This is a genomic window from Bacillus multifaciens, from assembly GCF_030756675.1.
GTDB classification, from domain to species: Bacteria; Bacillota; Bacilli; order Bacillales; family Bacillaceae_G; genus Bacillus_A; species Bacillus_A multifaciens.
The window spans coordinates 1-57,135 of sequence record NZ_JAVBXD010000032.1; the positions used below are offsets into that span (position 1 = coordinate 1).

Consider the following 57,135-nt stretch of genomic DNA (forward strand, 5'->3'; position numbering starts at 1 on the left):
GCCAGGATCAAACTCTCCAATAAAGTTTGTCTAGCATCATAAATAAAAATTGACGTTTCACGTTGTTTGTTTCGTTCAGTTTTCAAAGAACTTATCCGCCGCTCAATTGCGACTTCCTTATGTTAACACCTTTACTTTTCTATGTCAACAATGTTTTTTGCTTCTTTTTGGCGCTTGATGAATTCGTTCATCAGCGACGAATATTAATTTATCATATATAGAACTATATCGTCAACACTTTTTAATAAAAACTTCTTTTTCTTATATACCTCGTACAATCTTCAGGTGGAGCTATTTTTGCAAATAAAATAAACAACAATTTATATCGTTCTTCCATCGTCTTTTTTACAACATGGTGAATTCGTTTATCTGCAAAGTCAAATAATAATTCGTCTAACTCTCTTTTTAATACATATTCTAGTTCCTTTTGTTCCTGATCCGTAATCAGTAATCCAATCATTCTGTCACCTCAGCTGTTTCTTATCTACATACCGTTCAGTATATCCTTTTCTTACGATATTAATCGTTTTGTTCTCTTTTCTTCTTTTTCTGCATATAAGTAACTGAAAAGGATTGGACAAAGGGGCGGAGAAACGATGTTTTTCTTCTTTATAACGAGTAAACATAAGTTTAAACAAATTAGTCTTATTATTGTGCTTTCCCTTTTTACGGCATGGCTGCTTTTTGTAAAAACATATTCTTATCAATCAGCTTTTTCAACAGCTACTGGTCCGAAAGCAATTTATAAAGGAGACACGACAAAAAAACAGGTTTCCTTAACATTCGATATTAGTTGGGGAGATGAGAAAGCGTTACCTATACTAGATACATTAAAAGAAAAAAAGATTAAAAACGCCACCTTCTTCCTTTCTGCCGCATGGGCAGAACGTCACCCTGATGTTGTAGAGCGTATTATAAAAGACGGGCACGAAATTGGGAGTATGGGTTACAATTATAAAGACTATACGTCTTTAGAGGCTAACGAAATTCGAAGGGATCTCTTAAAGGCACAGGACATATTTGCAAAACTTCAAGTAAAACAAGTTCAACTCCTACGCCCTCCTAATGGTAGCTTTAATAAAACGGTATTAAAAATCGCTGAATCTCTTGGATATACGGTTGTGCATTGGAGCAATAATTCAAATGATTGGAAAAATCCTGGAGTCAATAAAATTGTTACAACTGTTTCAGAAAACTTGCACGAAGGAGATATTATTTTACTTCACGCTTCTGATTCAGCGCTACAAACAAATAAAGCATTGCCGATGCTGCTTCAAAAATTAAAAACAGATGGATTTGAAAACGTCCCTGTCTCCCAGCTCATCTCAAATACAAAAACCAAAAGTAAAGACATAAATTAAACTCATCCTTATCGACTAAATAAAAGCTGATTCCAATATAGGAATCAGCTTTTTTGTCCTATTAAACGATGCAATATCAAAACCTGATATGCATTGCAAATGAGCAATGGAACAACCATTAAATATAACCAATTTGTATCATTAATACGCAATGCCGGAACCCATTCAATAATAGTTACAACAATCATAAAGAATAACGCTGGAACAAATGCCTTCTTGTTCGTCTCTTTGCTTTTTATGTAAGCAACAATTATTCCGAACAAAAAGAGAACCGTGGCAACAAAAATATTCGTCCCCAGTGATTCGTTCCCATTTGCAATTAATACAGAGCGCAAATATACAAAATCAAATAATACAAACGCAATTAAGAACATTTGTATTGCATTCCAAAGAGCAGGCGAACGAAACATCCCCAGTCCGAATCGGTGAATTGTTAAATATGCAAAGAACCCCATCTGACTGATTACACTAAAAATAAAACCGACTCCAAGCAACCAAAAAGAAACCATGAGGATTTCCTTTCCGTCGAAATTTTGAAAAAATTCATTGTACTTGTCCCACTCTAAAATAAAACCGATAAAGATTGTACTGCTTCCCCCAAGAAATAAAGTCGTCATAAAGAGTCGTACCCAATTTCGGCTATTCACAGACATATCCCCCATTATATATATTTCTAATTAAATTGTAACAATGTCAATTTTAAAAAGCTAGCCATCAATATGTATAAATTCTTCTAAGAGATTTATATTAAAAAGAGAAACACGTGAAAGGAGCCCCGGCTGATGAAACGGATTCTACTCATTTCGGTCTCTTTCATCCTTTTTATCGGAATCGTTGCATGCGCACAGGAAAAAGAAGCGAAATCCCAATTAGATTATGATCAAACGAAAAAAATGATTATTGATATTTTAAAAACGGATCAAGGGAAAAAAGCAATTCAAGATGTACTAACCGATGAAAAAATGAAACAAGCTCTTATTTTAGACGAATCTGTAGTTAAAAAAACAATTGAAGATACTATGATATCAGAGAAAGGACAGCAATTTTGGGAAAAAGTATTTAAAGACCCTGAGTTTGCCACTAAATTTGCAAAAAGCATCGAGAAAGAACAAACAAATTTAATGAAAACTTTATTAAAAGACCCTGAGTATCAAGCTGGTGTTATAGAAATCATGAAAAATCCAGAAGTGGGAAAAATCATGATGCAAACAATGAAAAGCAAAGAGTACCGTCAATATTTACAGCAAGTCTTAACTGAAACTGCCGAAAGCCCATTATTTCAAGCGAAAATGATCGATATTATTAGTAAAGGCGTTGAAAAGGCGCAAAAAAGTGGTGGTGAACAGAAAAAAGAAGGCGGATCAGAAGAAGGCAAGAAAGAACAAAAATAACCCTCGTACTGAGGGTTATTTTTGTTCAATCGCCGCTCTCTCAATTACTTGCTGAGCAATTTGTTTATAGATTACTCCAATTTTATGCTCTTCACCGTATACAGATGGAGCAAATTCTTCTGTATTCCAATCTGGTTGCTGAAGCGGAATTTGACCAAGTACTTCCGTCTGTAGTTCTGTTGCTAATTTTTCTCCTCCGCCTTTTCCGAATACATATTCTTTTTCACCAGTTACTTTACTTTCGAAATAAGACATATTTTCTACAACACCAATAATCTCATGCTCTGTACGAAGTGCCATTGCGCCAGCTCTAGCTGCTACAAAAGCTGCCGTTGGATGCGGTGTTGTTACAATAACTTCTTTACATGCCGGAAGCATTGAATGTACATCTAATGCTACGTCACCTGTACCTGGAGGTAAATCTAACACTAAATAATCCAAGTCACCCCACTCTACTTCTGTGAAGAAATGATTTAACATTTTGCCAAGCATAGGACCTCTCCAAATAACAGGCGCGTTATCTTCTACGAAAAATCCCATAGAAATAACTTTCACACCAAAACGCTCTACCGGAATGATTTTATCACCACGTACAATAGGACGTTTTTCAATGCCCATCATATCCGGTACACTAAATCCGTATATATCAGCATCAACAATCCCAACCTTTTTCCCTAAACGGGCAAAAGAAACCGCTAAGTTTACAGAAACCGTTGATTTTCCAACACCGCCTTTTCCACTCGCTACTGCTAAGAAAGTTGTTTTAGAATGCGGTGATAATAAAGATTCACTCTGCTCTTCTTGCGGAGCAAATTGTAATCGTTCCTCTTCAGTAAATTCCGCAAAGCGTAAACCTACTGTCGCTGCTCCTAGTTCTTTCACCAATTTTACAATTGTTCCTTGCAGCTGCATTTGCTCCGCTGTTCCTGTTTTCACAATTGCAATTTTAATGCTAACATGTTCTTTTTCTGGCTTTACTGTAACTTCTTTAATAGCATTTGTTTCTTTTAATGTTTTATTTAGAAACGGATCTACAATCCCTTCAAGTGCTCCCATTACTTGTTCTTTCGTTACCATAATCTGTCCCGCCCCCTGGATAAAATTAAGTTCTTACGAGCATGTAATTGCCGTTAAAACAAAATAAATGCGTTTTCATTGTAAGTATAGCATATTTTCGGAAAACTCCGTTACAAAGAAGAACCCTCCTTAATTTAATCAGGAGGGTTTCCTTTTTCAGTAAAATATCGCAAGACCCCGCGATATATAGCAGCAGAAACTTTTTGCTGATATTTCTCTGAGTTCAATAAATATCTTTCATTTACATTTGATAAAAATCCAGCTTCAACTAATGCACCTGGTGTTTTCGCATGCTTCAATAAGTAAACACGCGAAATTGTTTTCGCTGAACGGTTCGTATTCTCAAGACTTGTTCGTAATTCAGCTTGAATAAATTTTGCCGCTCGTTCGTTTTCTACTAAAGAACGATAATAAAATGTTTGTGCTCCTTTTGAACTACTACTTGGGAGGGCATTCAAGTGCACACTAACAAAAAAATCCACATCGGACTTATTAATAATCTCTACGCGTTTTTTTAAATCCTCTGCTTTACGTCGACTATATCCCTTCGTACTTTTATCAGCCAAATCATAATCTCCATTGCGCGTTAAAATAACAAGTGCTCCTTGCTCCTGCAAATAGTCTCGTACCTTTTTGGTAATTTCCAGTGTAATATCTTTTTCAACAATGTCCCCTCCGCCAACCGCACCTCCATCCGGGCCACCATGACCAGCATCTAATACAATAATTTTTCCAGACAAAGGCAAGTTCCATGCTCTCCATGATTTTGTAATTTGAAACTCCTGCTTTACTAAAAAAAAGAGTACCACCGCTGCTAACATAAAAGAAATAATCCGAATTTTTTTCATACCTTCCCCCCTTCAGCTAGTCCCTCTACTTACTTATATGGGACAAGAGGAAAGTTTATGATTTTCTTAATGCAGCTTCATGCGATATCTTTTCTCACCCTTCTCATATCCTTGTTTCCACCAAGCGCTAATAAAGTACTGACACGATTGATATAGCTGCTCATCTTCATTTTCTTCCAAAGTACGCAAAGGCACACTTGTCAAAAAATGAAACAGCATTTCTGTTAATTGAGTTTCTTCATGAGATGATCTGTTCTTTACATCTAAAAGCGATTCTCCATAATATCCAAACTTACTATACCTAGCTCCTAATAAATAAGACTCAATGCCCAGTTCTATACAATAATCTTCATAATGACGATGAAATGTATCCATACAAAAGCAATTACGAATATTTTCTCTAAGTGTTTGTAATGATAATTCACGCAATATTTTACGTTCATACTTCAATCGCTTTTCTCTTTGTTTTTCTTTCAGACTCACAATAACATTCATAGTACTTAAAACCTCCCTATGTACGTATTAGTCTAAACTTCTCAGTAGGAAGCATACACAAGAAGGTAGCACTAAAATATTCCAAAGAAGGAGATGCTAACAAAAACTATTGAAGAACATAAAAAAACCCCAGCCAAAAGGCTGAGGTTTGAAGTTCGCAAAAATTAACGTTTTGAGAACTGAGGTGCACGACGAGCACCTTTAAGACCGTATTTTTTACGCTCTTTCATACGTGCATCACGAGTTAATAGACCTGCACGTTTTAATGTTAAACGGTATTCTGGATCAGCTTTTAATAAAGCGCGAGAAATACCGTGACGGATAGCACCAGCTTGACCAGTGTATCCACCGCCATGTACATTTACAAGTACATCGTAGTTACCTAAAGTTTCTGTTGCAACTAGAGGTTGTTTCACTACTTCACGTAATGCAGCAAATGGGATATAGTTTTCAAAATCACGACCGTTAATGATAACGCGTCCTTCGCCTGGAACTAGGCGTACGCGTGCTACTGAACTCTTACGACGTCCAGTACCATTGTATTGTACCTGTGCCAAAGTAAGCCCTCCTTTAATTAATTATCCGCGAAGTTCGTAAACTTCTGGTTTTTGTGCTTGATGTGGATGCTCAGATCCAGCATACACATTTAATTTTTTAGACATTTGACGTCCTAAACGTCCTTTTGGAAGCATGCCTTTAATAGCAAGCTCTAACATTTGTACAGGGTAGTTTGTACGCATTTCTAGAGCTGTTCTTTGTTTAAGTCCACCTGGGTGGTTAGTGTGACGGTAGTAAATTTTATCGTTTAATTTATTACCTGTTAAGTGAATTTTCTCAGCGTTAATAATAATTACATGATCACCCGTGTCAACGTGTGGTGTAAATGTTGGTTTGTTTTTACCACGTAAAATGGATGCTACTTCACTAGAAAGACGACCTAAAGTTTGACCTTCAGCGTCAATCACATACCATTTACGCTCAACTTCGTTAGCTTTTGCCATAAAAGTCGTACGCATTTGTTTCCCTCCTACTCGTTATCTTTTCCATAGAAAAAATCTATTGTTTATCTTAAACACGATTTCCTTCCGGGGCTAATCGTGGTTTTAGAAACAATACCATATGTTATGATATACTTTTGAGTTTCTAATGTCAAGCGAATGTTACACCAGGATTAGTTGTTATAGTTTACCTCCCATAAATAAAGGCCTTGCCCCGGTACCATCTTCCCAGCAAAACGGCGGTCTTGTTTTTTTAAAATGTCTGAAATGCTTTCAGGAGCAATTTTCCCTTGACCGACGCTAAGCAGCGTACCGACAATAATTCGAACCATGTTATATAAAAAACCATTTCCAACAAAGCGAAAGACTAACTCATCACCTTGTTCTATTAAATCTATTTCATAAATTGTCCGCACTTTATCTTTTTTATCAGTTTTTGCCGAACAAAATGAAGTAAAATCATGTGTTCCAATAAAATAAGGAATTGCTTTTCGGATAGATTCTACTTCTAACGCATATGGATACTGATATACGTAATTTCTGCGGAATACATCAGCTTTTTTAGATAATAATACACGATAACGATATTCTTTTTTTACAACGCCGTACCTTGCGTGAAAGTCTAACGTTTTTTGCTCAGCCTGCTCCACAACAATATCATCTGGCAGCATTGTATTCAAAGCCGCCATCCATTGCTTGCCTGTTAATGATAGCGGTGTATCAAAATGAATCACTTGGCCTTTGGCATGAACGCTGGAATCTGTTCTTCCTGATGCTTGTACACGAACAGCTTCCCCTTTATGCACTTTTTGCAAGGCTTTCTCTATTTCTTGTTGAACAGTACGTTGATTCGGTTGAATTTGATATCCACAAAAATTAATTCCATCATACGAAACTGTGCATTTTATTCTTTCCATATTCATACTCTCCATTACGATCGAACTAAAATTAAAATACACGCTAACCCAAATAGGCTTAAGAGCGTTAATGTATCGATCCATTTCCATTCTAACTGCCGGAATTTCGTACGATATCCGTTACTTTGATAACCTCGTGCTTCCATCGCAATCGCTAAGTCTTCTGCACGTTTAAACGCACTAATAAATAATGGTACAAGTAACGAGATAATCGCTTTCAACCTGTCTTTCATTGGACCACCTGCAAAGTCTATACCTCGAGAAGCTTGTGCTTTCATAATTTTACTTGTTTCATCCATCAAAGTTGGAATAAAGCGTAAGGAAATAGACATCATAAGTGCAATTTCGTGAACAGGAACTTTTATGCGTTTTAATGGATGCAACAACGTCTCCAAGCCATCTGTAATTTCAATTGGTGTTGTCGTTAATGTTAGTAGGGTCGTCATTAAAATAATGACAAAAAACCGAATAGAAATATAAATCCCCTGCTCGAGCCCTTTCTCATATATAGAAAACCATCCAAATTGAACGAGTACTGCACCTTCTTTTGTTGTAAAAATGTGCAGAAAGAACGTGAATAAAAAAATCCATAAAATAGGTTTTAACCCAGAAAGAATATAACGAATCGGCACTTTTGCAAAAAACAAAGCAATGAGTGCATACAAAAATAGCAGGCCGTATGAAATTGCATTATTTGCTAAAAATACAATAAATACATATAAAAAGACCATTAACAGTTTTGTACGAGGATCCAGTCTATGAATAGCAGATTCTCCCGGAATATATCTCCCAATAATTAGCTGCTGCATGATGAATCCCCACCTTTTCTAAACAGTTGTATGACTTCATCTGCTAAATCCTCTAAAGACAAGGTGGCTTTCGGTATAGAGATTCCTAATTTCTCTTCAATTTCTCGCTTATACTTTAGCGACATCGGAAGAGATACACCAATTTGTTCAAGCTCATCTGCATGCGTAAAGACTTCCTCTGATGTTCCTTGCAAAAAGACCGTTCCTTTATGCATCACAACAATGTTGTCTGCATATTTTGCAGCATCCTCCATATTATGTGTCACAAGAATCACCGTAAGATTTTTTTGCTTGTGAAGATGGTAGAACATCCCCATAAGCTCATTTTGGCCCTTAGGATCAAGTCCTGCTGTCGGTTCATCTAATACTAATACTTCAGGCTCCATCGCGAGTACACCCGCTATTGCGACACGTCTCATTTGTCCACCGCTTAACTCAAACGGAGATCGTTCTAATAGCTCCTCTGATAGCCCGACTAACCGAATGGCATCTTTTGCCTTTTGTTTCGCCGCTTCTTCAGATACACCAAAATTTAAAGGACCAAAGCAAATATCTTTTTCTACTGTTTCTTCAAATAATTGATGTTCTGGAAATTGAAAAACAACTCCTACTTTTTTTCGAAGAGGTTTTAGCTTTTTCGCTTTCTTTTGAGATGAAATGCTATATTCTCCAATTTGAACAGTACCACTCGTTGGCTGCAATAAGCCATTTAAATGTTGAATCATCGTTGACTTACCCGATCCTGTATGACCGATAATGGCATAATAGCCACCACTAGGAAGCGAAATATCTATATCGTAAAGGGCCCGTTTTTCAAATGGGGTTTTATATTGATAACGATGCTCTACTTTTTGGAATGTAATCTCCAAAGTTCGCTCACCAAACTTTCCATTGTAAGATGCATTGATTGTAAAGGAATTTTATTGCTTTTCAATAATTCTGCCATTTTCACTGAAAATGGTACGTCTAAACCGATTTCTTGCAGCATTTTCGGTGATTGAAAAATGTGTTCAGGGGTTCCCTCTTCTAGTAATTCTCCACGATTTAAAATAATAATACGATCGGACTGCGCTGCTTCTTCTAAGTCGTGAGTAATCGAAAGAACTGTAATTCCCTTCGTGCGAACAAGGTCTCTTACCGTTTCTACCACTTCTTTACGGCCTTGAGGGTCAAGCATAGATGTTGCCTCATCTAATACTAAAATAGACGGTTGGAGTGCTAATACGCCAGCAATTGCCACACGCTGTTTTTGTCCACCCGATAAATAGTGAGGTTCTTCATTTTGAAACTCTTCCATTCGCACAAGCTCCAAAGCGTGTTTCATACGTTCTACCATTAGTTCTCTAGGCATGCCAGCATTCTCAAGTCCAAAGACAACATCATCCTGTACAGTTGTTCCGACAAATTGATTATCAGGGTTTTGAAAAACCATTCCAATCTGTTTTCGAATATCCCATACAGTTTCTTCTGATAAAACAAGTGTTCCATTTACAGTAATTGTTCCTGCTGATGGTAAAAACAAACCATTTAATAGCTTTGCAAGCGTTGATTTCCCTGACCCATTTTGCCCAATAATAGATACCCATTCCCCTTCATATAAAGAGAATGAAACGTCACGCAGGGCGGAAGAAGCAGCTTGAGGATATTGAAATGATATGTTCTCAGCACGAAGCTTCTCTTTTTTCACTTGTGGACACCCTCTTCCATTATTCAGCCAAATAACGTGGAACTTCCATCTATGGGAGACGAAAAGCTCACCACCCTTGCACATGCTAGCAGTTCTCTCTCACTTCTCTCTGAATCTTGAAATGTGAGTTTTATCGCTCGCAAATATATAAATACAATTTAACTTTCCAACATATCAATCGCGGCTATGCATAACAAAACATGGCCCACTCTCGCTTTCCCCCTTTGTTTTAAATCTAGCACGTGGCAGGAAAGGGCCCTGACCGCTTCTATGCATGGTCAGGTGCACTCGCCCCTCGAAAAAGAAAAGGGTTTTATGTTGCTTTTTCAATTTATATTTATATAGCAAGATAAACGCTTTCTTCTATACTTAAAAAAAAAGGGCCATGACCAGTTACTTAAAAAGTACTGTCCTGCCCTTTTGCTTGTCATTATACTAACTCGATAATTACCATTGGTGCAGCGTCACCGCGACGTGGACCAATTTTTGCAATACGAGTGTATCCGCCTTGACGCTCAGCATAGCGTGGAGCTACATCAGCGAATAATTTTTGTAATGCATCTTGACCAGTCTCAGCATTAGCAACTTCATTACGAATGTAAGCAGCTGCTTGACGACGAGCATGAAGATCTCCGCGTTTACCTAAAGTGATCATTTTTTCCACTACAGAACGAAGTTCTTTTGCACGAGTTTCTGTCGTTTGGATGCGCTCGTTGATAATTAAATCAGTAGCTAAGTCACGTAACATAGCTTTACGTTGCGCACTTGTACGGCCTAATTTTCTGTATGCCATTCGTAGTTCCCTCCTTCGTTGATGAATTTAAATCCTCAGTCGTCTTTACGTAAGCCTAAACCTAGTTCTTCTAGCTTATGCTTAACTTCTTCTAAAGATTTACGTCCTAAGTTACGAACCTTCATCATATCTTCTTCAGTTTTATTCGCAAGCTCTTGTACAGTGTTAATACCTGCACGTTTTAGGCAATTATAAGAACGAACAGAAAGATCAAGTTCTTCAATTGTCATTTCTAGAACTTTTTCTTTTTGATCTTCTTCCTTTTCGACCATAATCTCAGCATTTTGTGCTTCGTCAGTTAAACCAACAAAGATATTTAAATGCTCAGTTAAGATTTTGGCACCTAAAGAGATAGCTTCTTTTGGCCCGATGCTTCCATCCGTCCATACATCAAGCGTAAGCTTATCATAATTTGCCACTTGTCCAACACGTGTCTTTTCCACTTGGTAAGTCACACGTGATACTGGAGTATAAATAGAATCAATAGGAATAACTCCTATTGGTTGATCTTCGCTCTTATTTGCATCAGCTGGCGTATACCCACGACCACGCTTTGCAGTTAAACGCACGCGGAAATGCGCATCTTTTGCTAACGTCGCAATGTATAAATCTGGATTTAAGATTTCAACATCACTATCGTGAGTAATATCAGCAGCTGTGACAATACCTTCGCCCTGTACATCGATTTCCAACGTCTTCTCTTCTTCAGAGTAGATTTTAAGAGCTAACTTTTTCAAGTTTAAGATGATCGTCGTAACGTCCTCTACTACGCCCTCAACTGTCGAAAATTCGTGTAATACGCCATCGATTTGGATGGCAGTAACAGCGGCACCAGGGAGTGAGGATAATAGGATACGACGTAAGGAGTTACCTAAAGTAGTACCATATCCACGCTCAAGCGGTTCAATAACGAATTTACCATACTTAGCATCTTCGTTAAGCTCAACCGTTTCGATTTTCGGTTTTTCAATTTCAATCATTAACTAAACCCTCCTTCAAAACGTCGAAACTCCGGCTAAACAAAGGAAAAACCTCTGTCTAACCGAAAGTCCCCCTTAGGCAGTTCCCGATTGTGCACAACAAGCGATGTTTCTGTACGAAATTTCTCGATAATGCATCATATCCATTATAGACAAAAGGGAAAATTCTATACAGAAAAATTAAACACGACGACGTTTTGGCGGACGACATCCATTATGAGGAACTGGAGTAACATCTCTGATTGCTGTTACTTCTAGACCTGCAGCTTGAAGAGCACGAATTGCAGCTTCACGACCAGCACCAGGACCTTTTACAGTAACCTCTAAAGTTTTTAAACCGTGCTCCATTGCAACTTTAGCAGCAGTTTCAGCAGCCATTTGCGCAGCGAATGGAGTAGATTTACGAGATCCACGGAAACCAAGTGCACCAGCACTAGACCAAGAAAGTGCGTTACCGTGAGTATCTGTAAGTGTTACGATTGTGTTGTTGAAAGTAGAACGAATATGAGCTATACCAGCTTCAATATTCTTTTTCACACGTTTTTTACGAGTGTTTGTTTTACGTGCCATTGTTAGTTCAACCTCCTTTACTTATTATTTCTTTTTATTTGCTACTGTACGACGTGGACCTTTACGTGTACGAGCATTGTTTTTAGAGTTTTGACCACGAACTGGTAAACCACGACGGTGACGAAGACCACGGTAAGAACCGATCTCCATTAGACGTTTAATGTTAAGAGAAACTTCACGACGAAGGTCTCCTTCAACTTTGATACGATCGACGATATCACGGATACGTCCTAATTCGTCTTCTGTTAAATCGCGAACTCGTGTTTCTTCAGAAACACCAGCTTCAGCAAGAATTTTTTCAGCAGTTGTGCGACCAATGCCGAATACGTAAGTTAAAGAAATAACAACGCGTTTGTCACGAGGAATATCTACACCTGCGATACGTGCCATTCCGAATGCACCTCCTTCTGATTAACCTTGTTTTTGTTTATGTTTAGGGTTTTCACAAATAACCATTACTTTTCCACGTCTACGAATAACTTTACATTTTTCGCAGATCGGCTTAACTGACGGTCTTACTTTCATGTCTCGAACCTCCTTAAAGATTACGGAGTGCTATATTATTTAAAGCGGTACGTGATACGACCACGATTTAAATCGTACGGAGATAATTCTACCGTAACTTTATCTCCTGGTAAAATACGAATGAAGTTCATACGAATTTTACCAGAAACGTGAGCCAATACAACATGCCCATTCTCTAATTCTACTTTGAACATAGCATTTGGCAACGTTTCAATAACGGTACCTTCGACTTCAATTACATCATCTTTAGCCATTCAATGTTCTCCCTTCTTCAAATCAGTAACATTCTACACTGTTCTGAAATTCCGGAGAGCCAGCTACCTATAAAGTGGTAAGGATTTCGTATCCTGCTTCTGTAAGAGCAATCGTGTGCTCAAAATGTGCACACCATTTACCATCTACCGTTACCACTGTCCAGTCATCAGATAGTGTTTTTACATATCGTCTTCCTTGGTTCACCATCGGCTCAACACAAATGACCATTCCCGGTTTTAATCTAGGCCCTTGATTTGGTGGACCATAGTGCGGGATTTGTGGGTCTTCATGTAAGTCTTGCCCGATTCCGTGACCGACATACTCCCTAACGATCGAGAATCCACTATCTTCAACATACGTTTGAACCGCATGTGAAATATTAGATAATCGCTCGCCCGGTTTTGCGTGTTCTAGACCAAGATACAACGATTTTTCTGTGACATCAAGTAGCTTTTGAACAGATTCAGAAATGTTTCCTACTGGATATGTCCATGCAGAGTCTCCATGGTATCCATTGTATTTCGCACCAATATCGATACTAATAATATCGCCTTCTTGGAGCTTGCGCTTTCCTGGAATCCCGTGTACAAGCTCTTCGTTTACCGAAGCACAAATGCTTCCCGGAAATCCGTTGTATCCTTTAAAAGATGGCATAGCACCATATTTTAGAATCGTTTTTTCCGCTATTTGATCGAGCTCTTTCGTTGTAATTCCTGGGGCAATATGCTTTTTTAACTCTTGATGAGTTAAAGCAACAATCTTGCCAGCTTCTCGCATAATCTCAATTTCGCGAGGAGTTTTGCAAATAATCATTACGCTAAGCCTCCGATGAGAAGATCGACATCAGCAAATACTTTATCGATATCTTGCTCACCATTAATGCTTTTTAAGTAACCAAGCTCTTCGTAGAAATCAAGCAAAGGCTTTGTTTGCTTAATATTCACTTCTAAACGATTTGCTACAGTTTCTTCGTTGTCATCAGAACGCTGATATAATTCGCCACCACATTTATCGCACACGCCCTCTTTTGCTGACGGATTGAATTCTAAGTGGTAAGTCGCACCGCACTCTTTACAAATGCGACGGCCTGTTAAACGTTTTAACAGTAATCCTGAATCCACATTAATGTTTAAAACATAATTAATCTTTTTGCCAAGATCTTTCATGATTTCTTCAAGAGCTGAAGCTTGTGCAACTGTTCGTGGAAAACCATCTAATAAGAAGCCTTTTACACAGTCTTCTTGACTCAAACGCTCACGCACGATTCCGATTGTAACTTCATCTGGTACAAGTGCTCCTTTATCAATAAAGGACTTAGCTTGTAAACCAAGTTCAGTTTCATCTTTCATAGCAGCACGAAACATGTCTCCTGTTGAAATGTGAGGGATGTTATACTTGGCAACAATCTTTTCGGCTTGTGTACCTTTACCGGCACCTGGAAGCCCCATTAAAATTAAGTTCATCTGTATTCCCCCTCATGAATGAGCATATAGGGAAGATGAATCTTCCCGCTTACTCACTGTTTGATAAACCCCTTGTAATGGCGTTTTACTAATTGACTTTCGAGTTGCTTCATTGTTTCTAAAGCAACACCGACAACAATTAGTAAACTTGTTCCACCTATCTGTGCAGATTGTGGCAAGTTTGCAAATTTAATAAATAAAACAGGCAGGATTGCAATTGCTGATAAGAAAATTGCACCTACAAAGGTCAAACGATACAAGATCTTTGTTAGATACTGTTCTGTATTCTTACCCGGACGAATACCAGGAACATATCCACCTTGTTTATTTAAGTTTTCAGCCATCTGTTCAGGATTTACTTGAACAAATGCATAGAAATATGCAAAGGCAATAATTAATGCAACGTATATGATCATACCCACTGGGTGGGAATAGTTAAAGTTCTTAATAATCCACTGCGATATTTCATGATTCGGGAAAAACTGTGCAATAGTCGGAGGCGTAATCAAGAATGAAACAGCAAAAATTACTGGAATAACACCAGCACTATTTACCTTAAGCGGTAAATGAGTGTTTTGTGCTCCAGTATAACCACCGTTTCCAGTTACGCGCTTCGCATATTGAATCGGGATTTTTCTAACAGCCTGTTGAATGTAAATAACACCAACAATAACTGCTAACACAGCTAACAAAATTAAACCAACTTTTACGATACGAATGAACAATTCATCTCCGGCATTTTGGAATTGCTGCGCATACACTTGATTTATAGTATTTGGGATAGCTGCGGTAATACCTGCAAAGATGATAATAGAAATACCGTTTCCTACTCCCTTTGCTGTAATTAACTCACCTAACCACATTAAAAACGCAGTTCCGGCAGTTAGTACCGTAGCAATATATAAATAAGTTGACCAGCTAGGATCCAAAATTAATTGTCCACCTGCCATACCGTTAAAGCCGATTGACATACCGATTGCTTGAATAAATGCAAGAACAATTGTAAAGTAGCGGGTAAACTGAGCTAGTTTACGACGACCCATTTCACCTTGTTTTGACCATTCCGTAAATTTAGGAACAACATCCATCTGCAATAATTGCACGATGATGGATGCTGTAATGTACGGCATGATTCCCATCGCAAAGATGGAAAAGTTTTTTAAGGCTCCGCCGCCAAATGTATTCAGAATACCCAATACATTCAACTGGTCTTGCGCTCTCAGTACATCTGCATTTGTATGAGGCACTGGGATGAACGTGCCAATTCGAAACACGATTAACATCGCTAAAGTGAATAATATTTTACTTCTTATCTCAGCAACGCGCATAAAGTTGGAGATTGTGCGAAACATTAGATCACCTCAACTGTTCCGCCAGCTGCTTCAATAGCTTCTTTTGCACTTGAAGAGAACTTGTGAGCTTTAACAGTAAGCTTTTTCTCTACAGCGCCGTTTGCAAGAATTTTAACACCGTCGTTTAATTTGCTGATAACGCCAGTCTCAAGCAATAATTCAGGTGTTACTTCTGTACCGTCTTCAAAACGATTTAATGTTGTTAAGTTAACGATAGCGAATTCTTTACGGTTGATGTTTGTGAAGCCGCGTTTTGGTAAACGACGGAATAATGGAGTTTGACCGCCTTCAAAACCAAGACGAACACCGCCACCAGAACGTGCGTTTTGTCCTTTGTGACCTTTTCCAGCAGTTTTACCGTTACCAGAACCGATACCACGACCTACACGATTACGAACTTTACGAGAACCTTCCGCAGGTTGTAATTCATGAAGTTTCATTCCCAGGCACCTCCTTATATTGATAAGTTATCATTAAGCTTCTTTTACAGTTACAAGGTGAGAAACTTTGTTGATCATACCGCGAATAGCAGGAGTTTCTTCCTTAACTACAGTTGAATTCAACTTTTTAAGACCTAAAGCTTCTACAGTCGCACGTTGATCTTGCGGACGACCAATTACACTACGAGTGAGGGTAATTTCTAACTTTTTCGCCATTATATTTTCCCTCCTTCTTAACCTAGTAGCTCTTCTACAGATTTACCGCGTAATTTTGCTACATCTTCAGCACGCTTAAGATCTTTTAATCCGTTCACAGTAGCACGGATCATGTTAATTGGTGTGTTAGAACCAAGAGATTTAGAAAGAATATCTTGTACACCAGCTAATTCAAGAACCGCACGAACTGGACCACCAGCGATAACTCCAGTACCTTCTGCAGCAGGTTTTAAGAATACTTCACCTGCTCCAAAGTTACCGATAATTTCGTGTGGAATTGTTGTACCAACTAATGGTACTTCGATTAAGTTTTTCTTAGCATCTTCGATAGCCTTGCGAATTGCATCTGGTACCTCTTGCGCTTTACCAGTACCGAATCCAACATGACCGTTTTTATCACCAACTACAACCAGTGCAGCGAAGCGGAAACGACGACCACCCTTAACAACTTTCGCAACACGGTTTATCGTAACTACACGTTCTTCAAGTTCAAATTTACTTGGGTCAATGCGACGCATCTATTTTCCCTCCTTTGACCATTAAAATTGTAAGCCAGCCTCACGAGCAGCTTCAGCTAAAGCTTTAACACGACCATGGTATAAGTAACCGCCGCGATCAAATACTACTTCTTTAACACCTTTCTCTACAGCACGCTTAGCAACGATTTCGCCAACTTTAGTAGCAGCTTCGATGTTGCTAGTACCGTTAAGAGTAAGTTCTTTATCAAGAGTAGACGCACTTACTAATGTTACACCATTTACATCATCAATTACTTGAGCGTAAATGTGTTGGTTAGAACGGAACACGTTTAAACGTGGACGTTCAGCTGTACCAGTAAGTTTTGCACGTACACGCGCATGTCTTTTCTTACGAACCGCATTTTTATCAGGTTTAGTGATCATTCTTGTCACTCCTTTCTTTCACCTAACGGGTTTACTTAGCAGTTTTACCTTCTTTACGACGTACAACTTCGCCTTCGTAACGAATACCTTTGCCTTTATATGGCTCTGGAGCACGTACAGCGCGAACGTTAGCAGCGAATTCGCCAACACGTTGCTTGTCGATACCTTTAATTACGATCTTTGTAGGAGCAGGAACTTCAACTTCAAGACCAGCTTCTGGAGTCATCTCAACTGGGTGAGAATAACCTACGTTTAATACAAGTTTGTCACCTTGTTTTTGTGCACGGTAACCAACACCGATTAATTCAAGTCCGCGAGCGAAACCTGTTGTTACACCTTCAACCATGTTTCCAAGAAGAGCACGAGTTGTTCCGTGTAATGCACGGTGTTCTTTTTGTTCAGTAGGACGTTCTACTGTTAAAATATTTTCTTCAATTTTGATAACCATATCAGCATTGAATGTACGAGTTAATTCACCTTTAGGGCCTTTTACAGTTACAGTATTATTTTCTGCTACTGTAACTGTAACACCTGCAGGGATTTCAAGAATCTTTTTACCAATACGAGACATGTGGTCACACCTCCGTTCGTTTAAATATTAATTACCAAACGTATGCTACTACTTCTCCACCAGTTTGTAATTGACGAGCGTCTTTGTCCGTCATTACTCCCTTAGATGTAGAAACAAGTGCAATACCTAATCCGTTAAGTACACGTGGTACTTCATCAGCTTTTGCATATACGCGTAAGCCAGGCTTACTGATACGCTTTAATCCAGTGATTACACGCTCATTGTTTACACCGTATTTTAGGAAAATACGAAGGATACCTTGTTTGTTATCCTCGATGTATTCCACATCACGGATGAAACCTTCACGTTTTAAGATTTCAGCGATTTCTTTTTTGATTTTAGAAGCAGGAACTTCTAATTTCTCATGACGTACCATGTTCGCATTACGGATGCGAGTAAGCATATCTGCAATTGGATCTGTCATCACCATGTGTTTTACCTCCTTCCCATTTGTGGGTATTACCAACTAGCTTTTTTAACACCAGGAATTTGTCCTTTATATGCAAGTTCACGGAAACAAATACGGCAAAGTTTAAATTTGCGGTATACAGAATGCGGACGACCGCAGCGCTCGCAACGTGTATAATCTTGCACTTTAAACTTAGGAGTACGCTTTTGTTTCGCAATCATAGATTTTTTAGCCACGTTTTCGCCTCCTCTACTTAGCGTTGGCTTCCATTATTTTTGGAATGGCATACCGAATTGTGTTAAAAGTTCACGAGCTTCTTCATCAGTTTTCGCTGTAGTAACGATTACGATGTCCATACCACGAACTTTGCTTACTTTATCATAATCAATCTCAGGGAAAATTAATTGCTCTTTAACACCTAATGTGTAGTTACCACGACCATCGAAAGATTTCTTAGAAACACCACGGAAATCACGTACACGTGGTAAAGAAACTGATACTAATTTGTCGAAGAACTCATACATTTGCTCGCCGCGTAAAGTAACCTTTGCACCGATAGGCATACCCTCACGAAGACGGAATCCTGCGATAGATTTTTTAGCGCGAGTTACAACAGGTTTTTGACCTGCGATTTGTGTTAACTCTTCTACAGCACTGTCTAATGCTTTAGAGTTGGATACCGCGTCACCAACACCAGTGTTGATTACGATCTTTTCGATCTTCGGTACTTCCATTACAGATTTATAGTTAAACTTGCTCACAAGAGCAGGAGTAATTTCTTTTTGGAATTTCTCTTTAAGGCGATTCAATGAAGGGACCTCCTTTCATATAGAACTTATTTATCTAACAATTCACCAGATTTTTTTGCAACACGAATTTTTTTACCATCTTCCACTTTGTAACCTACACGAGTAGGTACACCTGTTTTAGGATCTAATGGCATAACATTAGATACGTGGATAGCTGCTTCTTTCGTGATAATTCCACCTTGTGGATTTAATTGAGATGGCTTAGAGTGCTTCTTAACGATGTTAACACCCTCAACGATAACACGGTTTTCTTTTGGGAAAGCTGCAAGAATAACACCTTGTTTTCCTTTGTCTTTACCACTGATTACCTGTACTTTATCACCTTTTTTTACATGCATCTTACTTCTGCACCTCCTTAGCAAGGCAATACCTTAAATTATAGAACTTCTGGAGCTAAAGAAACGATCTTCATGAAGTTGTTATCACGTAATTCACGAGCTACTGGTCCGAAGATACGAGTACCACGTGGGCTCTTATCGTCTTTAATGATAACCGCTGCGTTTTCATCAAAACGAATGTAAGAACCGTCTGGACGACGAGCACCGCTCTTCGTACGTACTACTACTGCTTTAACAACGTCACCTTTTTTAACAACGCCACCTGGTGTTGCTTGTTTTACCGTAGCAACGATAATATCACCGATGTTTGCGTATTTACGACCAGAGCCGCCTAATACTTTAATTGTTAAAAGTTCACGTGCGCCAGAGTTGTCAGCTACTCTCAAACGAGATTCTTGTTGGATCATGTTATGAAACCTCCCTTCGGACTTAAAATTCCGATTCGTCTATTTAGATAATAACCGCTTCTTCAACGATTTCAACTAAACGGAAACGCTTAGTAGCAGAAAGCGGGCGAGTTTCCATGATTTTTACGATATCGCCAACTTTTGCTTGGTTTTGCTCATCATGCGCTTTGTATTTCTTAGAATACTTAACGCGTTTTCCGTACAAGGAATGAGTTTTGTAAGTTTCAACTAAAACTGTAATCGTTTTGTCCATTTTGTCAGAAACAACACGACCAGTGTAAACTTTGCGTTGGTTACGTTCGCTCACTTTGCAAACCTCCCCTCAATTTATCGATTAATTCCGATCTCTCTTTCACGAACTACAGTTTTCATACGAGCGATCGCTTTACGCACTTCACGGATGCGTGTTGGATTCTCTAATTGTCCTGTAGCAAGTTGGAAGCGAAGATTAAACAACTCTTCCTTTAAAGCTTTAACTTTTGTTTCGATTTCAGCAGTGGTTAACTCACGAATATCATTAGTTTTCATTAGATTCACCACCATTTTCTTCACGTTTTACGAATTTACATTTCACTGGTAATTTGTGAGCTGCAAGACGTAATGCTTCGCGTGCTACCTCTTCAGATACACCCGCAATTTCAAACATAACCTTTCCAGGTTTTACTACTGCTACCCAGCCTTCTGGAGCCCCTTTACCGGAACCCATACGTACTTCTAGAGGTTTAGCAGTGTAAGGTTTAGAAGGGAAAATTTTAATCCAAACTTTACCGCCACGTTTCATATAACGAGTCATTGCACGACGAGCTGCTTCGATTTGACGGTTTGTAATCCAAGATGCTTCTTGAGATTGTAAACCAAACTCACCAAAATGTACTTCAGCGCCACCTTTTGCACGACCACGCATTTTACCACGATGCTCTCTACGATATTTTACGCGTTTAGGCATTAACATATTATTTTCCTCCTTCCTCAGAAGCTTTCTTTTTTGTAGGAAGGACTTCTCCACGGTAGATCCATACTTTTACGCCTAATTTACCGTATGTTGTATCAGCTTCAGCTGTTGCATAGTCAATATCAGCGCGAAGTGTATGAAGTGGAACAGTTCCTTCACTGTAAGATTCTGCACGAGCAATATCAGCTCCGCCAAGACGACCAGAAACCTGTGTTTTAATACCTTTAGCTCCTGCACGCATAGCACGTTGAATTGCTTGCTTTTGTGCACGACGGAAAGATACACGGTTTTCTAATTGACGAGCGATATTTTCGCCTACTAATTTAGCGTCAAGATCAGCTCTCTTAACTTCTAAAATGTTGATGTGTACACGTTTGCCTGTTAATTGGTTAAGAGCTTTACGAAGTGCTTCAACTTCTGTACCACCTTTACCAATTACCATACCAGGTTTTGCCGTGTGAACTGTAACATTTACACGATTTGCCGCACGCTCGATTTCTACTTTAGAAACAGCAGAATCTTTTAAGCGAACGTTGATGTATTCACGAATTTTGATGTCTTCATGTAAGAATGTAGCGTAATCTTTTTCAGCGTACCAACGAGATTCCCAATCACGAATGATACCGACACGAAGACCAACTGGACTAACCTTTTGACCCATCGATTATCCCTCCTTCTTTTCTGATACCACAATTGTAATGTGGCTTGTGCGTTTGTTAATTTGGCTTGCACGACCCATTGCACGTGGACGGAAACGTTTTAACGTTGGACCTTCGTCAACGAAAACTTTCTCAACAACTAAGTTGTTTACATCCATTTCGTAGTTATGTTCTGCATTTGCAATTGCAGATTTCAAAACTTTTTCTACAACTGGAGAAGCAGTTTTTGGTGTGTGGTTAAGGATAGCAATCGCTTCACCCACTTGCTTACCTCGGATTAAGTCTACTACTAAACGAACTTTACGAGGAGCAATACGAACTGTTCTCGCTACTGCTTTAGCTTGCATTGAAGTGCCTCCTCTCATTATCTTCTAGTTTTCTTATCGTCAGCATCATGACCTTTGTACGTACGAGTTGGTGCGAACTCACCTAACTTGTGGCCTACCATATCTTCAGTTACGTATACAGGAACGTGTTTACGACCATCATATACAGCGATTGTATGACCAATAAACTGTGGGAAGATCGTTGAACGACGAGACCAAGTTTTTACAACTTGTTTTTGCTCAGTTTCATTTAACTTTGCAATTTTGTTCATTAAATGATCATCAACAAATGGTCCTTTTTTCAAGCTACGAGCCATTTTGGTGCCTCCCTTCGTGATTGCCGTACGGTTCTAGAAATGAACCGTACTACAACCCCATTATTTTTTACGACGACGAACGATGAATTTGTCAGACGCTTTATTTTTCTTACGAGTTTTGAATCCAAGAGTTGGTTTACCCCATGGAGACATTGGAGACTTACGTCCGATTGGTGAACGACCTTCACCACCACCGTGTGGGTGATCAACTGGGTTCATTACAGAACCACGAACAGTTGGGCGCTTACCTAACCAGCGAGAGCGACCCGCTTTACCAATTTTAATAAGTTCATGATGCTCGTTACCTACTTGACCTACTGTAGCACGGCAAGTTGATAGGATTAAGCGCACTTCACCAGAAGTTAAACGTACAAGTACGTATTTACCTTCTTTACCAAGTACTTGAGCAGATGTACCAGCAGAACGAACTAATTGTCCACCGCGACCTGGTTTAAGTTCGATGTTATGAACAACTGTACCTACTGGGATGTTGATTAATGGTAGTGCGTTACCGATTTTAATGTCCGCTTCTGGGCCAGACATAATTTCCATACCTACTTCTAAGTTTTTAGGAGCAAGGATGTAACGTTTTTCACCGTCAACGTAGTTAATTAATGCGATATTCGCAGAGCGGTTTGGATCGTATTCGATCGTAGCAACGCGTCCTGGAATTCCATCTTTGTTACGTTTGAAGTCGATGATACGGTATTGACGCTTATGTCCGCCACCTTGGTGACGTACAGTGATTTTACCTTGGTTGTTACGTCCAGCCTTTTTGCTTAAAGGCGCAAGTAATGATTTTTCCGGTCTATCAGTCGTGATTTCAGCGAAATCGTTCGTAGTCATGTTACGACGACCGTTAGTAGTTGGATTATACTTTTTGATTGCCATCTGATTTTCCCTCCTTCTTTAGTAAGGATTAAACTCCTTGGAAGATCTCGATTTCTTTGCTGTCAGCAGTAAGCTTAACGATTGCTTTACGACGACGGTTAGTAAAACCAGCGTGACGACCAACACGTTTTGCTTTTGGCTTGTAGTTCATGATATTTACTTTATCAACTTCAACACCAAAGATCGCTTCTACAGCATCTTTAACTTCCGTTTTATTAGCTTTAACGTCCACATCGAACGTGTATTTTTTTTCAGCCATCATTTCCATAGAACGTTCAGTGATAACTGGGCGCTTAATGATATCACGAGGATCTTTCATTATGCAAGCACCTCCTCTACTTTTTCCACTGCCGCTTTTGTCATGATTAGCTTATCATGATGAAGCACGTCTAAAACGTTCACGCCATCAGCAGTGATTACTGTTACTCCAGGAATATTGCGAGCAGATAACTCAACTGCTTCGTTTACATCAGCAGTTACGATAAGAGCTTTCTTCTCAACAGTTAATCCTTTAAGAACTGCTACCATGTCTTTTGTTTTTGGTGCATTTAATACTAAATCCTCAAGAACTACGATGTTGTTCTCAACTACTTTAGTAGCTAATGCAGATTTGATAGCTAAGCGACGAACTTTTTTAGGTAGTTTGTAAGCATAGCTTCTTGGTGTAGGTCCGAATACCGTACCACCACCACGCCATTGAGGAGAACGGATAGAGCCTTGACGAGCACGTCCAGTTCCTTTTTGACGCCATGGTTTACGACCTCCACCACGCACTTCAGAGCGAGTTTTTACTTTGTGTGTACCTTGACGTAAAGATGCACGTTGCATCAATACAGCTTCAAAAAGTACAGCTTGGTTTGGTTCGATACCGAAAATAGTTTCAGCTAATTGGATTTCACCAACTTCAGAACCAGTTTGGTTATATAACTTTACTTTTGGCATTGGGGTTCCTCCTTTCTTACAGAAAATTATTTGCTAGCCTTAACAGCACTACGAACAACTACAAGAGATTTCTTAGCGCCAGGAACGTTGCCTTTTACTAATAGTAAATTACGTTCAACATCAACTTGAACGATTTCTAAGTTTTGAATAGTAACTTGGTCTCCACCCATACGTCCAGCAAGTTTTTTGCCTTTGAATACACGGTTCGGAGCAACAGGCCCCATTGAACCAGGACGACGGTGGTAACGAGAACCGTGAGACATAGGTCCGCGAGATTGTCCGTGGCGTTTAATAGCACCTTGGAAACCTTTACCTTTAGAAATACCTGTTACGTCTACAGCTTCACCTGCAGCGAAAACTTCTACTTTTACCTCTTGACCAACTTCTTGTCCTTCAACGTCTGCATCGCGAAGTTCGCGAATGAAGCGCTTAGGGGCAGTAGTTGCTTTAGCAGCGTGACCTTGTTCAGGTTTGTTAGCTAATTTTTCGCGTTTGTCAGCGAAGCCTAACTGAATTGCGTTGTAGCCATCAGTTTCAACAGTTTTCTTTTGAAGAATAACGTTTGGAGTCGCTTCGATAACAGTTACAGGAATTAGCTCGCCATTTTCAGCAAATACTTGAGTCATACCGATCTTTTTTCCTAAGATTCCTTTGGTCATGAGTTACACCTCCTACATTTTAACTTATATGAATTATAGTTTGATTTCGATATCTACACCAGATGGTAAGTCTAAACGCATTAAAGAGTCTACTGTTTGTGGAGTAGGGCTCACGATGTCGATTAGACGTTTGTGCGTGCGCATTTCGAATTGCTCACGAGAATCTTTGTATTTATGAACCGCACGAAGAATCGTGTAAACAGTTTTTTCAGTTGGTAATGGGATTGGACCAGAAACTGTCGCCCCAGAACGCTTAGCTGTTTCTACAATTTTTTCTGCTGACTGATCAAGAATACGGTGATCGTAAGCTTTTAAACGAATACGAATTTTTTCTTTTGCCATTATTTTCCCTCCTTCGTTCGCCTATTTTAAAAATAGACATTCTCCATGGAAATTTCCACACACTCGCCATGGCAAAGCGGCCGGGTGTGTCAGCAACCTTCCACTTCATCGCAGTCAAAGACCAACATTGTTTATTATACAATGTTTTAAGCCTAGATGCAACACTTTATTTGTGCACATCATCATTTACTGTACTTTTGCTATTATACATGGTACTTTAGTGAATTTCAAGTTTTCATCTGTTGTAATTCTTTTTACAGTTTTTGGTTGCGGAGTTTTTCGATTTATATATTATAGAAGAAACTCGTCAAAACTTAAAAATAGATTTTATCTATTGTAAATAAAAAACCCAAGGGAAGATCCCTTGGGTTTCATATATCAGTTAAGATTACTCAACGATAGTTGCAACTACACCGTAACCTACTGTACGTCCACCTTCACGAATAGAGAACTTAGTTCCCTCTTCGATCGCGATTGGAGCGATAAGTTCGATAGTCATTTCGATGTTGTCACCAGGCATTACCATTTCAGTACCTTCTGGTAATTGGATGATACCAGTTACGTCAGTTGTACGGAAATAGAATTGTGGGCGGTAGTTAGCGAAGAATGGAGTGTGACGTCCACCTTCTTCTTTAGATAATACGAAAACTTCAGCTTTGAATTTAGCGTGAGCTTTTACAGAGCCAGTTTTAGCAAGAACCTGTCCACGTTGGATCTCTTCACGAGCAACCCCACGAAGTAAAGCACCGATGTTGTCACCAGCTTGAGCTTGGTCAAGAAGCTTACGGAACATTTCTACACCAGTTACAGTTGTAGATTTGTTTTCTTCAGTGAAGCCGATGATTTCTACTACGTCACCAACTTTAACGATACCGCGCTCTACGCGACCTGTAGCAACTGTACCACGACCTGTGATAGAGAATACGTCCTCTACAGGCATTAAGAATGCTTTTTCAGTGTCACGTTCTGGAGTTGGGATGTAAGAATCAACTTCGTTCATTAATTCAATAATTTTTGCTTCCCACTCAGCATCTCCTTGAAGAGCTTTAAGAGCAGAACCTTTAACTACAGGGATATCATCGCCTGGGAAGTCGTATTCAGATAATAGATCGCGAACTTCCATTTCTACTAATTCTAATAACTCTTCGTCGTCAACCATGTCGCATTTGTTTAAGAATACAACGATGTAAGGAACACCTACTTGACGAGAAAGAAGGATGTGCTCACGAGTTTGAGGCATTGGGCCATCAGCAGCAGATACTACTAAGATACCGCCGTCCATTTGAGCAGCACCAGTGATCATGTTTTTAACATAGTCAGCATGACCTGGGCAGTCAACGTGTGCATAGTGACGAGTTTCAGTTTCGTACTCAACGTGTGCAGTTGAGATTGTGATACCGCGCTCTCTTTCTTCTGGAGCAGCATCGATTTGGTCGTAACCTTTCGCTTCAGCACCACCAGCTTTTGCAAGAACTGTAGTGATAGCAGCAGTTAATGTAGTTTTACCATGGTCAACGTGGCCGATTGTACCAATGTTAACATGTGGTTTAGAACGTTCGAATTTAGCTTTTCCCATTCTAAATTCCTCCTTGGATATATAGATTATTTTATATTTAGACTAGAAGGCAAGGGGCCTAAGCCCCGCTTTCTAAGCTTACATAAGTAGTTATACTTGAACAATCGATAAAAATCAATTATTCACCTTTATTTTTTTTAACAATTTCTTCTGAAATAGACTTCGGTACTTCTTCATAATGATCAAATGTCATTGAGAATGTTCCGCGTCCTTGCGTGTTAGAACGTAGAGCCGTTGCATAACCAAACATTTCAGAAAGTGGTACCATTGCACGAACAACTTGTGCGTTACCACGAGCTTCCATACCTTCTACACGTCCACGGCGAGAAGTTACGTCACCCATGATATCTCCCATGTACTCTTCAGGAATTACAACTTCAACTTTCATCATTGGTTCAAGAATTACTGGGTTACATTTAGAAACCGCAGCTTTAAGAGCCATAGATGCAGCGATTTTGAACGCCATCTCAGAGGAGTCAACATCATGGTAAGATCCGTCAACTAATGCAGCTTTAATGTCAACGAGTGGATAACCAGCTAGTACACCATTTTTAAGTGCATCTTCAAGACCTGCTCCAACAGCTGGGATGTATTCACGTGGAACTACACCACCGACGATCTTGTTTTGGAATTCGAATCCTTTACCTTCTTCATTAGGTTCAAACTCAATCCAAACGTGACCGAATTGTCCACGACCACCAGATTGACGAGCGAACTTACCTTCAACTTTCGCAGCAGCGCGGAAAGTCTCACGGTATGCTACCTGAGGAGCACCAACGTTTGCTTCCACTTTGAATTCACGGCGCATACGGTCAACGATAATATCAAGGTGAAGTTCACCCATACCAGCGATGATTGTTTGGCCAGTTTCTTGGTCAGTGTGAGCACGGAATGTTGGATCTTCTTCAGAAAGCTTAGATAATGCTGTACCCATTTTATCTTGGTCAGCTTTAGATTTTGGTTCGATAGCTACAGAGATAACTGGTTCTGGGAATTCCATAGACTCAAGGATAACAAGGCTCTTCTCGTCACAAAGAGTGTCACCAGTTGTAGTATCTTTTAAACCTACAGCAGCAGCGATGTCACCAGCATAAACTGTTGAAATCTCTTCACGGCTGTTTGCGTGCATTTGTAGGATACGACCTACACGCTCACGCTTACCTTTAGTTGAGTTTTTCACGTATGATCCAGAGTTTAACACACCAGAGTACACACGGAAGAACGTTAACTTACCAACATAAGGGTCAGTCATGATTTTGAATGCTAATGCTGCGAAAGGCTCTTCATCGCTAGAATGACGTTCTACTTCTTCATCTGTGTCCGGAAGAGTACCTTTAATAGCAGGTACATCTAATGGAGATGGTAGGTAGTCGATAACTGCATCTAACAGAATTTGAACACCTTTATTTTTGAATGCAGAACCACAGATTACTGGGAAGAATTCTACAGAAGTTGTAGCCTTACGGATACCAGCTTTAAGCTCTTCTACAGTGATTTCTTCACCTTCTAGGTACTTCATCATCATTTCTTCATCAAGCTCTGCTACCGCTTCAATAAGTTTTCCGCGGTATTCATCAGCTAATTCTTTATGTTCTGCAGGGATATCAGTACGTTGGATATCTGTTCCTAAGTCGTTTGTGTACATGTATGCACACTCTTCAACAAGGTCGATAATTCCTGTAAACTGATCCTCAGCACCAATTGGTAACTGAATTGGATGCGCGTTTGCTTGTAAACGGTCATGAATTGTTCCTACAGAGTATAAGAAGTCTGCACCGATCTTGTCCATTTTGTTAACGAACACGATACGTGGTACACCGTAAGTAGTAGCTTGACGCCAAACAGTTTCTGTTTGTGGTTCTACACCAGATTGCGCGTCAAGGACTGCTACCGCACCATCAAGTACGCGTAAAGAACGTTCTACTTCTACAGTGAAATCTACGTGTCCTGGAGTGTCAATGATGTTTACACGATGACCTTTCCATTGAGCTGTAGTTGCCGCAGAAGTAATTGTGATACCACGCTCTTGCTCTTGCTCCATCCAGTCCATCTGAGATGCACCTTCGTGAGTTTCACCGATTTTGTGAATGCGGCCTGTGTAGTACAGGATACGCTCAGTTGCTGTTGTTTTACCAGCATCGATGTGAGCCATGATACCAATATTACGAGTGTTTTCTAAGGAGAACTCTCTTGTCATTTGGTGTCTTTCTCCTTCCTAATATGGATTGGATTTTTTTATTTTAAGTAGCAAAAAAGCCACTTTATTTTGTTACATATGTCAGTATGTCTAGTACCCTCATTATGTAAAACGAGCGCCCATTGAAAGGGAGAGGCATTCTCCCTCTCCACACTTCCATAAGCGACAAATAAAGCGGTTTATGCTTATAGTTATTTTTCGTTGAATCCTACCAACGGTAATGAGCAAATGCTTTGTTAGCTTCTGCCATTTTATGAGTGTCTTCACGTTTCTTAACAGATGCACCACTGTTGTTAGCTGCATCTAAGATTTCGTAAGCTAAACGCTCTTCCATAGTTTTTTCACCACGAAGACGAGCGTAGTTTACTAACCAGCGAAGACCTAAAGTTGTACGGCGTTCTGGACGAACCTCAACTGGAACTTGGTAGTTAGCACCACCAACACGACGAGCGCGTACTTCAAGAACAGGCATGATGTTCTTAAGAGCTTGCTCGAATACTTCCATTGGTTCGTTACCAGTACGTTCACGAACGATATCGAACGCATTATAAAGAATTGTTTGAGATTTACCTTTTTTACCGTCAACCATCATTTTGTTGATTAGGCGTGTTACAAGTTTAGAATTGTACATTGGATCTGGTAACACGTCACGTTTCGCAACAGGTCCTTTACGAGGCATATTGAGTTCCTCCTTTCAGTTCAGTTTTATTATTTCTTAGCAGGTTTTGGTCTCTTAGTACCATATTTAGAACGTCCTTGCATACGTTTGTCAACACCAGCTGTGTCAAGCGCACCACGAACGATGTGGTAACGTACCCCTGGTAAGTCTTTTACACGACCACCGCGAATTAATACTACGCTATGCTCTTGTAAGTTATGACCGATACCTGGGATGTATGCTGTTACCTCGATACCATTTGTTAAACGCACACGAGCGTATTTACGTAACGCTGAGTTCGGTTTCTTTGGAGTCATTGTACCAACACGAGTACATACACCACGTTTTTGAGGTGCAGAGATATCAGTTGCTTTTTTCTTTAAAGAGTTGAAACCTTTGTTTAACGCAGGTGATTTAGATTTCCATACTTTATCAGTACGACCTTTTCTCACTAATTGGTTAATAGTAGGCATTAATTTATCCTCCCTTCGCACGTTTGTATGACCACATATCCAGGTGGTTCATTATTAGTTGAAAACAAAGTTTTTGCAAGGAAGAGCAAATGCTCTCTCCTCACAAAAACAGTTTTAACTTGTTATTTCTATTACTGAAGCTCCTACTTGCATCTCATAATGTTGAGATCCAGTTTTAAAAAGTATGTTGTGTTGCATCGCTACCAGCTACTGCAACCTTCTAACTATACCGTGTTGAATCGTGTTCAACGCTTAATTAGGAGCAACCTTGCTTATATTAACATTTTGTATCACATAATGTCAACTAGGATTATCTTTTTTTATGCAAAATTTACGACGGAAAATTTTAGTTTTCTACGTAAACCTCGTCATTTTCTACATTTGTTTCTTCTTGTGCTGTTTTTACAAGATCTACTCTGCGGTAACGATTCATACCTGTACCAGCTGGAACAAGTTTACCGATAATAACATTTTCTTTCAGACCAAGAAGTTCGTCACGCTTACCTTTAATTGCTGCATCAGTTAACACACGAGTTGTTTCCTGGAATGATGCTGCAGATAAGAACGAATCTGTTTCAAGTGAAGCCTTCGTAATACCAAGAAGGATTGGACGTGCTGTTGCTGGTTGTTTGCCTTTAAGCAACACTTTCGCATTTGCATCTGTAAATTGGTGGATATCAAGTAACGTTCCTGGTAATACGTCTGTTTCACCAGCATCGATTACACGAACTTTACGAAGCATTTGGCGAACCATTACTTCTACGTGTTTATCACCAATTTCTACCCCTTGCATACGGTATACTTTTTGAACTTCACGAAGCAAGTATTCTTGAACCGCTGTAATATCTGTTACTTTCAGTAATTCTTTCGGATCGATAGAACCTTCAGTAAGTTCTTTACCATGTTCGATGCGGTGTCCTGGAGCTACTTTTAAACGAGCACCATAAGGAATTGCATACGTACGAGCTTCTACATCACCTTGGACAACAACTTCTTGGCGATCTTTCACATCGTTAATCGCTGCAACAACACCGTCGATTTCACTGATAACTGCTTGCCCTTTCGGATTACGCGCTTCGAAAATCTCTTGAATACGCGGTAAACCTTGTGTGATATCGTCTCCAGCAACCCCGCCCGTATGGAATGTACGCATCGTTAACTGTGTACCTGGCTCACCGATAGATTGAGCTGCGATAATACCAACCGCTTCGCCTACCTCTACATCTGTACCAGTAGCTAAGTTACGACCATAACATTTCTTACATACGCCGTGGCGTGTGTTACATGTAAACGCAGAGCGGATGTACAATTGTTCAACGCCTGCTTTTTCAATGATATGAGCAATATCTTCTGTAATTAATTCATTTTCACGAACTAACACTTCGCCTGTTTCTGGATGTTTCAGAGTTTTTCTTGCGAAACGTCCTACAAGACGATCGTATAAGGATTCGATAATCTCGTTTCCTTCTTTAATTGCGCCAATTAATAAACCGCGATCTGTTCCACAGTCATCTTCACGAACGATAACATCTTGCGCAACGTCAACAAGACGACGTGTTAAGTAACCAGAATCGGCAGTCTTAAGTGCTGTATCGGCAAGACCTTTACGCGCACCATGCGTAGAGATAAAGTACTCAAGTACCGTTAAACCTTCACGGAAACTTGATTTGATTGGAAGTTCGATGATACGTCCAGATGGGTTAGCCATCAAACCACGCATACCAGCAAGCTGAGTAAAGTTCGATGCGTTACCACGGGCACCAGAATCACTCATCATGAAGATCGGGTTGCGTTTATCTAACGTTTTCATCAGTTTTCCTTGGATAACGTCTTTTGCATTACTCCAAATAGAGATAACACGATCATAACGTTCTTCTTCCGTGATTAAACCACGACGGAATTGTTTAATTACTGTATCTACTTTTGCTTGTGCTTCGTGTAGAATTTCTTCTTTTTCACCTAATACAAGGATATCTGCTACCCCAACTGTAATACCAGCTTTTGTAGAGTATTTAAATCCTAAGTTTTTCATACGGTCAAGCATGCGAGACGTTTCTGTAATTTTGAAACGTTTAAATACTTCCGCAATGATATTACCAAGGATTTTCTTGCTAAATGGTGCCACTTCTTCGCGACTAGCAATAATTTCTTTTACGTTAGAACCTTTTTCAACAAAATATTCCACTGGAGTTTCTTTCTCCAAGTTTGTTTTTGTTGGTTCATTAATGTAAGGGAAAGATTTCGGTAAGATTTCATTGAATATTAACTTACCAACTGTTGTTAATAACAGTTTGCTGTTTTGCTCTTCTGTAAACGTTTCGTTGTTTACAGAGCTTGCTGCAACAGCAACACGAGTATGCAAATGTACATATCCGTTTTGGTATGCAAGTATTGCTTCGTTTGTATCTTTGAAAATCATACCTTCACCAATCGCACCTTCGCGCTCTAGCGTTAAGTAGTAGTTACCTAATACCATATCCTGAGACGGTGTAACAACTGGTTTTCCATCTTTCGGGTTTAAGATGTTTTGTGCAGCTAACATAAGAAGACGAGCTTCTGCTTGTGCTTCTGATGAAAGCGGAACGTGAACCGCCATTTGGTCACCGTCAAAGTCCGCGTTATATGCAGTACATACAAGTGGATGCAGACGGATTGCGCGTCCTTCTACTAATGTAGGTTCAAACGCCTGAATACCAAGACGGTGAAGCGTTGGAGCACGGTTTAGAAGTACAGGGTGTTCTTTAATCACAGATTCTAAAACGTCCCAAACTTCAGGTTGTACTCGTTCAATTTTACGTTTCGCACTCTTAATGTTGTGTGCTAAACCTTTTCCTACTAGCTCTTTCATAACGAAAGGTTTGAACAGTTCAAGCGCCATTTCTTTTGGCAGACCGCATTGGTACATTTTTAAGTTCGGTCCTACAACGATAACGGAACGACCAGAGTAGTCAACACGTTTACCTAATAAGTTTTGACGGAAGCGTCCTTGCTTACCTTTTAACATATGTGAAAGAGATTTTAATGGACGGTTACCAGGTCCAGTAACTGGACGGCCACGACGACCATTATCGATTAAAGCATCAACCGCTTCTTGTAACATACGTTTTTCGTTTTGAACAATGATGCTTGGTGCACCTAAGTCTAATAAACGTTTTAAACGATTGTTACGGTTAATTACACGACGGTATAAGTCATTTAAGTCAGAAGTTGCAAAACGTCCACCATCTAGCTGTACCATTGGGCGAAGCTCTGGTGGGATAACTGGAAGAACATCTAAAATCATCCAAGATGGTTCATTTCCAGAGTTACGGAATGCTTCTAATACTTCTAGACGTTTAATAGCACGAGTACGGCGTTGTCCTTGTGCTGTTTTTAACTCTTCTTTTAAGAAGTCTACTTCTTTATCTAGATCGATATCTTGTAATAACTTCTTAATCGCCTCTGCGCCCATAGAAGCTTGGAAAGAGTTTCCGTATCTGTCACGATACGCACGGTATTCTTTCTCCGAAAGAAGTTGCTTCTTATCAAGCGGTGTATCCCCGCTTTCTGTTACTACATAAGAAGCGAAATAAATTACTTCTTCAAGCGCGCGAGGGGACATGTCTAAGACAAGTCCCATGCGGCTTGGGATACCTTTGAAATACCAAATATGAGATACAGGAGCAGCTAATTCAATATGACCCATACGTTCACGGCGAACTTTCGCACGCGTTACTTCAACGCCGCATCGATCACAAACTACACCTTTATAGCGGACACGTTTATATTTACCACAATGACATTCCCAGTCTTTTGTGGGACCGAAAATACGCTCACAGAACAAACCGTCTTTCTCTGGTTTCAATGTACGATAGTTAATCGTTTCGGGTTTTTTTACTTCCCCATATGACCAAGAACGAATTTTGTCTGGTGATGCAAGTCCGATCTTCATATATTCAAAGTTGTTTACATCTATCAAGGGGCCTACCTCCCTTTTAGTCTACAAGTTATCCCAATTATTCCTTCGTTGTCTCAACTTCGACATTTAATTTATCTGCAGATTGATCATCATCATCAGTATCACGCATTTCAATTTCAGTATCGTCGCTAGACATCATCTTAACATCCATACCTAAACTTTGTAATTCCTTAATCAATACTTTGAATGATTCAGGAACACCTGGTTCCGGAACGTTTTCGCCTTTTACAATCGATTCGTACGTTTTCACACGACCAATAACATCATCCGACTTAACTGTTAAGATTTCTTGAAGAGTATAAGCAGCACCGTAAGCTTCAAGTGCCCAAACCTCCATCTCACCAAAACGTTGTCCACCGAACTGTGCTTTACCTCCAAGAGGTTGCTGCGTTACAAGTGAGTATGGTCCAGTAGAACGAGCATGAAGTTTATCGTCAACCATATGTGCAAGTTTAATCATATACATGACACCAACAGATACGCGGTTGTCGAATGGTTCACCAGTACGTCCATCGTATAGAATCGTCTTCGCATCACGCGCCATACCAGCTTCTTCGATTGTTCCCCATACATCTTCCTCACGAGCACCATCAAATACTGGTGTTGCAACATGAATACCAAGATATCTTGCTGCCATACCAAGATGAAGCTCTAGCACCTGACCGATATTCATACGAGATGGTACCCCTAATGGGTTTAACATGATATCGATTGGTGTGCCATCTGGTAAGTAAGGCATATCTTCTTCCGGTAAAATACGGGAGATAACACCTTTGTTACCATGACGACCGGCCATCTTGTCACCTTCAGAAATTTTACGTTTTTGAACGATATATGCACGTACAAGTTGATTCACACCTGGTGGCAATTCATCGCCATCTTCACGGTTAAATACTTTTACGTCTAAGATAATACCGCCACCACCGTGTGGTACACGTAATGATGTATCACGTACTTCACGAGCCTTCTCACCAAAGATTGCGTGTAATAGACGTTCTTCAGCTGTTAACTCTGTTACACCTTTTGGCGTTACTTTACCAACAAGCAAGTCTCCGTCTTTTACTTCTGCACCGATGCGGATAATACCGCGCTCATCAAGATTACGAAGTGCATCTTCACCGACGTTTGGAATGTCTCGTGTAATTTCTTCTGGTCCTAGCTTTGTATCACGAGCTTCAGATTCATATTCTTCAATATGAATTGAAGTGTACACATCATCTTTTACAAGGCGCTCACTCATAATGATCGCATCCTCGTAGTTATAACCATCCCATGTCATAAAGCCAACAAGCACGTTACGACCAAGTGCAAGTTCACCTTTTTCCATAGAAGGACCGTCTGCAAGAATCTCACCTTTTACAACTTCATCGCCAACACTTACGATTGGACGTTGGTTGTAACAAGTTCCTTGGTTAGAACGGATGAATTTCAACATTTTGTAGCGATCTAAGTCACCTTTTACTTTTTGACCATCTACTTCGATATAACGACGTACCCAAACTTCGCGAGCTTCTACACGTTCAACGATACCAGGATGTTTACAAATTACTGCAGCACCTGAATCTTTCGCCGATACGTACTCCATACCAGTACCTACAATTGGAGATTCTGGGTTCATAAGTGGAACTGCTTGACGTTGCATGTTCGCACCCATTAGCGCACGGTTCGAGTCATCATTTTCTAAGAACGGAATACAAGCTGTCGCAGCAGACACAACCTGCTTTGGAGAAATATCCATGTAGTCAATACGTTCGCGTTTCACAACAACGTTCTCGTCACGGAAACGTGCTACAACGTCCTCATCAAGGAAATCTCCATCTTCAGATAAACGTGCGTTTGCTTGGGCAACAACATAGTTATCTTGTTCATCAGCTGTTAAGTAATCTACACGTGTTGTTACACGCCCAGTTTCTGGATCAACACGACGATATGGCGTTTCAATGAAACCAAATTCATTTACTTTTGCAAATGAAGATAGAGAGTTAATCAAACCGATGTTTGGTCCCTCTGGCGTTTCAATCGGACACATACGACCATAGTGAGAGTAGTGAACGTCACGCACTTCAAAGCCTGCGCGCTCACGCGTTAAACCACCAGGTCCTAATGCAGATAGTCTTCGTTTATGTGTTAACTCTGCTAATGGGTTTGTTTGATCCATAAACTGAGATAACTGAGAGCTACCAAAGAACTCTTTAATAGATGCAATAACCGGGCGAATATTAATTAACGCTTGCGGTGTAATTGCATTTGTATCTTGAATTGACATTCTCTCACGAACAACACGCTCCATACGAGAAAGACCGATACGGAATTGGTTTTGTAACAATTCCCCTACAGAACGTAGACGGCGGTTTCCTAAATGGTCAATATCGTCTGTGTCTCCTACCTTATATAGAAGATTAAAGAAATAGCTAATAGATGCAATGATATCGCCTGGTGTAATATGTTTTATTTCACGATCGATATTCGCATTACCAATAATATTGATAGAACGTTCTCCATCTGCATCTGGAGCATAAATCTTAATAGATTGTAATTCAACATCGCCTTCTACCACTCCGCCCATTGGTTTCGCTGTTTTAAAACCAATGTTCTTTTCTAAATAAGGTAAAATACGATCTAATGTACGACGATCTAAGATTGTTCCTTCTGCTACTAAAATTTCACCTGTTTCAGGATCCACTAAAGTTTCAGCTATACGTTGGTTAAACAATCTGTTTTTGATGTGTAACTTCTTATTAATTTTGTAGCGACCTACATTTGCTAGATCATAACGTTTTGGATCAAAGAAGCGAGAAACAAGCAAACTCTTTGCATTTTCTACTGTCGGTGGTTCACCCGGACGTAGACGCTCATAAATTTCAAGCAACGCTTTTTCTGTGCTATCCGTGTTATCTTTTTCTAGCGTATTACTTAAGTATTCGTTATCACCAATCAATTCGGTGATTTCTTGATCAGAGCCAAACCCTAATGCGCGTAACAAAACAGTTACAGGCAGTTTACGAGTACGATCGATACGTACATAAACAACATCCTTAGCATCTGTTTCATACTCTAACCAAGCTCCGCGGTTTGGAATTACAGTAGCAGTAAATCCGCGTTTTCCGTTTTTGTCCACTTTTCCGCTGTAGTATACGCTTGGCGAACGAACTAACTGAGAAACAATAACGCGTTCTGCACCGTTAATTACAAATGTTCCAGTCTCTGTCATGAGCGGGAAATCCCCCATGAACACATCTTGCTCTTTTACTTCACCAGTTTCTTTATTGATTAGACGCACTTTTACACGAAGTGGTGCTGCATACGTCACATCACGCTCTTTACATTCTTCTACAGAGTATTTCGGTTCACCTAAACTGTAGTCGATAAATTCAAGCGATAGATTTCCCGTAAAGTCTTCAATCGGAGAAATGTCTTGGAACATTTCTCGCAAACCCTCATCAAGAAACCACTGATAAGAAGAGGTTTGAATTTCGATAAGATTTGGTAATTCTAATACCTCACTAATACGGGCATAACTTCTTCGTTGGCGGTGTCGTCCGTATTGAACTAGTTGACCTGTCAACTGCTTCACCCCTCAAATCAAGAGTATTATAAATGCACAAAAATGTGCAAAATCACAACTAAATACGACTAACGCAAATTGCGTAGCCTTTTTTTCTCTAAAAAGATAGATACGTTGAGTGTTTCTAACTGCTCAAAAAAGAAAAATGGCTTCTATAAGAAAACCATCATTCTGTTTCATAATCTGCTGATTTTACTATCTTTTCCAAGAGAAGCAAAAATATACATTGTTCTCAACGCAGAAAATTATATATTGGCATTTTATAATGTTAACACAACCAAAAATAACCGTCAACGTTTTTTTGATTTTATGATATAATAGCCTTTTTTCTTTTCTACGACTTCCACAACATCGAACACTTCTTCTAATTTTTTCATCGCGGATGGTGCACCTTGTTTTTTCTGGATTACAATCCAAAGCTCTCCGCCCGGCACAAGACGATCCACTGCTTTTTCTAGAATCTCATGCACCACATGCTTCCCAGCCCGGATTGGCGGATTAGATAGAATAGCAGCGTATTCTCCACTCACATTTCCATATACACTACTTTGATAAATTTGGACATTTTCAATCCGGTTATTAGCAGCGTTTTCTTTCGCAAGCCCGAGCGCCCTTTCATTTACATCTACCATATGAACTACGCGCTCTTGAAACTCTTTCGCTAAGGATAAACCTATCGGACCATATCCACACCCAACATCTAACACATCACCTTGGGCACCCGGCATCTGAAAGGCTTCAATTAAAAGACTCGAACCAAAATCCACTTCATTTTTCGAAAACACTCCGTGGTCAGACAAGAAAACAAATTGAGATCCTCTAAGCGTATATTCCCAACGTTTACGATCACTTTTGCTAGAAGGATCGTTAGAAAAATAATGGTCTGCCATATGGCCACCTCTTTTCTTTACAGTTAAAAAAAAAGCTCGCATGAGAGCGAGCTTTTTTTTAAAGCTTCGAAAGTTAATTACTTAACTTCTACAGCAGCGCCAACTTCTTCAAGTTTAGCTTTGATTTCTTCAGCTTCTTCTTTAGAAACGCCTTCTTTAACTGCTTTTGGAGTGTTGTCAACTACTTCTTTAGCTTCTTTTAAGCCAAGACCAGTGATTTCACGAACAACTTTGATAACTTTGATTTTTTGATCGCCTGCACTAGCAAGTACTACATCAAATTCAGTTTTCTCAGCAGCAGCTTCACCAGCAGCGCCACCCATTACAGCTACAGGAGCAGCAGCAGTTACGCCGAATTCTTCCTCGATAGCTTTTACTAAGTCGTTAAGTTCTAATACAGTCATAGATTTAACTGCTTCAATGATTTGTTCTTTAGTCATTGTAAATATCCTCCCTTAAATAGGTTTGTATTGTTTTATCGATAACACGTAATTATCTTTTAAAAAATTAAGCGCCTTGCTCTTCTTTTTGATCAGCAACAGCTTTTGCAGCAAGCGCAAGGTTGCGGATTGGAGCTTGAAGAACGCTAAGAAGCATAGAAAGTAAGCCTTCACGTGATGGAAGAGTAGCGATAGCTTTAACCTCATCAACAGTTACAAGTTTACCTTCGATTACACCAGCTTTAATTTCTAAAGCTTCGTGATTTTTCGCGAAGTCGTTTAATACTTTTGCAGGAGCAACTACATCTTCGTTACTGAACGCGATAGCGTTTGGTCCTGTTAGGTATTCATTTAACTCAGTTAGTTCAGCAGTCTCTGCAGCACGACGAGTTAAAGAGTTTTTGTAAACTTTGAACTCAACGCCAGCTTCACGTAATGCTTTACGTAATTCTGTTACTTCAGATACTGTTAAACCACGGTAGTCAACAACGATTGTTGATTTACTTTCGCTAAGTTTACCAGCGATTTCAGTTACAACATGTTGTTTTGCCTCGATTGCTTTAGTCATGTTATTACACCTCCTGTAGATTATATAGAAGATGTACCGAAAGTGCACTAAAAAGCCTCCGTGCCCAGTTATAGACATGGAGGCATATAGTCACAGAAAATTTCCGTTCCGTATATTTACACCTCGGTAGGATATTAAGCCAAGATGGCGCCTACTGTCTACGGTACACTATTAAAATTCACAACATAGTTGATTATATTAGAACTTCATTACGAAGTCAACTTCCAATTTTTACGCGATAGTAGAAACGTCAACACGTACGCCAGGTCCCATTGTAGAAGCAACTGTTACGTTCTTCATGTAAGTACCTTTTGCAGCAGCTGGTTTAGCTTTTAGAAGTGCATCAGCAACTGTTTCTAAGTTTTCAACTAATTTCGCATCTTCAAAAGATACTTTACCGATTGGTACATGGATGTTACCAGCTTTATCAACGCGGTATTCTACTTTACCAGCTTTGATTTCGTTAACTGCTTTTGTTACGTCGAAAGTAACTGTTCCAGTTTTAGGGTTTGGCATTAAACCTTTAGGTCCTAATACACGACCAAGTTTACCAACTTCACCCATCATGTCAGGAGTTGCTACTACTACGTCAAAATCAAACCAACCTTGTTGGATTTTGTTGATGTAGTCTGCATCACCTACGAAGTCAGCTCCAGCAGCTTCAGCTTCTTTTAGTTTTTCGCCTTTAGCGAATACTAATACACGTTGTACTTTACCAGTACCGTGCGGAAGAACAACTGCACCACGAATTTGTTGGTCAGCTTTCTTAGGGTCAACACCTAAACGGAATGCAGCTTCTACACTTGCATCAAATTTAGCTGTGTTTGTTTTCTTTACTAATTCTACTGCCTCTGTTGCAGAGTAAGCAGTCGCACGATCAACAAGCTTTGCAGCTTCTACGTACTTTTTACCTCTTTTAGCCATTTTTATTTCCTCCTCGATGTGGTTTTAGCGGAATAACCTCCCACGTTTACGCCTTCTTTTCGATACAATCGAGGATGCGCGCTCATCCTTTTATTTAAAAAACGACATTCATTTACGATAATAAAGGTTGCGAATTGGAACACCAGACCCGCAACCTCTTTTACAAAAAAAACAAATCGAATTAGTCTTCGATAACAATGCCCATACTGCGTGCAGTACCTTCAACCATACGCATTGCAGCTTCTACGCTAGCAGCGTTTAGGTCAGGCATTTTAGTTTCAGCGATTTCGCGAACTTTATCACGCTTAACAGTTGCCACTTTATTACGATTTGGTTCACCAGAACCAGACTCGATACCAGCTACTTTCTTAAGAAGAACAGCAGCAGGAGGAGTTTTAGTAATGAAAGTGAATGAACGGTCTTCAAATACTGTAATTTCAACAGGAATGATTAGACCAGCTTGATCTGCTGTACGAGCGTTGAACTCTTTACAGAAGCCCATGATGTTAACACCTGCTTGTCCTAATGCTGGACCAACTGGTGGAGCTGGGTTAGCTTTACCTGCAGGAATTTGAAGTTTTACCATTTTAATTACCTTTTTAGCCACGAGACACACCTCCTTAAGTCCGTGATGTGGTCAATGGGCAATTATTTTTTGCCCTCCCACTTCATATTTTATCTTTAGCGATAAAATTTTTTCAAAAAACGTCTCCGTTTCCGAAGACGTATTGACTTTAAAGATATTATCACTTTTTACAATTCATTTCAAGTTTCATTTTATAATTTTTCAATTTGGTGGAAGTCTAGCTCAACTGAAGTTTCGCGACCAAACATATCAACAAGTACTGTAACCCTTTGTTTTTCTAGGTCAATTTCATTAATAGCACCTGTATAGTTCGCAAATGGACCTTCATTCACACGTACGGTCTCATGAAGTTCGAAATCAAAGTCAACCACTTCATTTTCCATTCCCATGTGTTTTAAGATCACAACAACTTCTTCTTCTAACAACGGAGATGGTTTTGAACCCGATCCAGAAGAACCAACAAACCCCGTTACCCCCGGTGTATTGCGAACAACATACCAAGAATCATCCGTCATGATAATCTCTACTAATACGTAGCCAGGAAATACTTTCCTCTTCGTTACTTTCTCTTTTCCGTTTTTCATTTCTACTTCTGTTTCTTCTGGAACAATAACACGGAAAATCTTATCTTGCATACCCATTGTTTCTACACGTTTCTCTAGGTTCGTTTTTACTTTATTTTCATATCCAGAATAAGTATGGACAACATACCAACGTTTTTCCATTGATTTAGGACGACCGTCCTTCCCTCCCTGACGTACATTTTTTCGTGCAAATGAAAAAACCCGTTCACCGGGCTTTTACACAGTTCGTATAAATAACATTAACATTATATCATGTATAAGTGCTTCTTATTCAAGAATTAAACGAATTAAAGAAGAAATCCCCATATCCACCACTGCAAAGAAAACTGCACAGAACACAACGGTTGCAATTACAGTAAGTGTCGAACGGAATAATTCATCTTTTTTCGGCCAACTTACTTTTTTCATTTCACGGCTTACATCACCAAAAAAGTTCGTCAAACGCATTTCCGGGACCTCCAGTGCATAATTACGATTATTTATTTTGTTTCTTTATGAATCATATGCGCATTGCATGTTTTACAAAATTTCTTTATCTCAAGACGCTCTACTGAGCTTGTATCTTTCATTGTGGAATAGTTTCGATTATTACACTTTTCACATGCGAGTACAACTTTTTTTCTCACTTGTTACACCAACCTTGTAACATTATTTCCTTAAAAATGTATCATACAATAAAAGACAATGTCAATGACACTTCCCACCTACTCTAAAAAGAAAAGGAGAGGAAAAACCTCTCTTTTATACATTCATCAATTATTTTAATATACCTTTAAGAAGCGTCTATATAAACCCACTTTTTATTTCCCAACATACTAAGCCGGTTCTTTATAACATAAAAATGATTTGCTCGCTTTTGCCCTTTATTTTAATCCTGGCATGTGCGGCAAAAGGATCTGACCACTTCTATGTATAGCCGAATACCTTCTCCAATCTAAAAAGTATTCAGTTTTTCAGTTGGCATTTATATCTTTCTCTTAATGGAGGATGAATTAACAGCTGCCGCTTCTCTCATCTCCATATAACGTTCTAGTTTTCTTTTCACCCGTTGCAGAGCATTATCGATGGATTTCACATGACGATTCAATTGCTCTGAAATCTCCTGATACGACCTTCCATCTAAGTACAAAGACAGTACTTTTCTTTCTAAATCGCTTAATAATTCAGATATTTTTGATTCTATATCAACATACTCTTCTTGACTAATAATCATCTCTTCAGGATCCGTCATCTTCGCCTCTGATATAACATCTAACAGAGTGCGATCAGATTCTTCATCATAAATCGGTTTGTCTAAAGATACGTACGAATTTAAAGGAATATGTTTCTGTCTTGTCGCGGTTTTAATAGCGGTGATAATTTGGCGTGTAATACATAATTCCGCAAAAGCTTTAAAGGAAGATAGCTTGTCCTCTTTATAATCACGAATCGCCTTAAACAATCCAATCATACCTTCTTGAATAATATCTTCACGATCAGCACCAACTAAAAAATATGATCTTGATTTTGCACGAACAAAGTTTTTGTACTTATGAATTAAATACTCTAGCGCATCTACATTCCCTTTCCTTACTAACTCAACTATCTCTTCATCCTCTAAACTACTAAATATAACACTGTTGTCGCTTACGAAGTCTGCTTCCAATCTGATCCCTCCGACCGCTAGTTATTTAGCAATATTATACAGTAAGCACAAGGAGAGCGTCAATGTTTCAACGCCCTCCTCGCCTTAATTTTTCTAACTTTTCTGTAACTTCTTCACTAAATATCGTTCGCATAGCCGGTTGTGTTTCTTTTGTTTTCTTCGTTTCATGACGTACGGTTCGTTCCATCGTCAGAACTTCTATCTCTAACTCACGCGCTGATTTACGCAGGGCACCTTGCCCAAAAATAGCCCACTGCTCTGTGTAATCAGACGTCGCAACATAAATACGCGTATTAATATTACGTAGCTCTATTGCGAGCTGCTCAATTTTCTCATCGGCTGTTTGGTTCTTTCTTGTAAAAATCACGTCAACACGCGCTTGTTTCATCTTCTTTTCGATCCCATAAACAGAATATGCATCAAACACAATCATAACTTTCGTGCCTGTATACCCTTGATAATCTGCCATTTTATCAATAAGTAAGTCGCGTGAAGCCTGCAGGTCTACATCCCTTAGCTTTCTCAAATCTGCCCAAGCCCCAATAATGTTATAGCCATCAACGATTAAAAGATCATTCATTCTTACTTACCGATTGGATGACGTTTCCGATACACTTCATACATTAACAAACTAGCAGCAACTGAAGCATTTAAGGATGTAACTTTACCAGCCATCGGCAAATGGATGAGGAAGTCGCATTTCTCGCCAATAAGGCGACTCATACCTTTCCCTTCACTACCAATAACTAAGCCGATTGGCATCTTTCCATCTAAATTACGATAGTCATCTTTTCCTTTTGCATCTGTACCTGCAATCCAAAGCCCACGCTCTTTTAATTCATCAATCGTTCTCGATAAATTTGTCACACGAGCTACCGGAACATACTCAATTGCTCCCGTCGAAGCCTTTGCAACTGCAGCTGTTAAACCAACCGCTCTCCGCTTTGGAATAATAATACCGTGAGCTCCTACCGCGTCTGCTGTACGCATAATAGAACCTAAGTTGTGTGGATCTTCAATTTCATCAAGAATTAAAAAGAAAGGATCTTCATTCCGCTTAGCTGCTAACGCAAATAAATCCTCTAAGTCAGCATATTCATATGCTGCCACTTGTGCAATTACACCTTGATGATTCCCCTCTACAAGTTGATCTAATTTTTTCTTCGGTGAATTCTGTACTAAAATTTTGTTTTCTTTCGCTAATGCAAGTACAATTTGAACTTGTCCTTTCGTAGCACCTTCTGCAATCCAAATTTTGTTAATATCACGACCTGATCTTAGCGCTTCAATTACAGGGTTACGACCAATAATATATTCACTATTCACGCTTACGCGCCTCCTTCCTTATTCTCTAATACACGAATCGCCTCAAATACAATCTCCTCTATTCGTGTTTGCTGATTTAATAAATAATGATATCCAATCAAAGCTTCAAAAGCAGTACTATGTCGATACGTTTGTACATCTGTATTTTTCGGAACAGAACCTGATTTTGCATTACGCCCTCTTCTTAATACAGCTTCCTCTTCTTCATTAAGAAATGATGTCTCTAATAGATGATAAACCACTTTTGCTTGCGCTTTTGCAGAAACAAAGCTTGTCCCCAAACGATGTAGTTGATTTGGACGAACTGCCCCTTTCTGAAGTAAGTGATAGCGGATATATTGTTCATATACCGCATCACCCATATACGCTAACGCTAAGCTATTTAATTGCTTTGCATCAATCATGTTTAGCCTCTTTTCCATCTCGTACCTTGTGGTGTATCTTCCAAAATAATGTTACGCTCTTTTAACTCATCGCGAATTTGATCAGATAGTGCAAAATCACGATTTTTACGAGCCTCAATACGTTTTTGGATTAACGCTTCAATTTCCTCGTCAAGCAATTCCTCTTTCGTTAATTCTAATCCTAAAATTCCAAATAGCATTTCAAATTGCTTTACATACGCTTCAATTACCGCTTTTGATGTATGTTGTTCTAATAAATATTGATTTGCATGATTCGCTAAGTTGTATAACTCTGTTACGGCGTTTGCTGTATTAAAGTCATCATCCATTGCCTCTTCAAATGCAGCCTGGAATTTCTCCATCTCAGTTAACCACTTCTCATTGTGATCCGTTAAATCTGTACTGCTTTCCATACGATGCTTTAAGTTACCATAAGCCGTTTTAATACGATCTAATCCGTTGCTTGTATGTTGCAATAATTCTTCACTAAAATTAATTGGGTGGCGATAATGCACAGATAACATAAAGAAACGAATTAATTGCGGATCATACTGCTTAATAATATCGTGGACAAGAACAAAGTTCCCTAACGATTTAGACATTTTTTCATTATTAATATTAATATATCCATTGTGCATCCAGTAACGTGCAAATGTTTTTCCAGTTAATGCTTCTGATTGGGCAATTTCATTTTCATGATGCGGGAATGTTAAATCCTGACCACCAGCATGAATATCAATTGTATCACCTAAATACTTACGTGCCATTGCTGAGCATTCAATATGCCAACCTGGACGACCTTTCCCCCAAGGGCTATCCCAGAAGATTTCTCCTTCTTTCGCTGCTTTCCATAACGCAAAGTCAAGTGGATCTTGTTTCTTTTCTCCAACTTCTATGCGTGCACCATGACGCAGGTCTGCAATTGGTTGATGTGATAATTTACCGTATCCTTCAAATTCCTTCGTTTTATAATACACATCTCCTTCAGACTCATATGCATATCCCTTAGCGACAAGCTCTTGAATAAATTCGATAATAATATCCATATTTTCCATTACACGAGGGTGAGCCGTTGCATGTTTGCAACCTAGTGCAGTTACGTCTTCAAAATATGCTTTAACAAAACGATCTGCAACTGTCGGAACATCTACTCCTAATTCATTGGCAACCTTAATCAATTTATCATCCACATCTGTGAAATTAGATACATATTGAACATCATAACCACGGTGCTCCAAATAACGACGTACTGTATCAAACACAATCGGCGGTCTTCCATTCCCAATATGAATGTAATTGTATACAGTTGGTCCGCATACATACATTTTCACTTTATTTTCTTCTAAAGGAATAAACGCTTCTTTCTGACGCGTTAACGTATTATAAATGTGAATAGTCATTTTTATCCGTCCTTTCTGTTTTCAATACTAGTTGTTTTTTCAATTGTTCAAGCTCTTCTTCCATCGCTTTCAACTTATCAAAAATCGGATCTGGAAGATCACAATGATTTAATTCCTGACCTACTTTTACGCCATTTTGAATCACGACACGACCAGGAATGCCTACAACTGTAGAATGCGCAGGCACTTCTTTCAGTACAACTGAACCCGCACCGATTTTGGAATTTTCTCCAACTGTAATCGATCCAAGCACTTTCGCACCTGTCGCAATTAGCACATTATCTTTAATCGTTGGGTGTCGCTTTCCTTTTTCTTTTCCTGTACCACCTAACGTAACGCCTTGATAAATTGTCACGTTATCTCCAATTTCACACGTTTCTCCAATTACAACTCCCATACCATGATCGATAAAAAACTTACGACCAATCGTTGCCCCTGGGTGAATTTCAATACCTGTAAAAAAACGACTTATTTGCGAGATACCACGTGCAAAAAAGAAAAATTTCCGTTTATAAAAGGCGTGCGCGATACGATGTGCCCAAATTGCATGCAATCCAGAGTAAGTTAAAATCACTTCGATATAACTTCTCGCTGCTGGATCCTGTTCAAAGACGACTTCAATATCCTCCCGAAGCCTCTTAAACATTTGTGTTCCCCCTTTTTATTTAAAGTGAAACTCCCCCATACCTTTAATGTATAGAAAAAGGCGTCTCTGTCTATAGACAGAGACGCCTTACTAGCGCGGTTCCACTCTGTTTAGGCCTAAAAAGACCTCAAACTCAAACATGATAACGGTTTATACCGCTTCTGCTTACTTTCACGTTTCCCGAAGTACATTCGGTGTTCAGCAGAAGACTCAAAGGGGCACTTCAAAAATCCGCTTTTAAACCACTTCCAGCCAAATGGTGGTTTTCTCTGTGAAAAGCATGATTTTCTACTTCTCCTTCTCGTCGCTTTTGTTTATTTCATTTTGGAGTATTTTTATTATATTTCTAAATTCGTAAAATGTTAACCAATTACTTTACGAACACGATTTAAAACTTTTTCTTTTCCAAGAAGTGCAATTGCATTTGGAAGCTCCGGCCCATGTGTTTGGCCAGTCGTTGCAACACGAATTGGCATGAACAAGCCTTTTCCTTTTTGACCAGTTTGCTTTTGAACAGCTTTAATCGCTGCTTTAACTGCTGCAGGTTCTACTTCTTCTAGTGCTTCTAACTCTGCTGCAAATACGCGAAGAACTTCTGGTACTTGTTCACCTTTCAGTACCTCTTGTCCTTCTTCTTCGTAATCTACATGATCTTTAAAGAACATATCGGATAGCTCAACAATTTCAGCACCGAAACTCATTTGATCATGATATAGAGCAATCACATCGCGAATCCAAGCTAATTCTTGTTCACTTGGATTTTCACTTACACGGCCAGCTTTCACTAAATGTGGTAAGCTTAATTCAACAACGCGATCTAAGTCTTGCTTTTTCATATATTGGTTGTTCATCCATTTTAATTTTTGCGAATCAAATAACGCTGGTGATTTCGATAAACGAGCTGCATCGAACATTTCAATAAACTCATCTTTAGAGAAGACTTCCTCTTCCCCTACTGGTGACCAACCTAATAATGCGATAAAGTTAAAAATTGCTTCTGGAAGATATCCTAGCGCTTCATATTGTTCAATAAATTGAATAATTGATTCGTCGCGTTTACTTAACTTTTTACGGCTTTCATTTACGATTAACGTCATATGACCAAATTGCGGTACATCCCAATCAAATGCTTCATAAATCATCATTTGTTTTGGTGTATTCGAAATATGGTCATCACCACGAAGAACGTGCGAGATTTCCATAAAATGATCGTCTGCCGCTACCGCAAAGTTATAAGTTGGAATACCATCTTTCTTCACGATAACAAAGTCACCGAAGTCATTTGAGTTAAAGGATACTTCACCTTTTACAATATCATTAAAAACATATTCACAGTTTTCAGGTACACGGAAACGAATGCTCGGAATGCGTCCTTCTTCCTCGAATTGTTTTACTTGTTCTTCTGTTAGTTCACGGTGATTACCTGCATAACGAGGTGTTTCACCACGAGCGATTTGCCCTTCACGTTCTGCTTCTAATTCTTCTTCTGTCATGTAGCATTTATAAGCTAAACCACGCTCAAGTAAATCTTCATATAAATTTTTATAAATATCTAAACGCTCCATTTGACGGTACGGACCGTATTCACCACCAACATCGACGCTTTCATCCCAGTCCATACCAAGCCATTTTAAGTACGTTAATTGGCTTTCTTCGCCGCCAGCAATATTACGCTTTACGTCTGTATCTTCAATACGGATAATAAATTTTCCGTTTTGACTACGAGCGAATAAATAGTTAAATAATGCCGTACGTGCATTTCCGATATGTAAGTGTCCTGTTGGACTTGGCGCATAGCGCACTCTCACTTGCTTTTCCATAATTGGTACACCTTCCATTCTTAATGTCAACAGATTCCTTAATTGTACACCAAAAAATTACGATTATCCATCTTACGAATTAAAAACAACTATTTTTTCTGTAATAATACAATAGCCTGTGAAGCGATTCCTTCTTCTCGTCCTGTAAAACCTAATTTTTCTGTCGTCGTCGCTTTTACATTCACATTCTCGATGTCTGTTTGCAGCAGCTCACTGATTCTCACACGCATGCTTTCAATGTGTGGTGCCATTTTGGGTTTTTGAGCAATAATTGTACAATCTAGATTTCCAAGTACATATCCTTGCTCTGTAACAAACTCCCACACCTTTTGCAAAAGCACAGCTGAATCCGCATCCTTAAATGCAGGATCTGTATCTGGAAAGTGCTTACCGATATCTCCCGCAGCGATTGCTCCTAAACAGGCATCTGCAATTGTATGTAAAAGAACATCAGCATCAGAGTGTCCAAGTAACCCTTTCTCATACGGAATTGTAATCCCACCAATAATTAATGGTCTTCCTTCTGCAAATGCATGCACATCAAAACCTTGTCCAATTCGAAACATTTCCAATTCCTCCTCAAACTACGCTAATAAATTTTATCCCGCTCTAACGGGCAGTAAGACTCCCACCTCAAGATTCTAAGAAAACAAAGAAGATAGGTGGGAGATAACCGCTCGTAAGAGCCCGATTGGTTCAACTAACCATCAGTGGGGATACCCCCCACTGATGGAAGTTTCACTTTATCCCGCTATTTATGAACAGCTTCACATTATATTACTCGCACGGACATATAAAAGTCCGCGCGCCAATTTTTCCACTCTATACACAGAAAAGCTCGGTAGCTACCGAGCTTTTCCATTATAACATCGCTACTGTATTTGCAAAACTCGCAAGAAGCTTTCAGCAATCACTAAATCTTCAGGTGTTGTAACCTTAATATTGTAATAGCTGCCTTCTACAACTCCTACCTCTTTAGAAAGACGCTCTACCAAGCTGGCATCGTCAGTCCCAAGAAAACCCGCCTGTTTTGCACTCTCATGCGCCCCTAACAAAATAGGAACATGAAACCCTTGCGGTGTTTGAACCGCTCGCAATTGGGAACGTTCTACTGTTTCAACAACAGCATCATGCATCACTTTTTTAATTGTATCTTTCACAGGTACAGCACAAATAGAAGCACCTTTTTCTTTCGCCATTTGCAATACATCTTCAATCATCTTTTTCGTTACAAACGGACGCGCCCCGTCGTGGACAAGTACATACTCTCCTTCTCTTACATACATAAGAGCATTATATACGCTATCCTGGCGTTCATTCCCGCCCTGAACAAATTGGATATCTTTTTGAATATGATAAGTTTGAAAAAGTTCTTCGAAATAAGAACGCTCTCTCTCATTAATCGCTAAGATAATCTGTCTACATTGTTCATCTTTTTCAAAAGCCCGTAATGTATGAATAATAATAGGAGCATCATCAAGCTGCAAAAACAACTTATTTTTCCCCGCGCCCATACGCTTACCTTGTCCTGCTGCTGGAATAATTAATGTATACATCGTCTTAGCCCTCTACTTATAACGCTTTCTCTAACAATTTACGCTTTGCAAAGATCATACGGCCTGCAGATGTTTGCAATACACTTGTAACAAGTACATCAAGTTGAGAACCAACATGCTCTCTACCATCTTCGACAACGATCATTGTACCATCATCTAAATAAGCAACACCTTGATTTTGCTCTTTCCCATCTTTCACGACATAAACCCTTAACTCTTCACCTGGAAGTACAACTGGCTTAATCGCATTTGCTAAATCATTAATATTTAAAACCGTCACACCTTGCAATTCAGAAACTTTATTTAAGTTAAAATCATTTGTAACAACAGTTCCGCCAGTTAATTTCGCTAGTTTCACAAGCTTACTATCGACTTCCTGAATGTCTTCGAAATCACCTTCATAAATTTCTACTGGAATAGGTAACTCTTTTTGAATACGATTTAAAATATCCAAACCTCTTCGTCCGCGATTACGCTTTAATGCATCCGAGGAATCAGCGATATGTTGTAATTCTTCTAACACGAATTGCGGAATGACAATTGTTCCTTCCAAAAATTTTGTTTGGCAAATGTCCGCAATACGACCATCAATGATAACACTTGTATCTAGTATTTTCCAATCAGAAGTTGACTTTTCTACTTCCTCATTTTCATTGCTCGTATTTTTTTTCTTTCCTCCGCGTTGCGGCAATGTAAACAATCCTAACAACTCATTTCTCTTTTTAAACCCTACTTGGAATCCTAAGTAACCAAGTAATAGTGTGAAAAAGATTTGCAATACTGTACTAATGACTTGAATGGTAATTTCGCGAATCGGAATCAAGATCAAATACGCAACAATTAGCCCTGAAATTAATCCTAATGTTCCAAATAAAACATCTGTAACAGGTGCTTTTACAAGCGCTTCCTCAATATGTTTAATAAGCTGAACAATATAATCTACAAGCCAAAATGTTGTTAAAAATAAAATGATTGCACCAATAATTGCACGAATATAAGAACCTTCAAGCCAAGGTACTGCACCTACACCCAACATATCAATCACTTTTGGAATAAGAAAAATCCCTAATGCTCCTCCAATAACTAAAAAGAAAAGCTGTACGATTCGTTTTAACATTCAACCACCTCCTACTCATTATTAACCATTACTTCGCCACTCAAAACGTCGAGTGCAAAAGTGGACGTTTTTTTTATGATTTGTTTTATTTACCAATATATCATATCATATATAAAAAATCTTTGAGTGTCGTTATATTATGAAATCAATGTAATATTCTTAATTGTGTCTGCTCATATACAAGTGTTCTTGAATTCGTTTTAAACCCTCTCGTATCTTTTTCGCCCGCACTTCTCCAATTCCTTCCACATCATCCAGTTCTGCAATTGTTGCACGGCAAATTCCTTGTAAATTCTTAAAACGATTAATTAAATTTTCGATAATAAGAGGTGGAACTCTAGAAATTTTACTTGCAATTCGATACCCTCGCGGTGTAACGCTCTCTTCTAATTTCATTTGTCCGGAATATCCAAGGAGTTTTACCAAATCACTGTCTTCTAGAAGTTGGGCATTTGCAAGCTCTTGTAATTTTTTTAAAATTTGATAATGATCCTGTGTTTTTTCATGATAATAGTCTTTAATTAATAGTGCAGCTTCTGCTTCTACGTCAGCAATCAATTCTGTTAACTGCAAACGAATAAGTCTTCCTTCTGTTCCCAACTCATGAATGTAACTAAAGATTTCATTTTTAATACGCAGCATCATTTCAACGCTATGCAATACATGTACAACTTCAGACATCGTAACGACTTCTTCAAATTCCAAAATACCAAGGTTTGTTATTCCTTCATTCCATACAGCCTTATACTTTTCTAATGTTTGAATTGCTTGATTTGCTTTTGTTAAAATAACCCCAATATCTTTTAATGTGTAACGTAAATTCCCTTGGTATAAAGTAATTACGTTTCGTCTTTGTGAAATAGCAACAACAAGACTATTTGTTTGCTTCGCCACTCGCTCTGCTGTTCGGTGGCGCATACCTGTTTCAATAGAGTCAATAGTTGGATCTGGAACTAACTGTCCATTCGCAATTAAGATTTTACTCCCCGTTTCATTTAAAATCAGAGCTCCATCCATTTTTGCTAGTTCGTATAGACTAGCAGGAGAAAAGGCGCAATTAATATGAAATCCTCCATCAACAATACTTTTAATTTGTTCGTTGTATCCGAGTACAATAAGCCCACCCGTTTGTGCGCGAAGCACATTATCAATTCCTTCTCTTAACGGTGTCCCCGGTGCAACAAGCTGCAAAATATTAATAATACTTTTAGAACGTTGCTTGTGTTCTTCCATATCTTATCCTCCTAGTGCAAATCGAAGAGCCTCTCCTATATTTGATACGCCAACTACTTCAATTCCTTCCGGAATCGTCCATCCACCCAAATTTTTCCTCGGGATAATTACACGTTGAAACCCTAATTTTGCCGCTTCTTGTACACGCTGTTCAATCCGAGAGACACGGCGAACTTCTCCAGTTAAGCCAACTTCACCAATAACGGCATCGCCTGGGGAAGTCGTTTTATCACGAAAACTTGATGCAATGCTTATTGCAACTGCCAAATCCACTGCAGGTTCATCTAACTTGATTCCTCCAGCAACTTTTAAATAAGCATCTTGGTTTTGGAGCAATAACCCTGCTCTTTTTTCTAGCACTGCCATAATAAGAGAGACACGATTATGATCAATTCCCGTTGCCATTCTTCTTGGATTCCCGAAACTTGTAGGAGAAATTAATGCTTGTATTTCTACTAAAACAGGTCTTGTCCCTTCCATAGAGGCAACAACCGTTGACCCCGCAACACCCACAGGTCTTTCTTCTAGAAAGATTTCAGAAGGATTTAACACTTCTGAAAGACCAAGTTCCTTCATTTCAAAAATCCCCATCTCATTGGTTGAACCGAAACGATTTTTTACTGCTCGTAAAATTCGATATGTATGATGACGATCCCCTTCAAAATAAAGAACAGCATCCACCATATGTTCTAACATACGAGGACCGGCAATTGCTCCTTCTTTCGTTACATGACCTACAATAAAAATCGGAATTCCTTTTGTTTTCGCAAGCTTCATCAATTCCGCTGTACATTCACGTACTTGTGCGACACTTCCCGGTGCTGAAGTTACTTCCGGTAAATGAATCGTTTGAATAGAATCAATTACAACAAATGATGGATTCATTTCATCTATATATACTGCAATTCGTTGTAAATCTGTTTCCGATACGACAAATAAATTATCTCCATTTACATGAAGACGATCTGCTCGAAGTTTAATTTGTTTTGCGGATTCTTCACCCGATATATATAAGACATCATAAGAAAGGTCTGCTAGTTGTGATGATATCTGCAATAGCAATGTAGATTTCCCAATACCAGGATCCCCCCCTATAAGTACGAGAGAACCATCTACAATTCCTCCTCCAAGAACCCGGTTAAATTCTTGAAATTTCGTTTCAATACGCGCTTCTGTTTTCGTTTCTACTTCTTTCAAACGACGAGGTTTCGTTACTTCAGTTTGAATTGCATTTGCATAATTAAGTCGACGCGATGATACAACTGGCTCCATCTCCTCGACTAGGGTATTCCACTGTCCACATCCCGGACACTTTCCCATGTACTTCGGTGACTGATAACCACATTCTTGACATATAAATTTTGTTTTCTTTTTAGCCATCGTTTTTTACACTTCACTTTCATGTGTAACAAAAGTATTTCTTTCTTGTACAAGAAAGAGGGCTATTGTTTAGCCCCCTTTTGTTTGTCTATGTTTATTTTACCTTTTCTGCACTACGAATGACAAATGTTTCCCCTTCTGTATCAAAAACAACTTTTTGACCTTTCTCAACAACTCCTTTAAGGAGTTCTTCCGATAATCGATCTTCAACATGTTTTTGAATCGCACGACGTAGTGGACGCGCGCCATACTCCGGATCAAATCCTTTATCAGCAATCGCTTCAATCGCAGCATCTGTTAACTCTAAATCAATTTCTTGTTCTTTCAAACGTTTAACTAACTGTTCTACCATAAGAGTAACAATTTCTTTAATATGTTTCTTCTCTAATGTATGGAACACAATAATTTCATCAATACGGTTTAAGAACTCAGGGCGGAATGCTTTTTTCAACTCATCCATTACTTTACCCTTCATATCTGCATAATCACGACTTTCATCTTGTACATTAAATCCAAGGTGTTTATTTCGTTTTAATGCATCTGCACCGACGTTGGAAGTCATAATTACGATTGTATTACGGAAATCAACTGTACGGCCTTTGGAATCAGTTAAACGACCATCTTCTAGTACTTGCAGTAAAATATTGAATACATCTGGATGTGCTTTTTCTACCTCGTCAAGCAAGACAACAGAGTATGGTTTTCTACGAACCTTTTCTGTTAGCTGGCCACCTTCTTCATATCCAACATATCCTGGAGGAGATCCAACTAAACGAGAAGTAGAGTGTTTCTCCATGTACTCTGACATGTCAATACGAATCATCGCATCCTCATCACCAAACATAGATTCCGCTAATGCACGTGCAAGTTCTGTTTTACCAACACCAGTTGGTCCTAAGAAAATAAAAGAACCGATTGGACGTTTTGGATCTTTTAAACCTGCTCTAGCACGGCGTACTGCTTTTGCAACTGCAACTACAGCTTCATCCTGTCCGATTAAACGATCATGTAAAATATTTTCTAAGTTCAATAATTTGTCTGTCTCTGTTTGAGCTAGCTTAGAGACTGGAATTCGCGTCCATGTTGAAACAACATTTGCAATATCTTCTACTGTTACTTCTGAGTTCTCTTTACCTTGCTGCTCTTTCCATTGACGCTTCGTATCCTCTAGTTTCTCACGTAGACGTTGTTCCATATCACGTAAAGAAGCGGCTTTCTCAAATTCCTGACTTTGCACTGCTGCATCTTTTTCTTTTTTTACCTCTTCTAGTTTTAATTCAAGCTCTTTTAAATTTGGCGGTGTAGTATAAGAGCGTAAACGAACCTTTGAAGCTGCTTCATCAATTAGATCAATTGCTTTATCAGGTAAGAAACGATCTGTAATGTAACGATCAGATAATTTTACAGCGGCATCAATCGCAGCATCTGAGATTGAAACGCGATGATGAGCTTCATAACGGTCACGTAATCCTTTTAAAATTTGGGTTGATTCTTCTAAACTTGGTTCATCCACTTGGATTGGTTGGAAACGTCGCTCTAATGCCGCATCTTTTTCAATATATTTACGATACTCATCTAGCGTTGTTGCCCCAATACATTGCAGTTCCCCGCGTGCTAATGATGGTTTCAAAATATTGGATGCATCAATTGCTCCTTCTGCACCACCCGCACCTATTAATGTATGAAGCTCATCAATGAATAAAATAATATTACCCGCTTGACGAATTTCATCCATAACTTTTTTTAAGCGGTCTTCAAACTCACCGCGATATTTCGTACCAGCAACTACAGTCCCCATATCTAATGTCATAACACGCTTATCACGTAAAGTTTCTGGAACTTCATTGTTTACAATTTGTTGTGCTAATCCTTCAGCAATCGCAGTTTTACCAACACCAGGTTCTCCGATTAATACAGGATTATTTTTTGTTCTTCTACTTAATACTTCAATAACACGTTGAATCTCTTTGCTGCGGCCAATCACAGGATCTAAACGCCCCTCACGAGCTACAGCTGTTAAATCGCGAGCTAAACTATCAAGTGTCGGTGTACTTGCATTAGCAGAACCACCACCTTGATGGCCAGAAGCTGTCTCATTACTACCAAGAAGCTGCAGTACTTGTTGACGTGCTTTATTTAAACTTACACCTAAATTGTTTAAAACACGGGCTGCAACCCCTTCTCCTTCACGAATAAGACCGAGTAAAATATGCTCCGTTCCCACGTAAGAGTGTCCTAGTTTACGCGCTTCATCCATGGACAACTCGATCACTTTTTTTGCACGCGGCGTGTAGTGAACTGTTTGAGACATTTCTGTACCACGTCCAATTAGTGCCTCTACTTCCTTTTGAACTTTCTCTGGGCTTAATCCAAGTGCGACCAATGCTTTCGCAGCAATTCCTTCTCCTTCTCGTACAAGACCGAGTAAAATATGTTCTGTACCAATATTATTATGACCAATGCGAATTGCTTCTTCTTGGGATAATGCTAATACTTTTTGTGCTCGCTCTGTAAATCTTCCAAACATCATATAAATCACACTCCTACTTCGCTCGATTTTGTTCAATTTGTAATCTTTCACGAATAAGTGCTGCTCTGCGGTAATCTCTTTCATCAGGTTGCAGTGGGCCACCAGCGTATTGCTGCAAAATTCCCGGCTGTGTAAGTACCATTAATTCTGTTAAAATATTTCTGGATATACTTTCGATATATCCAAGATCAATACCAAGCCGCACATCCGATAAACATGTTGCAGCCTCAGCAGATTCAATTAAACGGCTATTTGCCAGTACACCATAAGAACGATATACCTTATCCTCAAGCTCTACACTTGAGTTTTTCATGATAGATTCCCTTGCTGTTCGCTCTTGTTGAATAAGTTGCTGAACAACACTTTTTAAATCTTCTACAATATCTTCTTCAGGTTTTCCTAATGTCATTTGATTCGAAAGTTGAAATATATTTCCTAACGCTTCACTACCTTCGCCATATATCCCTCTTACCACTAAACCAACTTGATTAATTGCTTGAACAATGCGATTCATTTGCTCTGTTAAAACGAGAGCAGGCAAATGTATCATCACTGAAGCTCGTAAACCCGTTCCTATATTTGTAGGACAACTCGTTAAATAACCAACTTGTTCATCAAATGCGTATTCAACCTGACTTTCTATCCAATCATCAATTTGATTTGCACTATGCAGCGCTTCTGACAACTGTAGTCCTGGAAATAAACATTGGATTCGAATATGATCTTCTTCATTAAGCATAATGCTTACTTGTTCATTCTCAGATAATAAACAAGCACCATATTCTGTTCCTACTAAATCCGGACTTACAAGGTGCTTTTCTACTAATACTCTTCGCTGCAACGGCTGAATGCTATTCATTTGTAAAAGTTCAAATTTCCCAAAAGGTTCAACCGTTTGATTAGCAAACCTTTCTTGAAATACCTTAATCATTTGCTCCGCCTCTTCAGTTGTTAACAT

Annotated in this window: 71 protein-coding genes and 2 other annotated features (1 of these 73 only partly in view); of the genes, 2 read left to right on the forward strand and 69 right to left on the reverse strand. The window is 39.2% G+C overall.

Going from position 1 to position 57,135, the window contains the following annotated elements:
* Positions 1-241: 241 nt before the first annotated feature.
* Complete coding sequence (locus Q9306_RS18005; protein ID WP_306200960.1) at positions 242-460, reverse strand: hypothetical protein; 219 nt, start codon at positions 458-460, stop codon at positions 242-244.
* Between the two features lie 136 nt (positions 461-596).
* On the opposite strand from Q9306_RS18005, the gene pdaB reads away from it, so the two are divergent.
* On the forward strand, positions 597-1,361 hold the full coding sequence (pdaB, locus tag Q9306_RS18010) for a polysaccharide deacetylase family sporulation protein PdaB (RefSeq protein ID WP_306200962.1): 765 nt from the start codon (positions 597-599) through the stop codon (positions 1,359-1,361).
* A 44-nt stretch (positions 1,362-1,405) separates the two neighbouring features.
* On the opposite strand, the gene Q9306_RS18015 is transcribed toward pdaB, so the two are convergent.
* The gene (locus Q9306_RS18015; RefSeq protein WP_306200963.1) at positions 1,406-2,008 is read right to left on the reverse strand and encodes a KinB-signaling pathway activation protein; all 603 of its coding nucleotides are present in this window, start codon (positions 2,006-2,008) and stop codon (positions 1,406-1,408) included.
* 135 nt (positions 2,009-2,143) lie between these two features.
* On the opposite strand from Q9306_RS18015, the gene gerD reads away from it, so the two are divergent.
* Positions 2,144-2,752 (forward strand): spore germination lipoprotein GerD, encoded by a 609-nt coding sequence (gene gerD / locus Q9306_RS18020; RefSeq protein WP_306200966.1) that lies wholly within the window; start codon positions 2,144-2,146, stop codon positions 2,750-2,752.
* A 15-nt stretch (positions 2,753-2,767) separates the two neighbouring features.
* Here the strand turns inward: gerD and Q9306_RS18025 are convergent, their stop codons facing one another.
* The 67 genes from Q9306_RS18025 to mcsB all read right to left on the reverse strand — a co-directional run.
* Positions 2,768-3,829 carry an Mrp/NBP35 family ATP-binding protein gene (locus Q9306_RS18025; protein WP_306200968.1) on the reverse strand — a complete coding sequence of 354 codons (1,062 nt, stop codon included), beginning with the start codon at positions 3,827-3,829 and terminating at the stop codon, positions 2,768-2,770.
* Between the two features lie 134 nt (positions 3,830-3,963).
* On the reverse strand, positions 3,964-4,677 hold the full coding sequence (gene cwlD / locus Q9306_RS18030; RefSeq protein WP_306200970.1) for an N-acetylmuramoyl-L-alanine amidase CwlD: 714 nt from the start codon (positions 4,675-4,677) through the stop codon (positions 3,964-3,966).
* A gap of 66 nt (positions 4,678-4,743) precedes the next feature.
* The gene (locus Q9306_RS18035; protein WP_306200972.1) at positions 4,744-5,172 is read right to left on the reverse strand and encodes a DUF2521 family protein; all 429 of its coding nucleotides are present in this window, start codon (positions 5,170-5,172) and stop codon (positions 4,744-4,746) included.
* Positions 5,173-5,336: 164 nt separating this feature from the next.
* Positions 5,337-5,729 carry a 30S ribosomal protein S9 gene (gene rpsI / locus Q9306_RS18040; protein WP_020063209.1) on the reverse strand — a complete coding sequence of 131 codons (393 nt, stop codon included), beginning with the start codon at positions 5,727-5,729 and terminating at the stop codon, positions 5,337-5,339.
* Positions 5,730-5,750: 21 nt separating this feature from the next.
* Positions 5,751-6,188, reverse strand: a complete 438-nt coding sequence (gene rplM / locus Q9306_RS18045) for a 50S ribosomal protein L13 (protein WP_035434682.1) — start codon at positions 6,186-6,188, stop codon at positions 5,751-5,753.
* Between the two features lie 155 nt (positions 6,189-6,343).
* Entirely contained in the window at positions 6,344-7,087 is a 744-nt protein-coding gene (gene truA, locus Q9306_RS18050) for a tRNA pseudouridine(38-40) synthase TruA (protein WP_306200975.1), read from the reverse strand.
* A gap of 14 nt (positions 7,088-7,101) precedes the next feature.
* The gene (locus tag Q9306_RS18055; RefSeq protein WP_306200977.1) at positions 7,102-7,896 is read right to left on the reverse strand and encodes an energy-coupling factor transporter transmembrane component T family protein; all 795 of its coding nucleotides are present in this window, start codon (positions 7,894-7,896) and stop codon (positions 7,102-7,104) included.
* The gene (locus Q9306_RS18060) at positions 7,884-8,765 is read right to left on the reverse strand and encodes an energy-coupling factor ABC transporter ATP-binding protein (RefSeq protein WP_306200979.1); all 882 of its coding nucleotides are present in this window, start codon (positions 8,763-8,765) and stop codon (positions 7,884-7,886) included. The genes Q9306_RS18055 and Q9306_RS18060 overlap by 13 nt, the downstream gene beginning before the upstream one ends.
* A complete protein-coding gene (locus Q9306_RS18065; protein ID WP_306200981.1) occupies positions 8,741-9,583 on the reverse strand; it encodes an energy-coupling factor ABC transporter ATP-binding protein in 843 nt (280 codons plus the stop codon). Before Q9306_RS18065 ends, Q9306_RS18060 begins: the two co-directional genes overlap by 25 nt.
* 430 nt (positions 9,584-10,013) lie before the next feature.
* Positions 10,014-10,376: a 50S ribosomal protein L17 gene (gene rplQ / locus Q9306_RS18070; protein WP_020063215.1), complete on the reverse strand. Its 363-nt coding sequence runs from the start codon at positions 10,374-10,376 to the stop codon at positions 10,014-10,016.
* Between the two features lie 35 nt (positions 10,377-10,411).
* Positions 10,412-11,356: a DNA-directed RNA polymerase subunit alpha gene (locus Q9306_RS18075; RefSeq protein ID WP_000569645.1), complete on the reverse strand. Its 945-nt coding sequence runs from the start codon at positions 11,354-11,356 to the stop codon at positions 10,412-10,414.
* A gap of 180 nt (positions 11,357-11,536) precedes the next feature.
* On the reverse strand, positions 11,537-11,926 hold the full coding sequence (gene rpsK / locus Q9306_RS18080; protein WP_003194384.1) for a 30S ribosomal protein S11: 390 nt from the start codon (positions 11,924-11,926) through the stop codon (positions 11,537-11,539).
* Positions 11,927-11,950: 24 nt separating this feature from the next.
* Positions 11,951-12,316 carry a 30S ribosomal protein S13 gene (rpsM, locus tag Q9306_RS18085; RefSeq protein ID WP_035433696.1) on the reverse strand — a complete coding sequence of 122 codons (366 nt, stop codon included), beginning with the start codon at positions 12,314-12,316 and terminating at the stop codon, positions 11,951-11,953.
* Between the two features lie 21 nt (positions 12,317-12,337).
* Positions 12,338-12,451 (reverse strand): 50S ribosomal protein L36, encoded by a 114-nt coding sequence (rpmJ, locus tag Q9306_RS18090; RefSeq protein WP_000868344.1) that lies wholly within the window; start codon positions 12,449-12,451, stop codon positions 12,338-12,340.
* A 35-nt stretch (positions 12,452-12,486) separates the two neighbouring features.
* A complete protein-coding gene (infA, locus tag Q9306_RS18095; RefSeq protein WP_020062312.1) occupies positions 12,487-12,705 on the reverse strand; it encodes a translation initiation factor IF-1 in 219 nt (72 codons plus the stop codon).
* 67 nt (positions 12,706-12,772) lie between these two features.
* Positions 12,773-13,519 carry a type I methionyl aminopeptidase gene (gene map / locus Q9306_RS18100; RefSeq protein ID WP_306200988.1) on the reverse strand — a complete coding sequence of 249 codons (747 nt, stop codon included), beginning with the start codon at positions 13,517-13,519 and terminating at the stop codon, positions 12,773-12,775.
* A complete protein-coding gene (locus Q9306_RS18105) occupies positions 13,519-14,169 on the reverse strand; it encodes an adenylate kinase (protein ID WP_020062310.1) in 651 nt (216 codons plus the stop codon). The genes map and Q9306_RS18105 overlap by 1 nt, the downstream gene beginning before the upstream one ends.
* A gap of 53 nt (positions 14,170-14,222) precedes the next feature.
* Positions 14,223-15,521, reverse strand: a complete 1,299-nt coding sequence (secY, locus tag Q9306_RS18110) for a preprotein translocase subunit SecY (protein WP_306200991.1) — start codon at positions 15,519-15,521, stop codon at positions 14,223-14,225.
* Positions 15,521-15,961: a 50S ribosomal protein L15 gene (gene rplO, locus Q9306_RS18115; RefSeq protein ID WP_020062308.1), complete on the reverse strand. Its 441-nt coding sequence runs from the start codon at positions 15,959-15,961 to the stop codon at positions 15,521-15,523. Before rplO ends, secY begins: the two co-directional genes overlap by 1 nt.
* A 33-nt stretch (positions 15,962-15,994) precedes the next feature.
* Positions 15,995-16,177 carry a 50S ribosomal protein L30 gene (gene rpmD / locus Q9306_RS18120; RefSeq protein WP_020062307.1) on the reverse strand — a complete coding sequence of 61 codons (183 nt, stop codon included), beginning with the start codon at positions 16,175-16,177 and terminating at the stop codon, positions 15,995-15,997.
* A 17-nt stretch (positions 16,178-16,194) separates the two neighbouring features.
* On the reverse strand, positions 16,195-16,695 hold the full coding sequence (gene rpsE, locus Q9306_RS18125; protein ID WP_272190990.1) for a 30S ribosomal protein S5: 501 nt from the start codon (positions 16,693-16,695) through the stop codon (positions 16,195-16,197).
* Between the two features lie 21 nt (positions 16,696-16,716).
* Complete coding sequence (gene rplR / locus Q9306_RS18130; RefSeq protein WP_035433703.1) at positions 16,717-17,079, reverse strand: 50S ribosomal protein L18; 363 nt, start codon at positions 17,077-17,079, stop codon at positions 16,717-16,719.
* Between the two features lie 31 nt (positions 17,080-17,110).
* Positions 17,111-17,650 carry a 50S ribosomal protein L6 gene (rplF, locus tag Q9306_RS18135; protein ID WP_020062304.1) on the reverse strand — a complete coding sequence of 180 codons (540 nt, stop codon included), beginning with the start codon at positions 17,648-17,650 and terminating at the stop codon, positions 17,111-17,113.
* Between the two features lie 31 nt (positions 17,651-17,681).
* The gene (gene rpsH / locus Q9306_RS18140) at positions 17,682-18,080 is read right to left on the reverse strand and encodes a 30S ribosomal protein S8 (protein ID WP_020062303.1); all 399 of its coding nucleotides are present in this window, start codon (positions 18,078-18,080) and stop codon (positions 17,682-17,684) included.
* Positions 18,081-18,109: 29 nt separating this feature from the next.
* Complete coding sequence (rpsN, locus tag Q9306_RS18145) at positions 18,110-18,295, reverse strand: 30S ribosomal protein S14 (RefSeq protein WP_020062302.1); 186 nt, start codon at positions 18,293-18,295, stop codon at positions 18,110-18,112.
* 33 nt (positions 18,296-18,328) lie between these two features.
* On the reverse strand, positions 18,329-18,868 hold the full coding sequence (rplE, locus tag Q9306_RS18150; RefSeq protein ID WP_098917215.1) for a 50S ribosomal protein L5: 540 nt from the start codon (positions 18,866-18,868) through the stop codon (positions 18,329-18,331).
* Positions 18,869-18,894: 26 nt separating this feature from the next.
* Positions 18,895-19,206, reverse strand: a complete 312-nt coding sequence (gene rplX, locus Q9306_RS18155) for a 50S ribosomal protein L24 (RefSeq protein ID WP_098917214.1) — start codon at positions 19,204-19,206, stop codon at positions 18,895-18,897.
* A gap of 38 nt (positions 19,207-19,244) precedes the next feature.
* Positions 19,245-19,613: a 50S ribosomal protein L14 gene (rplN, locus tag Q9306_RS18160; RefSeq protein ID WP_306201001.1), complete on the reverse strand. Its 369-nt coding sequence runs from the start codon at positions 19,611-19,613 to the stop codon at positions 19,245-19,247.
* 43 nt (positions 19,614-19,656) lie between these two features.
* Positions 19,657-19,920 (reverse strand): 30S ribosomal protein S17, encoded by a 264-nt coding sequence (gene rpsQ / locus Q9306_RS18165; RefSeq protein ID WP_011983253.1) that lies wholly within the window; start codon positions 19,918-19,920, stop codon positions 19,657-19,659.
* 20 nt (positions 19,921-19,940) lie between these two features.
* Complete coding sequence (rpmC, locus tag Q9306_RS18170; RefSeq protein ID WP_000855718.1) at positions 19,941-20,141, reverse strand: 50S ribosomal protein L29; 201 nt, start codon at positions 20,139-20,141, stop codon at positions 19,941-19,943.
* Entirely contained in the window at positions 20,131-20,565 is a 435-nt protein-coding gene (gene rplP / locus Q9306_RS18175) for a 50S ribosomal protein L16 (protein WP_020062298.1), read from the reverse strand. Before rplP ends, rpmC begins: the two co-directional genes overlap by 11 nt.
* A gap of 1 nt (position 20,566) precedes the next feature.
* A complete protein-coding gene (rpsC, locus tag Q9306_RS18180; RefSeq protein WP_306201004.1) occupies positions 20,567-21,226 on the reverse strand; it encodes a 30S ribosomal protein S3 in 660 nt (219 codons plus the stop codon).
* Between the two features lie 3 nt (positions 21,227-21,229).
* Positions 21,230-21,571, reverse strand: a complete 342-nt coding sequence (gene rplV, locus Q9306_RS18185) for a 50S ribosomal protein L22 (protein WP_098917212.1) — start codon at positions 21,569-21,571, stop codon at positions 21,230-21,232.
* 17 nt (positions 21,572-21,588) lie between these two features.
* On the reverse strand, positions 21,589-21,867 hold the full coding sequence (gene rpsS, locus Q9306_RS18190) for a 30S ribosomal protein S19 (RefSeq protein WP_020062296.1): 279 nt from the start codon (positions 21,865-21,867) through the stop codon (positions 21,589-21,591).
* Between the two features lie 60 nt (positions 21,868-21,927).
* Positions 21,928-22,758, reverse strand: coding sequence for a 50S ribosomal protein L2 (gene rplB / locus Q9306_RS18195; protein ID WP_098917211.1), 831 nt, complete (start codon positions 22,756-22,758; stop codon positions 21,928-21,930).
* Positions 22,759-22,786: 28 nt separating this feature from the next.
* Positions 22,787-23,077, reverse strand: a complete 291-nt coding sequence (rplW, locus tag Q9306_RS18200) for a 50S ribosomal protein L23 (protein WP_020062294.1) — start codon at positions 23,075-23,077, stop codon at positions 22,787-22,789.
* A complete protein-coding gene (gene rplD, locus Q9306_RS18205; protein WP_020062293.1) occupies positions 23,077-23,700 on the reverse strand; it encodes a 50S ribosomal protein L4 in 624 nt (207 codons plus the stop codon). The genes rplW and rplD overlap by 1 nt, the downstream gene beginning before the upstream one ends.
* A 26-nt stretch (positions 23,701-23,726) precedes the next feature.
* Positions 23,727-24,359 (reverse strand): 50S ribosomal protein L3, encoded by a 633-nt coding sequence (gene rplC, locus Q9306_RS18210; protein ID WP_306201009.1) that lies wholly within the window; start codon positions 24,357-24,359, stop codon positions 23,727-23,729.
* A 33-nt stretch (positions 24,360-24,392) separates the two neighbouring features.
* Positions 24,393-24,701 (reverse strand): 30S ribosomal protein S10, encoded by a 309-nt coding sequence (gene rpsJ / locus Q9306_RS18215; protein ID WP_001040596.1) that lies wholly within the window; start codon positions 24,699-24,701, stop codon positions 24,393-24,395.
* Positions 24,702-25,089: 388 nt separating this feature from the next.
* The gene (tuf, locus tag Q9306_RS18220) at positions 25,090-26,277 is read right to left on the reverse strand and encodes an elongation factor Tu (RefSeq protein WP_306201011.1); all 1,188 of its coding nucleotides are present in this window, start codon (positions 26,275-26,277) and stop codon (positions 25,090-25,092) included.
* Between the two features lie 118 nt (positions 26,278-26,395).
* Complete coding sequence (gene fusA, locus Q9306_RS18225; protein WP_306201013.1) at positions 26,396-28,474, reverse strand: elongation factor G; 2,079 nt, start codon at positions 28,472-28,474, stop codon at positions 26,396-26,398.
* A gap of 208 nt (positions 28,475-28,682) precedes the next feature.
* Entirely contained in the window at positions 28,683-29,153 is a 471-nt protein-coding gene (rpsG, locus tag Q9306_RS18230; protein WP_035433720.1) for a 30S ribosomal protein S7, read from the reverse strand.
* Between the two features lie 29 nt (positions 29,154-29,182).
* The gene (gene rpsL, locus Q9306_RS18235; protein WP_034642624.1) at positions 29,183-29,605 is read right to left on the reverse strand and encodes a 30S ribosomal protein S12; all 423 of its coding nucleotides are present in this window, start codon (positions 29,603-29,605) and stop codon (positions 29,183-29,185) included.
* Positions 29,606-29,951: 346 nt separating this feature from the next.
* Entirely contained in the window at positions 29,952-33,563 is a 3,612-nt protein-coding gene (rpoC, locus tag Q9306_RS18240; protein ID WP_306201016.1) for a DNA-directed RNA polymerase subunit beta', read from the reverse strand.
* A 37-nt stretch (positions 33,564-33,600) separates the two neighbouring features.
* Positions 33,601-37,128 (reverse strand): DNA-directed RNA polymerase subunit beta, encoded by a 3,528-nt coding sequence (rpoB, locus tag Q9306_RS18245; protein ID WP_306201019.1) that lies wholly within the window; start codon positions 37,126-37,128, stop codon positions 33,601-33,603.
* 290 nt (positions 37,129-37,418) lie between these two features.
* A complete protein-coding gene (locus tag Q9306_RS18250; protein WP_306201021.1) occupies positions 37,419-38,018 on the reverse strand; it encodes a class I SAM-dependent methyltransferase in 600 nt (199 codons plus the stop codon).
* A gap of 77 nt (positions 38,019-38,095) precedes the next feature.
* Entirely contained in the window at positions 38,096-38,458 is a 363-nt protein-coding gene (rplL, locus tag Q9306_RS18255) for a 50S ribosomal protein L7/L12 (protein ID WP_306201022.1), read from the reverse strand.
* Positions 38,459-38,525: 67 nt separating this feature from the next.
* The gene (gene rplJ, locus Q9306_RS18260; RefSeq protein WP_306201024.1) at positions 38,526-39,026 is read right to left on the reverse strand and encodes a 50S ribosomal protein L10; all 501 of its coding nucleotides are present in this window, start codon (positions 39,024-39,026) and stop codon (positions 38,526-38,528) included.
* 40 nt (positions 39,027-39,066) lie between these two features.
* Positions 39,067-39,208, reverse strand: a sequence feature (ribosomal protein L10 leader region).
* 49 nt (positions 39,209-39,257) lie between these two features.
* The gene (gene rplA / locus Q9306_RS18265) at positions 39,258-39,950 is read right to left on the reverse strand and encodes a 50S ribosomal protein L1 (protein ID WP_035433734.1); all 693 of its coding nucleotides are present in this window, start codon (positions 39,948-39,950) and stop codon (positions 39,258-39,260) included.
* 181 nt (positions 39,951-40,131) lie between these two features.
* Positions 40,132-40,557 (reverse strand): 50S ribosomal protein L11, encoded by a 426-nt coding sequence (rplK, locus tag Q9306_RS18270; RefSeq protein ID WP_001085872.1) that lies wholly within the window; start codon positions 40,555-40,557, stop codon positions 40,132-40,134.
* 170 nt (positions 40,558-40,727) lie between these two features.
* Complete coding sequence (gene nusG, locus Q9306_RS18275) at positions 40,728-41,261, reverse strand: transcription termination/antitermination protein NusG (protein WP_306201028.1); 534 nt, start codon at positions 41,259-41,261, stop codon at positions 40,728-40,730.
* Positions 41,262-41,387: 126 nt separating this feature from the next.
* Positions 41,388-41,567: a preprotein translocase subunit SecE gene (gene secE / locus Q9306_RS18280; protein ID WP_020062280.1), complete on the reverse strand. Its 180-nt coding sequence runs from the start codon at positions 41,565-41,567 to the stop codon at positions 41,388-41,390.
* Positions 41,568-41,599: 32 nt separating this feature from the next.
* Positions 41,600-41,746, reverse strand: coding sequence for a 50S ribosomal protein L33 (gene rpmG, locus Q9306_RS18285; protein WP_081625682.1), 147 nt, complete (start codon positions 41,744-41,746; stop codon positions 41,600-41,602).
* A gap of 338 nt (positions 41,747-42,084) precedes the next feature.
* Entirely contained in the window at positions 42,085-42,765 is a 681-nt protein-coding gene (locus tag Q9306_RS18290; protein ID WP_371932402.1) for an RNA polymerase factor sigma-70, read from the reverse strand.
* A gap of 67 nt (positions 42,766-42,832) precedes the next feature.
* Positions 42,833-43,345, reverse strand: coding sequence for an NYN domain-containing protein (locus tag Q9306_RS18295; protein ID WP_306201031.1), 513 nt, complete (start codon positions 43,343-43,345; stop codon positions 42,833-42,835).
* Between the two features lie 2 nt (positions 43,346-43,347).
* Positions 43,348-44,091: a 23S rRNA (guanosine(2251)-2'-O)-methyltransferase RlmB gene (rlmB, locus tag Q9306_RS18300; RefSeq protein ID WP_098917198.1), complete on the reverse strand. Its 744-nt coding sequence runs from the start codon at positions 44,089-44,091 to the stop codon at positions 43,348-43,350.
* 2 nt (positions 44,092-44,093) lie between these two features.
* Entirely contained in the window at positions 44,094-44,495 is a 402-nt protein-coding gene (locus Q9306_RS18305; protein ID WP_306201035.1) for a Mini-ribonuclease 3, read from the reverse strand.
* Between the two features lie 2 nt (positions 44,496-44,497).
* Entirely contained in the window at positions 44,498-45,895 is a 1,398-nt protein-coding gene (gene cysS / locus Q9306_RS18310; protein ID WP_306201037.1) for a cysteine--tRNA ligase, read from the reverse strand.
* Entirely contained in the window at positions 45,876-46,541 is a 666-nt protein-coding gene (gene cysE, locus Q9306_RS18315) for a serine O-acetyltransferase (protein WP_306201039.1), read from the reverse strand. Before cysE ends, cysS begins: the two co-directional genes overlap by 20 nt.
* A 75-nt stretch (positions 46,542-46,616) precedes the next feature.
* Positions 46,617-46,855, reverse strand: a binding site (T-box leader).
* Between the two features lie 48 nt (positions 46,856-46,903).
* Positions 46,904-48,361, reverse strand: a complete 1,458-nt coding sequence (gene gltX / locus Q9306_RS18320; RefSeq protein WP_306201041.1) for a glutamate--tRNA ligase — start codon at positions 48,359-48,361, stop codon at positions 46,904-46,906.
* Between the two features lie 89 nt (positions 48,362-48,450).
* Positions 48,451-48,927 carry a 2-C-methyl-D-erythritol 2,4-cyclodiphosphate synthase gene (ispF, locus tag Q9306_RS18325; RefSeq protein WP_090918607.1) on the reverse strand — a complete coding sequence of 159 codons (477 nt, stop codon included), beginning with the start codon at positions 48,925-48,927 and terminating at the stop codon, positions 48,451-48,453.
* Between the two features lie 306 nt (positions 48,928-49,233).
* Positions 49,234-49,917, reverse strand: a complete 684-nt coding sequence (gene ispD / locus Q9306_RS18330) for a 2-C-methyl-D-erythritol 4-phosphate cytidylyltransferase (protein WP_306201044.1) — start codon at positions 49,915-49,917, stop codon at positions 49,234-49,236.
* Positions 49,918-49,933: 16 nt separating this feature from the next.
* Complete coding sequence (locus Q9306_RS18335) at positions 49,934-51,034, reverse strand: PIN/TRAM domain-containing protein (RefSeq protein WP_306201047.1); 1,101 nt, start codon at positions 51,032-51,034, stop codon at positions 49,934-49,936.
* A 159-nt stretch (positions 51,035-51,193) separates the two neighbouring features.
* Positions 51,194-52,267, reverse strand: a complete 1,074-nt coding sequence (disA, locus tag Q9306_RS18340; protein ID WP_306201049.1) for a DNA integrity scanning diadenylate cyclase DisA — start codon at positions 52,265-52,267, stop codon at positions 51,194-51,196.
* A gap of 3 nt (positions 52,268-52,270) precedes the next feature.
* Positions 52,271-53,647, reverse strand: coding sequence for a DNA repair protein RadA (gene radA / locus Q9306_RS18345; RefSeq protein ID WP_306201051.1), 1,377 nt, complete (start codon positions 53,645-53,647; stop codon positions 52,271-52,273).
* Positions 53,648-53,741: 94 nt separating this feature from the next.
* Entirely contained in the window at positions 53,742-56,177 is a 2,436-nt protein-coding gene (clpC, locus tag Q9306_RS18350) for an ATP-dependent protease ATP-binding subunit ClpC (RefSeq protein ID WP_306201053.1), read from the reverse strand.
* Between the two features lie 13 nt (positions 56,178-56,190).
* Positions 56,191-57,135, reverse strand: partial view of a protein-arginine kinase McsB gene (gene mcsB / locus Q9306_RS18355; protein ID WP_306201055.1) — the 3' portion only. It continues 129 nt past the right edge of the window; only the last 945 of its 1,074 coding nucleotides appear in the window; its start codon lies off the right edge, out of view; the stop codon is at positions 56,191-56,193.

Bases quoted from the DNA above. Each gene is read 5' to 3' on its own strand.
- Q9306_RS18005 (WP_306200960.1), bottom strand. From the start codon at position 460: ATGATTGGATTACTGATTACGGATCAGGAACAAAAGGAACTAGAATAT.
- pdaB (WP_306200962.1), top strand. From the start codon at position 597: ATGTTTTTCTTCTTTATAACGAGTAAACATAAGTTTAAACAAATTAGT.
- gerD (WP_306200966.1), top strand. From the start codon at position 2,144: ATGAAACGGATTCTACTCATTTCGGTCTCTTTCATCCTTTTTATCGGA.
- Q9306_RS18025 (WP_306200968.1), bottom strand. From the start codon at position 3,829: ATGGTAACGAAAGAACAAGTAATGGGAGCACTTGAAGGGATTGTAGAT.
- cwlD (WP_306200970.1), bottom strand. From the start codon at position 4,677: ATGAAAAAAATTCGGATTATTTCTTTTATGTTAGCAGCGGTGGTACTC.
- Q9306_RS18035 (WP_306200972.1), bottom strand. From the start codon at position 5,172: ATGAATGTTATTGTGAGTCTGAAAGAAAAACAAAGAGAAAAGCGATTG.
- rplM (WP_035434682.1), bottom strand. From the start codon at position 6,188: ATGCGTACGACTTTTATGGCAAAAGCTAACGAAGTTGAGCGTAAATGG.
- truA (WP_306200975.1), bottom strand. From the start codon at position 7,087: ATGGAAAGAATAAAATGCACAGTTTCGTATGATGGAATTAATTTTTGT.
- Q9306_RS18055 (WP_306200977.1), bottom strand. From the start codon at position 7,896: ATGCAGCAGCTAATTATTGGGAGATATATTCCGGGAGAATCTGCTATT.
- rplQ (WP_020063215.1), bottom strand. From the start codon at position 10,376: ATGGCATACAGAAAATTAGGCCGTACAAGTGCGCAACGTAAAGCTATG.
- Q9306_RS18075 (WP_000569645.1), bottom strand. From the start codon at position 11,356: ATGATTGAAATTGAAAAACCGAAAATCGAAACGGTTGAGCTTAACGAA.
- rpsK (WP_003194384.1), bottom strand. From the start codon at position 11,926: ATGGCACGTAAAACAAACACTCGTAAAAAACGTGTGAAAAAGAATATT.
- rpsM (WP_035433696.1), bottom strand. From the start codon at position 12,316: ATGGCACGTATCGCAGGTGTAGATATTCCTCGTGACAAACGCGTTGTT.
- rpmJ (WP_000868344.1), bottom strand. From the start codon at position 12,451: ATGAAAGTAAGACCGTCAGTTAAGCCGATCTGCGAAAAATGTAAAGTT.
- infA (WP_020062312.1), bottom strand. From the start codon at position 12,705: ATGGCTAAAGATGATGTAATTGAAGTCGAAGGTACCGTTATTGAAACG.
- map (WP_306200988.1), bottom strand. From the start codon at position 13,519: ATGATTATTTGCAAAACTCCTCGCGAAATTGAGATTATGCGAGAAGCT.
- Q9306_RS18105 (WP_020062310.1), bottom strand. From the start codon at position 14,169: ATGAACTTAATTTTAATGGGGCTTCCAGGTGCCGGTAAAGGTACACAA.
- secY (WP_306200991.1), bottom strand. From the start codon at position 15,521: ATGTTTCGCACAATCTCCAACTTTATGCGCGTTGCTGAGATAAGAAGT.
- rplO (WP_020062308.1), bottom strand. From the start codon at position 15,961: ATGAAACTTCATGAATTACAACCTGCGGAAGGTTCTCGTAAAGTTCGT.
- rpmD (WP_020062307.1), bottom strand. From the start codon at position 16,177: ATGGCGAAAAAGTTAGAAATTACCCTCACTCGTAGTGTAATTGGTCGT.
- rpsE (WP_272190990.1), bottom strand. From the start codon at position 16,695: ATGCGTCGCATTGACCCAAGTAAATTTGAACTTGAAGAACGTGTAGTT.
- rplR (WP_035433703.1), bottom strand. From the start codon at position 17,079: ATGATCACTAAACCTGATAAAAATGCGGTTCGTAAGAAAAGACATGCG.
- rplF (WP_020062304.1), bottom strand. From the start codon at position 17,650: ATGTCTCGTATTGGTAAAAAGATTCTTGAAATCCCTGCAGGTGTTACA.
- rpsH (WP_020062303.1), bottom strand. From the start codon at position 18,080: ATGGTGATGACAGATCCAATTGCAGATATGCTTACTCGCATCCGTAAT.
- rplX (WP_098917214.1), bottom strand. From the start codon at position 19,206: ATGCATGTAAAAAAAGGTGATAAAGTACAGGTAATCAGTGGTAAAGAC.
- rplN (WP_306201001.1), bottom strand. From the start codon at position 19,613: ATGATCCAACAAGAATCTCGTTTGAGAGTAGCTGACAACTCTGGCGCA.
- rpmC (WP_000855718.1), bottom strand. From the start codon at position 20,141: ATGAAAACTAATGATATTCGTGAGTTAACCACTGCTGAAATCGAAACA.
- rplP (WP_020062298.1), bottom strand. From the start codon at position 20,565: ATGTTAATGCCTAAACGCGTAAAATATCGTAGAGAGCATCGTGGTAAA.
- rpsC (WP_306201004.1), bottom strand. From the start codon at position 21,226: ATGGGTCAAAAGGTTAGTCCAGTTGGTCTTCGTGTCGGTATCATTCGT.
- rplV (WP_098917212.1), bottom strand. From the start codon at position 21,571: ATGCAAGCTAAAGCAGTAGCGAGAACAGTTCGTATTGCTCCTCGTAAA.
- rpsS (WP_020062296.1), bottom strand. From the start codon at position 21,867: ATGGCTCGTAGCTTGAAAAAAGGACCATTTGTTGATGATCATTTAATG.
- rplB (WP_098917211.1), bottom strand. From the start codon at position 22,758: ATGGCAATCAAAAAGTATAATCCAACTACTAACGGTCGTCGTAACATG.
- rplW (WP_020062294.1), bottom strand. From the start codon at position 23,077: ATGAAAGATCCTCGTGATATCATTAAGCGCCCAGTTATCACTGAACGT.
- rplD (WP_020062293.1), bottom strand. From the start codon at position 23,700: ATGCCAAAAGTAAAGTTATATAACCAAACTGGTTCTGAAGTTGGTGAA.
- rplC (WP_306201009.1), bottom strand. From the start codon at position 24,359: ATGACCAAAGGAATCTTAGGAAAAAAGATCGGTATGACTCAAGTATTT.
- rpsJ (WP_001040596.1), bottom strand. From the start codon at position 24,701: ATGGCAAAAGAAAAAATTCGTATTCGTTTAAAAGCTTACGATCACCGT.
- tuf (WP_306201011.1), bottom strand. From the start codon at position 26,277: ATGGGAAAAGCTAAATTCGAACGTTCTAAACCACATGTTAACATTGGT.
- fusA (WP_306201013.1), bottom strand. From the start codon at position 28,474: ATGACAAGAGAGTTCTCCTTAGAAAACACTCGTAATATTGGTATCATG.
- rpsG (WP_035433720.1), bottom strand. From the start codon at position 29,153: ATGCCTCGTAAAGGACCTGTTGCGAAACGTGACGTGTTACCAGATCCA.
- rpsL (WP_034642624.1), bottom strand. From the start codon at position 29,605: ATGCCTACTATTAACCAATTAGTGAGAAAAGGTCGTACTGATAAAGTA.
- Q9306_RS18250 (WP_306201021.1), bottom strand. From the start codon at position 38,018: ATGGCAGACCATTATTTTTCTAACGATCCTTCTAGCAAAAGTGATCGT.
- rplL (WP_306201022.1), bottom strand. From the start codon at position 38,458: ATGACTAAAGAACAAATCATTGAAGCAGTTAAATCTATGACTGTATTA.
- rplJ (WP_306201024.1), bottom strand. From the start codon at position 39,026: ATGACTAAAGCAATCGAGGCAAAACAACATGTTGTAACTGAAATCGCT.
- rplA (WP_035433734.1), bottom strand. From the start codon at position 39,950: ATGGCTAAAAGAGGTAAAAAGTACGTAGAAGCTGCAAAGCTTGTTGAT.
- nusG (WP_306201028.1), bottom strand. From the start codon at position 41,261: ATGGAAAAACGTTGGTATGTTGTCCATACTTATTCTGGATATGAAAAT.
- secE (WP_020062280.1), bottom strand. From the start codon at position 41,567: ATGCGTTTGACGAACTTTTTTGGTGATGTAAGCCGTGAAATGAAAAAA.
- Q9306_RS18295 (WP_306201031.1), bottom strand. From the start codon at position 43,345: ATGAATGATCTTTTAATCGTTGATGGCTATAACATTATTGGGGCTTGG.
- Q9306_RS18305 (WP_306201035.1), bottom strand. From the start codon at position 44,495: ATGATTGATGCAAAGCAATTAAATAGCTTAGCGTTAGCGTATATGGGT.
- cysS (WP_306201037.1), bottom strand. From the start codon at position 45,895: ATGACTATTCACATTTATAATACGTTAACGCGTCAGAAAGAAGCGTTT.
- cysE (WP_306201039.1), bottom strand. From the start codon at position 46,541: ATGTTTAAGAGGCTTCGGGAGGATATTGAAGTCGTCTTTGAACAGGAT.
- gltX (WP_306201041.1), bottom strand. From the start codon at position 48,361: ATGGAAAAGCAAGTGAGAGTGCGCTATGCGCCAAGTCCAACAGGACAC.
- ispF (WP_090918607.1), bottom strand. From the start codon at position 48,927: ATGTTTCGAATTGGACAAGGTTTTGATGTGCATGCATTTGCAGAAGGA.
- ispD (WP_306201044.1), bottom strand. From the start codon at position 49,917: ATGTATACATTAATTATTCCAGCAGCAGGACAAGGTAAGCGTATGGGC.
- Q9306_RS18335 (WP_306201047.1), bottom strand. From the start codon at position 51,034: ATGTTAAAACGAATCGTACAGCTTTTCTTTTTAGTTATTGGAGGAGCA.
- disA (WP_306201049.1), bottom strand. From the start codon at position 52,267: ATGGAAGAACACAAGCAACGTTCTAAAAGTATTATTAATATTTTGCAG.
- radA (WP_306201051.1), bottom strand. From the start codon at position 53,647: ATGGCTAAAAAGAAAACAAAATTTATATGTCAAGAATGTGGTTATCAG.
- clpC (WP_306201053.1), bottom strand. From the start codon at position 56,177: ATGATGTTTGGAAGATTTACAGAGCGAGCACAAAAAGTATTAGCATTA.